Below are 57,671 nucleotides of genomic sequence, written 5' to 3' on the forward strand. Positions count from 1 at the left end.
TCTGTCATTCTCTAAAATGCCATACATTAACAGGTAAAACATCTTTTTACCATGCAGGACTTTGGTGTAATGATCAACCCTGGTAGTTGCCGAAAGATGGGCGATAAGGGCTTCGGGAATGAAACCTAAAAGATGATTGATGTTAACCTTGTGATCTTTAAAAACGGGCATATCTTGCTGACTATCAATTACTAAAGATAATCAATTTGCCTCGTAAAACCAACAATAAATAACTAAAAATCAACTGATTAACCAATAAAAAACAGCCCCTATGAAACAAAAAAAGTCGGAAGAAAAATCTTCCGACCATGACTGACTCGGTGTCCGCTTTTTTCGTATTCGTTATTCCCATTCGATGGTTGCAGGTGGCTTCGAAGAAATGTCGTAAACGACCCTGTTCACCCCTTTCACCTTATTGATAATGTCGTTGGATACTTCCGCGAGGAAATCGTAAGGCAAATGCGCCCAGTCGGCAGTCATACCGTCCACCGACGTTACCGCGCGCAGCGCAACTACGCGCTCATACGTGCGCTCGTCACCCATAACGCCTACGCTTTGCACAGGAAGGAGCATGGCGCCCGCCTGCCAAACGTCTTTATAGAGGTTCCATTTGCGGAGACCGCCGATAAAGATCGCATCCACATCTTGCAGAATAGCGACTTTTTCCTCGGTGATTTCGCCCAAAATACGGATTGCCAGACCTGGTCCCGGGAACGGGTGGCGGCTAAGGATCTTCTCGTCGATACCTAGTGTACGTCCAACCGCCCTTACTTCATCTTTGAACAAAGTATTCAGCGGCTCAACTACTTTCAGTTTCATAAAATCGGGCAAACCACCTACGTTGTGGTGCGATTTAATGGTCGCCGAAGGGCCTTTCACCGAAACGGATTCGATCACGTCGGGGTAAATGGTACCCTGTCCGAGCCATTTCACGTCTTCGATCAAATGTGCTTCCTGGTCGAAAATATCGATGAACGACTTGCCGATCGCTTTGCGTTTCGCTTCGGGGTCAGACAGTCCGTCGAGCTGTTGGTAGAAGTGCGATTTAGAATCTACACCTTTGATATTGAGGCCCATATCCTGGTAAGAATGCAGCACTTGCTCGAATTCATCCTTACGCAACAGACCGTTGTCTACGAAAATACAATACAAATTCTGGCCGATCGCGTGATGCACCAACGTGGCAGCCACCGTAGAATCCACACCGCCCGACAATGCCATTACGACTTTGTCATTACCCAGTTTCTTGCGAAGCTGTTCAATGGTATGTTCTACAAACGATTCGGAAGTCCAGTCCTGCTTGCAACCGCAAATGTTCACTACGAAGTTGTGAATCAGCTTTTTGCCTTCCATTGTATGGGTAACTTCCGGGTGGAACTGGATCCCGTAGGTCAATTCGTCTTCAACTTTGAATGCAGCCACCTTCACCGATTCCGTGGAAGCGATCACGTGGAAGTTCTGCGGTGCGCGAACGATGGTATCGCCATGCGACATCCACACCTGCGACGATTCCGACAAACCCGCCAGCAATGAAGAATCCGGATCACCGATTTCCAGCTTAGCACGACCATATTCACGGTGCTGCGACGGTTTCACATCGCCGCCAAGCTCCTGTGCCAACAGCTGCGCACCATAGCAAACGCCCAGCAGCGGCAATGTTTTGCGGAATTTGTTGAGGTCGACCCGGGGAGAATCCTCGTCCCTTACCGAACAGGGGCTACCTGAGAGAATGACACCTTTGACGTTGGGAGTGAGTTCGGGGAAGTTGTTGTATGGGTGGATTTCACAATAAACGTTCAGTTCGCGAACTCTGCGTGCAATTAACTGGGTGTACTGTGAGCCAAAATCTAAAATCAGAATTTGTTCAGTCATATATATACTATCTAAAACGCAAAGGTAGGGAGATTGGGTGAAAAGCAAAAAACGAAGTTGAAACTTCGACGTTTCTGACGTTCAAATACCTATTTAACCGTTTAAACTTTTTTCCAGCCAATATGCAACTTCCTTTTATCCCTTTGTATCTATAAGCCGAAAGATAGACACACACCACTTATATAACATACTCGCCTTTTATGTAATCAAAGGTTCTATGTTATACCTAGTACCTATCTTTGCAGCGTACCTAATGGAATCACTCACCCCGGTACGCTGAACTTTTAACTATTAGCCATGAAAATCTTAATGAACCTAACTGCAGCGCTGCTGCTGGGCAGTGGATTTGTGCACGCACAAGCTCCCCAGCCTCTTACCGGAAAAGGAAAAGTCACCGGCTCGGTGCTGGACGAAAAGTCGCAGCCGTTCCCGTTTGTGAATATCCTTCTCCTGCAAGCCAAAGATTCGGTGCTTGTAAAAGGGCTTGCAGCCGATGAGCAAGGAAAATTTGCATTCGACCAGGTGGCGGAAGGTAAATACCTGACGCTGATCTCGATGGTAGGGTATCAAAAAGCTTACAGCGAACCTTTCAACGTAAAAGATACTCCGGTAAACCTTCCTGTTTTCACATTAAAATCAGATATCAAATCATTGAGCGAAGTGACTGTGGTGGCGAAAAAGCCATTTATCGAACAGGAAATCGATAGAACGGTGGTGAATGTAGAAAACAGCATTGTTTCCGCAGGTGCAACGGCACTGGAAGTGCTGGAACGCGCTCCGGGTGTGACGGTCGATCAGCAGAACGAACAACTGAAACTGCGCGGCAAGGAAGGGGTAATTGTTCAGATTGACGGAAAACAGACCTTTTTATCTCAGCAGGAACTCATCACACTCCTACGCAACACGCCGAGCGACAACATCGAGAAAATAGAATTGATCACGAACCCATCCGCCAAATACGACGCGGCGGGTAACTCTGGGATCATTAATATCAAAATGAAGCGCAACAAGAACTACGGCACGAACGGTAACATCAACCTAGGCGGCGCGTGGGCGAAATACGGCCGCGCGAATGCCACCGGAACGCTTAACCACCGGGCGGGGAAAATAAGTACATTCATCAGCGGCGGCGCTTTTTATAACAAAGGATTCAACAATAACGACATTTACCGCACCATTCCTTTCGAGGACAAAGTGACGATTTTCGACCAGAAAACGGAGCGCATCAACCGATCGGAATACTATAATGTGCGTGCCGGCCTCGACTATTTTGCAACGGACAAAACCACAGTGGGCGTACTGGTTTCCGGGTTCTATAATGATTGGAGCAACCCGTTCGGGCAAACCAACACCCGGATCCTGAACGAAGACCTTAGCCTGCAACGGACGTTCCGGACCAACGTTTTCAATGGCGGTAAAATGAATAATATCAGTTCCAACGTGAATTTGAAACACCAGTTCAATGATAAAGGAAAAGAGCTGACCTTCGACCTGGACTACGTGCATTACGGCGGCAAAAAGAAAAGTGAGCTGGATACCCGGTACTTCAACGCGAACGGCACGCCCGACGAAGCAGCTACGGAAATCGTACGCAACGATATGCCTTCGGACATCAACATTGCGATGGCGAAACTGGATTACACGCAGACGATCGGCAAAGGCAAGTTTGAAACCGGCTTGAAATCAAGTTATGTGACTTCGGATAACGATATGGTGTTCGAAACGTTTGCCGACGACTGGCAGCTGGACCCGAAACGCTCCAACCGCTTCAAATACACCGAAAACGTGAATGCGGCTTATGCGAACTATGCCGGTGCTATTTCGAAGAAGATCAAATACCAGTTGGGCGTTCGTGCGGAACACACACATTCGATCGGTAACTCGGTGACATTGAACCAGAAACGCGACAGAAATTACATTAACTTTTTCCCGAGCGTATTTCTCTCGAACCAGCTGGATACGAACAATGTGATCAACGTCTCGTACAGCCGCCGGATCGACCGTCCGAACTACCAGTCGCTGAACCCGTTCGAGTTTTACCTCGACCCTTACACATTCCAGCGCGGTAACCCGAACCTGAAACCGCAGTACACGCATTCGTTCCAGTTGGTGCACGTTTACAAAAACGCATTGAATACGACGCTGGCTTACAGCCGCATTAAGGATATGATCGCGGACGAGCTGCCCCAGCAGATCGCTTCGGAGAACAAGACATTCGTTACCTCGGATAACCTTGATAACCAGGACAATATCAGCCTGACCGTCTCATTCCCGATACCGGTCACTAAATGGTGGCAAGTGCAAACGAACTTTACGGGTGTTTACAACCATTACAAGTCATATTACCTGGAACAACAGCTGGAAATCAAGCAGGTATCCTGGAATATGTATGCGAGCAACCAATTTACTATCGGTAAGGGATGGTCCGCTGAGCTTTCCGGATGGTATAATAGCAGGCAGTTCTACGGATTGTACGCAGCCCGCCCGATGGGAATGATCAATGCAGGTTTGCAAAAGAATATCCTGAACAAAAAAGGAACGATCCGTTTCAATGTGAACGACATCTTCTGGACCAACCGCTTCAATGGTACCGCGGTGTACAAGGATATCGATTTCAGAGTGCGTTCCGAATGGCCCAGCCGCCAGTTCAGACTCACCTTCACTTACAACTTCGGTAACCAGAATGTGAAGGGCGCCCGCCAGCGCAACACCGGATCGGATGATTTGCAGAAACGCGCAGGCGGCAATTAAAAGTGGAATCCCGGCCGAACGAGGCCAGTGTTCATAAATTAGTTAGGTTTGTTATGCAGAAAATCCATCCCGCGATGTGCGGGATGGATTTCTTTTTTGGTATTAACCTAAATATCGAAATGCTTATGCTTGCAGCGCGGCAACACCCGGAAGCACTTTGCCTTCCATGTATTCCAGCAATGCACCGCCGCCCGTTGAAACGTAGCTCACGCGGTCGCCGTAGCCTGCATTGTTGATCGCCGAAGCCGAATCACCACCGCCGATCAGCGAGAATGCGTCGTTTTCTTCGGTTACCGATACTACCGCCTCAGCGATGGCATTGGTACCTTTCGCGAAGTTCGGGAATTCGAAAACGCCCATCGGGCCGTTCCAGAGTACGGTTTTGGATTTTCTGATAATGTCAGCGAAAATCTCCGCGGTTTTAGGGCCGATATCCAGACCTTCCCATTCGTCGGGAATATTACCAGCCTCTACCACTTTGCGTTCCGCATCGTTCGAGAATTTATCGGCGATCACGGTATCCACCGGCAAAATCAGGTTGATACCTTTGGCTTTCGCTTTTTCAACGAGTTCAAGCGTAAGGTCTTGCTTATCCGCTTCGAGCAAAGACTTGCCGATGCTTCCGCCTTGTGCTTTGGAGAATGTATATGACATACCGCCGCCGATGATCAGGTTATCTACCTTATCGAGCAGGCGTTCGATGATCAGGATTTTGTCGGAGATTTTGGCACCGCCCATGATCGCTGTGAAAGGTCTTTCCGAATGTTCGAGCAGACGTTCTGCGTTATCCAGCTCCGCTTGCATTACATAACCGCAAACTTTGTCGGTGAAGAATTTACCGATCACAGCCGTGGAAGCGTGCGCGCGGTGTGCGGTACCGAATGCATCCATTACCCACACATCGCCCAGTTTCGAAAGTTTCTCAGCGAACTCTTCGTTACCTTTTTCTTCTTCTTTATAAAAACGCAGGTTTTCGAGCAACAAAACTTCTCCCGGCTGCAATGCGGCTGCCAGCTCGGTAGCGCTTGCGCCAATGCAATCGTCGGCAAACTTCACGGTTTTGCCCAGGATGAGCGAAAGCGGGTTTACCAGGTGTTTCAGGGAGTATTTTTCGGTAGGACCGTCCTTCGGGCGACCCAGGTGTGACATTAAAATGACGGAACCGCCGTCATTAAGAATCTTGCTGATTGTAGGAATGGTCGCACGGATACGGGTATCGTCCGTGATCTCAAATTTTTCATTAAGCGGGACATTGAAATCCACGCGTACCAGGGCTTTTTTCCCTGAAAAATCATAAGAATCTAATGTTGTCATGGGCAGGTAAAATTGATTTCCATAGGTAGCAAATGTAAATCAATTTCTTAATTATATACTATGCTTTTCAGAAAACACGGCTGCCATAATAGCTATAATCCAATTTTTACCTTTCATTTTTCTATAAAATTGCGAATTAACCAAATTTTAATATAATCATCCCGCACTTACCGTTGCCAATACTTTCACCGCCGAAGTTTCAACCTAAAAACATTCACTCATTCTCTCATTGACTCATTCACTCATTCCATATTTTTGGTAACTTTATTTCTTCATCAACTAAAAAAAGTAACCGTTTTGTCCGCCAAGTTGACCGATCCGTTCGCCCAGGAACAGGTGTTCCCCACGGATTTACCACCCAAGTACTATCTCGAATATTTCAATTACGTGCTTGCGTTCGTGCGCAGGCGCTACGCCCACATATTACACGAGCCCGAGCTGGAATTTCTGGATAATTACGAATCGCTTTCTGAGGATGCGCGATGCCTTTTTATCCGTTTCAGCAACCGTAGCAAATCGTTTTTCCGCACCAACAGCCTTTCCTATGCAGAAATCGAGGACATGCCCGCAGTGCTTACCGAGCTCCTCGACCGCGACTTCATCGAAACGCTTTGCGAAGCGCACGAAAGTCGTTTCGGAGAAGTAATCGACCTTTTCACCAAACCGGAATTGCTGGAAGTCACCAAACTGCTCCAACCGGACGTAATGCCTTCCAAAAGTATTAAAAAGCCCGATCTGGTACGCTGGCTGCTGTATGAATATGAGTTTTCGGTGCTGTGCGAGGTGATCGGGGAAATAGAGCCGGTGGTGAAAGTATCGTTCGAAGCGGAGGTAATGCTGATGAAATTCCTTTTTTTCGGCAACCGCTACGCCGATATGACTGAATTCGTCGTCCGGGACCTGGGGCACGTGCGGTTCCAGTCGTTCGATGAGCAGTATCTCTCCATCCAGTTCGATACCCGGAAAGACGCTGACGATACATTGATGGTATCGTTGATGAAGGAAACTTTCGATGTGATCAAGCAGGACCTGCCGCCGGAGGAGATTTACGACTGGTTCATGAACTGGCACGCTGCGAGCGGCACCGGGCTCAGTCATAAGGCTATACCTCCATTCAATACATTTATATTAAAGGTAAGCGCTTGGCTGGAACGCAAGAAAATGCTCTCTCAGGCGCTCACCATTTACCAGCTCACCAACGACGCCCCCGCCCGCGAGCGACGCGTGCGGCTGCTGTACAACCTGGGCGAGATCGACGAGGCGCTGGCATTATGTGAAGAAATTTCCGAAAGCCCTCAGAATGCCGACGAGCGCTTTTTCAGCCTGGATTTTTATGAAAAGATCAAAAATAAAAAGGCCCGGACCGTCAAACGGACGACCCAGGCCTTAAAGGCTGCGGAGGCGATCGAAGTACCGATTTCCTTTCGTTTCCGGGTGGAATTCGGGGCGATCACCTACTACCAGGAGCAGGGGTACAATGCGTTTTTCAGCGAAAACGAGCCGTGGCGTGCATTGTTCGGGCTGCTGTTCTGGGACATTATTTACGATACCAATGTGCAGACGATCCATAACCCGCTGCAACGCATTCCATCCGATTTCTTCCTCCCCGATTTCTATTTCAAACGGTCGGAACAATTGAAGGAACGGCTCGCCGCCGCGCATTCGCGGGAAATTATCGACGAGCTCGTTACACAGACATTTGCGGACAAATATGGCATTACCAATGTGCTCGTTCCGTGGTATGAAGGCGCATTGGAAAAAGTACTAACACTAACTTCCCTTTTGAGCCCCGAAAAGATCCACAAGATCATGCTCGAAATGGCGCTCAACCTCCGCGAAAACACCCGCGGCTTCCCTGACCTGCTGGTATGGAACGGCGACGATTACGCATTCATCGAAATCAAATCGCCAACCGACCATTTGTCGTCGCGGCAGCTGCATTGGCAGCATTTCTTCGCCGAACACGGTGTCCAGAGCCGCATTGTGCGGGTGAACTGGATCAGGGAGGACGTTAGTCTAATGTAAACTCGGCCGTCACAGGCAAGTGATCCGACGCATATTTCTCGTCGATTACCGTCGTGTTGGCACTTTTCAGCTTGCTCCCCTGCTTGTGCATGATGAAATCGATGGTTTTCCTGGGCACTTCCACCGGAATGGTAGGCTTGCAATCCGAGCATGAGCGGGTGAAGTACTTATCGAAATAGGCTATGACCGGGCTTTCAGGCGTTGCATTGAAATCGCCGCCGAGGATCATCGGTAATTCCGTTTCACCGAAATGCTTCATAATGGTTTCGGCCTGGTGAATGCGGTTGGGTTCTTTGAGGCCCAAATGCGTGCTGGCAAATATTAACCGGCGGTTATCCGGCAATTTAACGGTCACCGCGGCTATCGTCCGGTCTTCTTCCTTCAATTCCGGGCGGATAGGCAATGCGAATTTCGCCGAATCGACGATCGGGAATTTAGTCAAAACCGCCACGCCGTAATCGCCGCCCTGGTGATCGATCGCTTTGGAAAAATAAAACTTCATACCCGTAAGCTCGGCGAGTTGCTGCGCCTGGTTCTTGCCCTTGCCGGAGCGCTCGGTATTCACGTCTACTTCCTGTAATGCCACAAAATCGGGCTTTTCGGCATTGATCACTTTCGCAATGGCTTCCACGTCGATCTTGTCCCCGGCGGAGGGCGGGTTACAATGGTGGATGTTGTAGGTCATGACCTTGAAACGCTGCTTTTTGGCAGGCCGGTCGGGCAACGTTCCTGCTACTCCGTTGAGTGCGAGGAATGTGAGTAAAGGGAAAACATACTTCTTCATCGGTGGTACGAATGATTAGATTAATAATGCTCCAAAAATACCTATCATTACACATTCATTAACAATCCCTGCTTCATGAAGCTCCGAAAAATTCTGATCGCCGCGGCCGCGCTGACGGGCCTGGGCGTTGCGCATGCGCAAACCAAACCGGAGGATGTAAAAAGTTTCACGCTCGGCAACGGCATGAAATTCCTCGTCCTCGAAGACCATTCGATTCCGACGGCCAATATGTACCTTTTCTGGAAGGTAGGCTCGCGCAACGAGGTCCATGGCATTACGGGCCTCTCCCACTTCTTCGAACACATGATGTTCAATGGCTCCAAAAGCTACGGCCCGAAGCAGTTCGACCGGGTAATGGAAGCCAACGGCGGCTCCAACAACGCGTACACCACTGAAAATGTGACCGTCTACACCGACTGGTTCCAAAAGGACGCCCTGGAAACAATCTTCAAACTTGAATCCGACCGCATCGGCCACCTTACCATCGACCCGAAAATGGTGGAAAGCGAACGCGGCGTGGTGCTTTCCGAGCGCAGTACCGGGCTCGAAAACAGCAATTACCGGCTTATCGGCGAGCAGGTGCAGTCCGTTGCATTCCAGGAGCATCCTTATATGTTCCCGGTAATCGGGTTTGAATCGGACATTAAGAGCTGGACGCAGGCGGATCTGGAAAACTATTTCAAAACTTACTACTCGCCCAACAATGCAACCGTGGTGGTAGTGGGTGATATCAAATTCGACGAGGTCAAAAAGCTGGCGGACCAATACATGGCGCCGCTTCCGGCGCGGGGATTGCCGCCTAAGATCCGCACGATCGAACCTGCGCAGAACGGCGAACGCCGTGTGACGACCTATAAGGACATTACCACGCCGAATCTGCTCCTAGCCTACCACGTCCCCGAAACCGCCCATGCCGATTACTATGCACTGGATCTGTTCAGCAGTCTGCTGAGCTCCGGCAACTCGTCGCGGCTCGTGAAGTCGCTGGTGATGGATACGACCATCGCTTCCAGCGTGTCCGCCGGGCTCGATAATGGCTTCGATCCGACGCTTTTCGCCATTTTCGCCGTGGCAGGCGATAATGTCTCAGCGGCCGACCTCGAAAAAGCCATTGAAAAACAGATCGATATGATCATTCAAAATGGCGTAACGGATGCGGAATTGCAGAAAGTGAAGAACCAGAAACTCATGGAATTCTACCACACGCTCGAAACGATCAATGGCAAGGCCAACAGCATTGGTACTTACGAGGTGTTTTTTGGTGATTATAAAAAGATGTTCGAAGCGCCGGAAAACTATAAAAAGGTGACAGTTGCGGATATCAAGCGCGTAGCAGGCCAGTATTTTACGGAACGCAACCGGACGGTCGGCTCCCTGCTGCCCGAAAATTCGAAATAGAGCCATTCAAAAATGAAATACGGAATGAAAAATATCATGTTGCTCATCCTGGCATTGTGCGCATTCGCGGCAAAGGCCCAGAATAATTTCAAAGTACCGCCATTTGAAAAGTTCAAGCTCAAAAACGGGCTTACGGTATACCTCATGGAACAACACGAAGTGCCGCTGATTAATGTTTCAGCCACTTTCGACGCGGGTTCGATCAACGACGGCGAGCGGTACGGCCTCGCCAGCCTGACGGCGGACGCATTGCTGTTCGGCACGCAGAAGTACACCAAGGCGCAGATCGAGGAAATGACCGATTACGTCGGCGCCAGCCTTTCCACCTATGCTTCGAAAGACGAGGCGGGACTAGGCGCATCATTCGCAGTGAAAGATCAGGACAAGCTTTTCGAACTCATCCAGCAGGTACTCATGTACCCGGTTTTCGATGCCACGGAGTTTGACAAACACAAACAGCGCACATTGCTCGAACTTGCGCAGGCGAAGGAAAGCCCACGGTCGGTACTCGGTAACTATTATAATGCATTCCTGTTCGGCAATTTTCCTTACGCCACGCCCACGACCGGCAGCAAATCAACAGTCGAAAAGATCGACGTTGCAGCTGTGAAATCGTTTTACCAAAACAATTACACAACCGGCAAAGGTGCGATCGCGATTGTGGGCGATTTCAAAACGGCGGATATGAAGAAAAAGGTGACCGCATTGTTCGACGGCTGGAAAACCGCCCCCGCCAGAATGGTGAAACGCGTGGCGCCCAACCTGGAATTCGACAAGGCGCGCGTATTGCTCGTGAATAAGGACGACGCCCGTGAAACTACTTTCATGATCGGCGGCAAGGGTATCGACTACAATTCTCCGGATTATGTACCGGTGGTGGTAATCAATACAATTTTGGGTGGCCGGTTTACCTCCTGGCTGAATGACGCGTTGCGCGTGAACTCGGGTTTGACCTACGGCGCAGGCAGCCGTTTCAGCCGCTACAAATATGCAGGTACATTCGGTATCAGCACTTTTACCAAAAATTCCACGACCGTTCCAGCAATGGATATGGCGCTGAGCGTCCTCGACAGTCTTCATAAGCATGGTATTAACGAAGAAATCCTCGCGTCCGCGAAGGCGTACGTGAAAGGCGAATTCCCACCGGATTACGAATCATCGGGCGCATTGGCGGATTTGCTGACTGATATGTTCACCTATAATTTCGATGAAAGTTTTATCAATACTTTCCAGGCGAAAGTCGATGGGCTGACTGTGGCACAGGCAAAAGAAATTATCGCGACTTATTTCCCGAAAGATAAGCTGCAATTCGTGCTGGTGGGTAAAGCATCGGAGATCAAGGACCAGGTCAAAAAATACGGCGAGCTGAGCGAAAAGCAGATCAAGGCAGACGGATTTTAGTATATCGATAACAGGTGCTGCTTTTGGCAATACCTATCTAAAACAATCAACGAAATGACAATGAAAAAACTAATCGGTCTGGGCTGTCTGGCAGCTGCATTGCTGGGCGGGAGCGACCTTTTTGCGCAAGGAAAGGTATATACCGCTCCGATCGGCTTACAGGCATATACTTTCCGCGGCAGCTGGGGCAAGGGCATCGAAGCGACGCTGGATACCATCAAATCGCTCGGCGTTACCGAAATGGAAGGTGGCCCTATCGCCGGCATGACCACCGAGGAACTCCGCAAGCAGCTCGACAAACGCGGCATTAAAATGCGTTCCATCGGTGCGGACTACAAGAAACTGAGCGAAAGCACTGCCCAAACCATCAAAGATGCCAAAATCCTCGGCGCTACTTACGTGATGGTAGCCTGGATTCCTCACGAAAAAGGCAATTTCAACCTAGAAACCGCGAAAAAAGCAGTAGCAGATTTCAACAAAGCCGGTAAAGAGCTAAAAGAAGCAGGTATTTCATTGACCTACCACAACCACGGCTACGAGTTCGTACCGTACGAAAACGGCACGCTGTTCGACTACATTGTTAAAAACACGAATCCGGAATACGTCAACTTCGAAATGGATGTACTTTGGACTGCATTCCCCGGACAAGACCCCGCGAAACTGCTTCTGAAATATCCTACGCGCTGGAAACTGATGCACCTTAAAGACCTGAAAAAAGGCGTGAAAGGCGACCTCTCCGGCGGTACGCCCACTACGAACGACGTAGCACTGGGCACCGGCCAGATCGACATCCCGGCGACTTTGAAAGCCGCGAAGAAAGTGGGTATCAAGCATTATTTTATTGAAGACGAAAGTCCTTCATACTTAAAGCAGATCCCGGTGACGATTGCTTATATTAAGGGGATAAAGGAGTAAAGGGAGGAAGGGGAGGAAAGGGAGGAAGGAAAAAGGCGCTGGTAGCGCTCGTACGAATCTCCGGATTCGTACATACTATTCGCAGGCCTCTGGCCGGTCTATACTGCAATATCGGTTTGCGGTACTGACCGGCCAGAGGCCTGCGAATATTTAGTCACGAAGGAAACCTTCGCGCCATTTTTTACACCTTCCTCCCCTTCCTCCTTTTCCTCCCTTTCCTCCTTTCCTCCCTTTCCTCCCTTCAAATCACCACCCCGGATTCTGCTTCAACGTTGGGGTGCGCTGCAACTCGTCTTGCATGATCGGGAAGAGGTAATGCCTTGGCGTTACGAACACGCGGCTTTCTACAAAATAGCGCTGCATCCGGTACTTTTTGCCCTCTACCACGATCTTTCCGTTTGCGTCTTCCACCGGCTTCATACCGTTGATCATCCTTTGCGTTTTCGGGTACGGCCAGTAGCCTTGTGAGCGCTGCTCGTTGGTCGCCCCGGCGCTCTGCCATGCCTGTTCGCGGGTGAGTTCTTTGGCCGAGCTGGCTTCTAGGTATAAGCGTGAAGTCCAGATGCGGTTGTTTTCGTAAAAGAGCTCTACCCTTCTCTCGCGTTTGATGTATTCGTCCATCAATGCTTTGTTCGATTGCGCCTCCGTCGGGATGGGCGCCATGAAAGAGCGCTTTCTCACGTCATTCAGCATTTGGTAAATTTCCGCATTAGGCCCGGCCGACTCGTTCACTGCTTCCGCATAAATGTAAATAAACTCAGGCAGGCGCCAGATCGGCGGGCCGCTGATGGAGAAGCTCTTGTCGCGGTTCCACGATTCCCGGAGGATTTTGCGCAGGAAATAGCCTGTCGTCGATGAGTTCGAAGCACCGATTTTATCCGCGCCGGTGGCAGTATTGATCACTTTTCCTTTGAAAGTTGAACCGTGATACACGATATCGCGGTAGAAACGCGGGTCTCTTTTCACACTTTCGTAAGGGTTACCATCGTCGTAGCCGTCGGTTTTGGCGCGGGTACCGTACACCGGATAGCCAAATCCATTCGGCGCAATGTATTCATATTCATCCACTTGCTCCTGCACCGGCATTTGGCGCGAGCTGCCACCCCAGCTTGGCGGGTAAATGTCGCCCTGCCAGTTGTTGTCCTTATCACGGGTGACGAAGAACACGGCTTCATTTTGGAATGACTGCATATCGTGGTACAGATCCCAGAGCCGTGCGGGCACTTTGGAATTGTTGTTGTTCACACCGGCATCGTCGCGAAAATCGGAAGCGTCGTGGCCCTGGTAGAGGCTGTAACGCTGGCGACCGTCGACTTTGAAATCGATTACCGCTTTGGCAGCTTCTTTGGCTTTCACCCAGCGATCTACATTATAGGCGTATTCACCGGCAAATTGGCGCGTATCGTTCGGGAAGGTTCCGCCGTTCCACATCGGCGTGGCGGCCATCCAGGAAATCATCGCTTTCAGACCCAGACAGGCCCCTTTATCCACCCGACCAAAATCAGCCCCGCCCCAGCTGCCAGGAACCCTGGCAAATGCTGAATCGCAATCCTGCCGGATTTTCTCCGCTATGGCATGGAATGACTCTTGCTTGAAATCCATTGGGCCGCTGGGCTGGATGGTGCTGGTAATGTAAACCACCTCCCCGTACATGCGCGCGGCCAGGTAATGGAAGTAGGCGCGCATGAAGTAGGTTTCACCGAGGCGTTTGTCGAGGTCGCCGGCTTGCAGCGGGTTATCCGGCGTGTTATATTTCTTCACACCTTCCAGGATCACATTGGTCTTACGGATGCGGGAGTACAAATCCCACCAGTACTGACCGCGGCTACTATTGTCGGGCATTTTATTGGGGTTCCAGTCACCGGTATTGAACTTGTTGGTAAGGCTACCTTCGGCGGTTGAGCCCTCCGCCTCGTCGGTCACAGGTGCCGAGGAGAAGTGGGAGAAAAAAACCAGCGGACTGTTGGAACCTTTGGCATTGTCGTACAGGTCGGTAACCAGCTGGTTCGTTTTGTTGTACCGGGTAAAAACCTGCTCGGCGTCCACCTGATCGTCGGGTTTCCGGTCGAGGAAATCCTGCTGGCAGCCCGACAGTACTACAAGACCGAATGCTACACTCGTAAATATTTTTCTGGTATTCATAAAAGTCAGGTTAAATCAGAATGAAATGTCGACGCCAAAATTCACCACCTTCTGGATCGGGTACCAGTCGCCGGAGCCCTCGCGGGTTTCGGGGTCCATATCCACATCTTTCAGCCCGTCCCACGTGAGCAGGTTCATGCCTTGCACGTAAATGCGGAAGTTGTCGATGCCGATCTTTTTGATCGCCGTTTTAGGCAGACTGTACCCTACCTCTATCGTTTTCAGACGGATGTATTTCGAATTGTATAAAAACAAGCTGCTATTGCCATTCTTGTTGTTGCTGTGATCGCCGAAATGCAATGCCGGATAAGTAGCGGTCGCCGCGGTTTCCGGCGTCCAGCGTTTCAGGTGCATGGGTTTCACTTTACCATATTTATCCTGGCTGAACAGCGGGAAATCATACACCGCCGCGCCGGAAAGCTGCACCGACGCCCGCGACGCCCCCTGGAACAATGCGCTGAAATCGAAGTTCTTGAAGCGGCCTCCTACCGGCAAACCGAACATCAGCTCCGGGTTACGCGGGTTACCAACAGCCGTGCGGTCGCCCAGGTCGTCAATTTTGCCATCGCTATTCAAATCCTTGTAAATCACATCTCCCGGGCGCAGCGTACCGAACGACTGGAACCCGCTGCCGTTGTTCATCGCATTCAGCTGATTAGCCTCTTCCTGGTTCGCCACGAAACGATCGAAAATGTAGTCGAAATGCTCGTCGATGCGCTTGCCGGTGTTGGCCCGGCCAGGTGAAGCGTACGGAATCTCGTTCATGAAAATGATCTTGTTGCGGGCAAAAGTCATATTCGGGCGAACGAAATAGGTAAAGTTTTTACCAATGCTGCCCGTCCAGCCGAGCTCGAAATCGAAACCTTTGTTGTTCACGATACCCGAGTTGAGGAACGGCGCGTCCTTACCCACGATGTCGGGGAAACCGAGCTTGTTACCACCGCCCATGTTGGTGATAATGTCGTAGCGATGCTCCCGGAAAAGGTCCAACGTCAGCGTAAGGTGTTTCAGGAATGTCGCGTCGATACCGATATTGGTTTTACGCGCCTTTTCCCAGGTCAGGTTTGGGTTAGCCAGGTCGCCTTCCGACAAGAAACCGCCCGCGCCGGAACCAAAATTGTCGGTACCGAAATTGTAATCGCCGTCGCGTCCTCCGAAATATTGCAAGTAAATAAAGCGCTTATCATCGGGGATTTTGTCGCTTCCCACCAAACCGAACGAGCCGCGGATTTTCAGGTTATTGAGCCAGTTCTGGGTATCGGTCATGAAACGCTCCTTCGTGAGCACCCAGCCCGCCGCTACCGACGGGAAGAAACCGTAACGTTTCCCTTTCGCGAAATTCTCGGAGCCATTATAAGCCGCATTCACTTCCAGCAAGTAGCGGTCGTCGTAGCCATAGGTGGCCCGCGCCGTAACACCCTGGTAGCTGAACGGCACCTGGTTGTTGATAACCCGCTTCGACCGGTTGAAAAGTACCATCCCCGTCACGTCATGCAATCCGAAATTCCGCATGTAGTCGAGCTTGGCCTGGAAATAGGCGCGGCTTTCATTGTTATTGTTGTTATACCCGTTCCCGATCGTCTGGTCGATATTGTACTTGTTCCCCGACTTGTACGCACCCGCATAATGCCCGGGCGTGCGGTAAATGTCGCTTCCGGCAGTCGGTACGAACGTGGCATAGCCCGGATACTCGCGGTAGCCTTCCGAATAGGTACCCACCTTCCGGTCGATCCAGCCGCCGTCGTTGGCGTCGTAAGAAAACATTCCTTCAATGGCCAGGCCTTTGGTAATGAAGTTCAGCTTGTGGCCCAGCGAGAATGACCCATTGAGATAGGTATTTTTCTCATTCAAAAAACCGGTGCGGCTGAGTTCTCCGAGAATGTTGAAACGGTAAATCTGGTCGCCGTACAGCATTCCGAGCGGGTTATTGGCCTGGAAAACCTTATTCGCAGGGTCGTCGTTCGACTCCACTACGATTGGCAGATAAGACGGCTGCGTATTCGCGAGCTCCACGATCCGGGCGGCTGAGGTACCGGGTGCATTGCGATCTGTAATGCGGGCTCCGAGGTCGAGTTTGGCGTAAAAATTGTCCGTAATGTCGATATCGATGTTCGAACGGAAGTTGTAACGCTTGAAAACCGCCTGGGTATTATTCGCCGTCAGATCCGTATGACGGTAGTTACCATCCTGCTGGAAGTAGTTGGCCAGGACGAAATACCTGGCCCTCAACGACCCACCGCTAATAGATAAACTGTAATCATGCTGCACACCTGGCTTGAATGCATAATCGAAATAATTCCAATTATAGCCCAGCCCGTCGGAGTTATCGCCTTTCGCCTTGCGGAAATCGGCAATGGCCTGCTCGGAGAAGAGGTTCAACGTCGTCGGGTCCGCGTCCGGATTATCGTTTCTTCTCGCTTCATTGTAAAGCATCGCATAGTCCGCCGAACCGAGGTAAGTCGGGAATTTCACTGGATTATTCACCCCTACCGATGCTTTGAAATTCACCGTCGCCTTATCCTGCACTTTTCCGCGCCGCGTGGTGATCAGGATTACGCCATTGGCACCACGCACACCATAAGGCGCTGTGGCCGAGGCGTCTTTCAAAATCGTAAACGTTTCAATTTCCGAAGGCGCGAGGTAATCCATACTCCGTTCGAGGCCGTCGATGATCACGATCGGCGCCTTGTTTCCGTAAGTAGCCGTACCGCGAATGAAAATGTCGCTCCGGTCCACACCCGGCTCGCCGCCGCTGAACTGGTTCGCAAACAAACCCGGTAACCTTCCCGCCAATGCATTGGTGATGCTGGCCGTCGGGCTTTGCTTCAAATCTTCCGTAGTAATGGTTGCAATAGAGCCGGTAATAGTGGCCTTGCGCTGCGAGCCATACCCAATGATCACGATTTCTTCCAACCCATTCAAATCTTCTTCCAGCTGAATGCTGAGCGTCGTCTGAGTGCCTACCGTCTGTTCTTTTTTGAGATACCCGATAAAAGACACCACCAGCACATCTCCCGCCTCGGCTTCCACGGTAAACTTTCCCGAAGCGTCGGCCGAAGTCCCCTTATCGGTGCCTTTTACGATCACCGTCGCACCGGGTAACGGATTACCTTTCGCATCGGCAATGGTCCCCGTGATCTCACGGATAATCGTCTCGGGCACAACCGGCAGTTCAACCTTTCGTACGGGGCCGGCCCCGTCTTTCTCCTCCTTTTTGTAGATCGCGATTTGCTTACCTATTACCTTATACGTCAGGTCTGTTCCTTTCAGCGCGGCATTCAGGATAGCCGGCACGGTTTCGTTTTTCAGGTCCAGGTTGACATTGACCTCCTGTTTACCCGAAAAAAGATCATCCCTGTAAAATATGCGGTAACTGGTTTGTTCCTGAATTTGCCTGAACAGCGTGCCCAGATTTCCGTTCCGGATTTTGACATCCATCCTGCTTTTCTGAGAATACCCCGTTGCATGCACGCTCATCATCCCGACCCATAACAGTACGACTGTCAGTTTCATGATTCTCAGCATTTTTGATGGGTGCAATTTTCCCAAAGGGCAATACCCTTTCTGGTCAAATTTTTTCATAAATTTGATTTGACTTTTGTTAATACAATGGTTTAAGGATCACTTGCTTGCCGGCAAGTGTGAAGGATCGGGAAACGTTGCCGCGTTTCCCGTTTTTTATTGTTTGATAGTGCTTTCTTCCAATACGTACCTCCTTTCGTTGTTAGGTTGTTGTTTGTAATTGAGCCCGGTTGTCAGCGCGAGCCCTTTCAATACATCGCGGACATCATCTTGCAGGATAAGCGATCCCCGAAATTTGACACCAGCGAGTTCCGGTTGTTTTAGTTCAATATCTACTCTGTAATACCGCATCACTTTTCGCAGGATTTCACCCAGCGGCGCCACATTCAGCACCAGGGAGCCGTCTTTCCAGGAAACATATTCCTGCACATCCACCTGCTGTGTTTGCAATACCGCCTGCTGCTGGTCGAAAATGGCCCGTGTGCCCGGTGTGATCTTCGTTTTCTTTGATCCGAACAATGTCTGCCGCTGCGTGGTGAGCTCCACGCTGCCCTTCGTGAGCACCGTCGCCGTGTAAGCATCATCATCATAGGCACTTACGTCAAACTCCGTTCCGAGCACTTTCACCTCCATATCTTTGGTATGCACGTAAAACGGTGCGTTTTCGGCATGGGTTACCGCGAAATACGCCTGGCCTTCGAGGTACACCTCGCGCTGGCCTTTATCGAAATGCGTCGGATATACCAGCTTGGAGCCGGAGTTCAGCCAGATACGCGTCCCGTCGGAAAGCGTCAGCACCGACCGCTTGCCATAGGGCACGATCAATGTATTAAACTGCTGATCTCCGGCCACCTGCTGGCCTATTGTCGATGAAGAGTCAACCTGAATGAGCGCCCCGTTCTGCTGGTACACGACGCTCGAATTCTCTTTCCGCAGGTTTATCGAACGCTTGTCGGCGAGAATCAGCCGGGTTTCTTCCGGAATGTCCCTCGCTTTGGAAGCTACGTCCTGCATTACCCTGGCCGAATCCTCGTAAAAAACCAGGTACCCGACGCCCGCCAGCAACAGCAACGTCACCGAAGCCGCCGCAGCGATCCAGAATGTGTTGAATGATCTTTGTTTTTTCTGTGAAATGGTTTCGCCAACCTGGTTCCACAGGGCATCCTTTTCAGTGGCAGAAAAGGTTTCGTTACGGAGGGTTTTAAACAGCAGCCTGGACCGCTCGCCCGCAACTCTTTCCTGTTCGGTCAGATGTTCCGGGTCCGGTATCGGCTCCTGTTTGTTGCTTTTTCTTTTCATGGAAGCGCTTGTTTAAACTACAAGAGCGCAACCTGCGGCAGATATAGACTTCTAAAAGGATTTATTTTAACAAAAAAGAGAAAATATTTTCTTAACAGCACATTATCAGGAAGATAGCACCGAATTCCAGCTTACCACGAAGCTCTTTCAGGGCACGGTACACGAAGGTGCGGCAGGTAGGGACGGAAATCTGCATAATCGCGGCAATCTCGTCGTAGTCGAGGTCCTGGTGGAATCGCAGATAGAGGATCTCGCGCTGGCGGTCGGGAAGGAGGTTAATTTCCGCGGCCAGATGTTGCAGGATTTCCCGCTCCTTTTCGTCCATAATGAGCTCCTGCTCGATGCTGAATGTGAATGCATTGATCGCCAGCGAATCCTCGGTATCCCAGCGGTCGAAACGCAGCATCGAAGATTTGCGGTGCGCCAGATGCAGCTTCCGGCGCAATGATTTGAGGAGATAGAACTTCGCATTGGCGTCACGGGCCAGGTTTTTCCGGTAGCCATGCAAATCGATAAACAGGTCATGAATGCAATCCTTCACCAGGTCGCGGTCGGAGCTGTACCGCATGCCGAATGCGTACAGCACGTCGGCGTACTGGTCGTAAAGGTCGCTAAACGCATCGGGATCGCCGGAAATGAAGCGTAGCCAGGTATCATGATCCGGATCGGAATGTGTCATAACGCAGAGTTCAATGCATATTTGCCCATAACGTTACACCAAACGTTTTTCCAAAATGGGGCATTAAATGTAATAAGTATCTATTAAAGTTATTAAATATCTCCTGTTTCTTCTACCTATTTTTATACCGGCATATTTCGGGCCGCCGCTACGCTTGCCAAGTGACCGGATACTTTTTACTTTGCATCAAAAAAGCAATCAACATGGAACCAGCACTATTGAATGAAGTCCCGTCGCTCGATTTGGCCGATTTCACATCGGGAGACGCCCGGCGAAAGCAGCAGTTTGTGAAAGACCTCGGCGCAGCATTCACTAATATAGGGTTTGTAGCTATTAAAAACCACGGGTTAAGCGATGACCTGCGCAATGCGCTTTACGAATCCGTACAGGAATTCTTTTCGCAGCCGGACGACGTCAAGAAAAAGTACGAGTTCCCTGAATTGTTCGGCCAGCGCGGTTATATCGGCAAAGGCAAAGAAACTGCAAAAGGTTTCAAAGTGGCCGATTTGAAGGAATTTTACCACGTAGGCCAGCCCGCGCCTGTCGGACAAATGCCTTCGAATATCTTCCCCGAGGAGTTTCCAGATTTCAAAAAACACACCCTCGAAGTTTACCATACTTTCGAAAACGCTGGCAAAACACTGTTGCGGGCGATTGCCATTTACCTGGATCTTCCAGAGGATTATTTTGAAGATAAGGTCAGAAACGGCGACAGTCTGCTCCGTGCGTTGCATTATTTTCCTATTCCAAACCCTGAACTGGTACCGGAAGGCGCCGTGCGGGCGGCGGCACACGGAGATATCAACCTCATCACACTGCTCATGGGCGCCAGCGCGGAAGGCCTGGAAGTGCTCCGCCGCGACGGCGAATGGATCGCCATTACCGCATTGCCCGACCAGATCGTCGTGAATGTGGGCGATATGCTCGACAGGCTGACCAACCACAAGCTCAAATCGACCATTCACCGCGTGGTGAATCCGCCGCGCGAGAAAATGGGGACGTCGCGCTATTCCATTCCGTTTTTTATGCACCCCCGCGCCGATATGGACCTGACCAGCCTCGAAAGCTGCGTCACACCCGAAAATCCAAAGCTATACGTCAATATGACTGCCGGTGAATTTCTCGATGAACGTTTGCGGGAGCTCGGTTTGAAAAAATAAAAGTACCCTCAGTTTGTCTTACCCACCTATCCGTCGATTTCGTTACATCATTTACCTGATGGACATCCTGTTGCTGTCACTCACGGCATTCGGAGGCCCGCAGGTACACCTGATGATGATGATCGAACGGCTCGTGCACAAGCGGCGCTACGTTACCGAGGAGGAACTACTTGAATTGCAGGCACTTTGCTCAATATTGCCCGGACCAAGTTCCACGCAAACCGTTACAGCGATAGGTCTCAAAATAGGCGGGCAACCGCTCGCCTACCTTACATTGCTGGTGTGGTCGCTGCCTGCGATGATCCTGATGACGCTTGCCGCCATCGGTATCCATTACCTCGAGCGCAATGCTATTTCGCTCGATTTCACGCGGTTTGTCGGGCCTATGGCTGTTGCATTTTTGATGTACGGCGCTTCGTCCATTGCCCGGAAAGTCATTCACAACACCCAGGGGTGGACATTCCTCGTCATTTCGACCATTCTCGCATACATGTACCCGTCGCCTTACATGACGCCTGTGCTCATCGTGTGCGGGGGCGTGGCTTCGTCGCTCAATTTCAAGAAGCACGAGAAAATGGAGAAGGCAGAAATCCGCATTAAATGGCGGCCCATTATCTTCTGGATCTCCGTCTTGATCGCCGCCGCCATTATCGGTAAAATCACAAATTCATTACCTGTGAGGCTTTTCGAGAACTTCTACCGGAACGGCAGCCTCGTTTTCGGCGGCGGGCAGGTGCTGATCCCCATTCTTTACAACGAGTTCGTAACCTTCAAGCATTATCTTTCCGAGCAGGAGTTCCTCGCGGGTATGGCGCTTACGCAGGTCGTACCCGGGCCGGTGTTCTCCATCGCCACTTTTGTCGGGAGCGTTTCGCTGCAATCCAACGGCTGGTTTGGCCAGATTGTCGGCGGGTTTGTAGCAACGGCAGGTATCTTCCTCCCCGGCACGTTCTTCATCTTTTTCGCCTACCCTTTCTGGGACCAGCTGAAACGTTACCGCGGTATCCGGGCCTCGCTTGAAGGCATTCACGCCGCCAGTTGCGGCCTCACCATCGCTGCCGCCATCTCGCTCTTTCAACCGATGATGACCAACATTCAGCCCGTTGTGACTGTGATTGTTACGCTGCTTGTCGTTGCATTCGGCAAGGTGCCGTCTTATGTGATCATACTGGCGGGGCTGTTGCTGGGGCTGGTGTTCTAACCTATTTCGCTGGGAGAACGGGAAACGTTGTGTATCTTTACTTAGACTTCATTGCAAAACTTAACGCGAAGAAATATGCTTTTGGAACTCAATGATAACGTAATCAAAAGTACCGGACTCACTGAGCAGGAGTTGAGGATCGAGTTGGCTGTGCGGCTGTACGAAGACGGGAAGATCACGGTCGGCCAGGGCGGTACAATGACCGGGCTGGGCAGCATTCGCTTCCAGAAGGAACTCGGGAAACGTAAAATCGCGTGGCATTATGATGTGGAGGATCTACATGCCGATCTTGAAACGTTAAAAAAACTGTCTGATAGTCAAGTCCAAAAATCAGTAAACGAATAATACCAGCATAAGCATTCCCAACCCCAATGACCAGACACCACCTAACCCTATTTACACTTCTTTTTCTCTCAGCATTTACCACAAAAGCCCAAATCAGCACTTCACCGGGCTTTTTGAATAAAAATAACACCAATGCGTCCCGGCAATGGGTCGATTCTGTTTTTGCGACGCTGACGCCCGATGAACGCATTGCGCAGCTCATTATGGTCGCAGCGGTTTCGGATACCAAACGGGCTTTGATTGACCCTAAAACCAGTAACCCGACGGTGGTAGAGAAACTGATCCGCGAAAACAAGGTCGGCGGTATCGTGTTTTTCCAGGGCGGACCGGTGCCACAGGCGCGGCTGACGAATCATTACCAATCGATTTCGAAAGTGCCGTTGCTGGTGGCGATGGATGCGGAATTCGGGCTGGCGATGCGGATCGATAGTACCGTGCGGTATCCCTATCAAATGACGCTGGGCGCCATTCAAGGTAATAATGAACTGATTTATGAAATGGGCGCACAACTCGCGAAGCAAGCGAGAAGGCTGGGAATGCATATCAATTTCGCGCCGGTAGCTGACGTGAATAACAATCCCAATAACCCGGTGATCAGCTTCCGGTCGTTTGGAGAAAATAAATATAAAGTAGCTGAAAAGGCGGTTGCGTACATGCGTGGAATGCAGGACAACGGACTGTTAACCAGCGCAAAACACTTCCCCGGCCACGGCGATACCGGCGTCGATTCACATTACGATCTGCCGTTGATTTCGCATTCCGTACAACGCATTGATTCGCTGGAACTTTACCCGTTCCGTGCGCTGATCGACAACGGCCTGAGCGGCATGATGATCGCCCATTTGAGCATTCCGGCGCTGGATAAAACGCCTAATCTGCCCTCCACCCTTTCCAAACCGATTGTAAGCAGACTGCTGCGCGACCAACTTGGATTTGAAGGTTTGATTTACTCCGACGCCATGAATATGAAGGGCGTCACCAAATACTTCCCGGATGGCAAAGCCGACGCAATGGGCCTCGAAGCGGGTATGGACCTGCTGGAATTTACCGAAGATGTGAACAAATCCATTGCGGAGATCAAAAAGAGCATTGCGGAGGGAAAAATCACACAGGCGGAGATCGATGCCCGTTGCCGCAAAGTACTGGAAGCCAAGGCATGGGCGGGGCTTAACCATTACAAGCCGGTTGACCTCAACAATTTATACGAAGACCTGAACCCCAAAGCAGCGGAACTTACTAACCGTCTGCTAACCGAAAAAGCCCTTACAATACTCAAAAACGACAACAGCATTCTGCCGCTGCGCGAGCTGGACACCTTGAAAATTGCCTCCATTTCCGTCGGAGCCGATACTATTACTACCTTCCAGAATACGCTCGGGCTTTACACTACCGTAGACCATTTTCAAATTCCCGCCAAGGCGACAGCCGAGCAGATCGAGGCGGTACGTTCGAAGTTGAATGCGTATAACCTGCTGCTGGTAGGCGTGCATCTGGGTAGCATATCCCCGCGCACCAGCTACGGCCTTACCGAGCCGATGAGCGCGGTGTTGCAGGAATTAATCGCTACCAAAAAGGCAGTGGTTTCGGTTTTTGGGAATCCGTATGCATTGAACAAAATACCCAAAACTGACGACGCGAAGGCGCTCGTTATGGCTTACCAGTTGACTTCTTACACGCAAGATCTGTCGGCCCAGCTCATTTTCGGCGCCATTCCTGCGGCAGGCAAGCTGCCGGTGACGGTGAATGCACAATATCCATACAATGCAGGCATCGAAACGCCGGCGCTGGGCCGATTGAAATACACCATTCCCGAAGAACTCGGGCTGGACTCGAAGGTGATTACATTTAAAATAGACTCCATTGCCAATGCTGCCGTAACGCAAAAGGCGACACCTGGCTGCGTGGTGCAACTCGCCAAGGACGGCAAGGTGTTTTTCCGCAAAGCATATGGGAAGCATACATACGAAGGTAATCATCCCGTAAAAGTGACGGATTTGTACGATTTGGCCTCGGTTACCAAAATCACGGCTTCTACCCTCGCATTGATGAGCCTCTGGGACGCCAAAAAATTCGATCTCGACGCGACCATGAAGGATTACCTGCCCGATTTCGAAGGTTCCAACAAAGCGGATCTGCATTGGCGCCGCGTGCTCACGCATAGTGCCCGCCTGAAAGCATTTATCGTGCTTTGGAAAGAGGCTCAGAAAGCGGATGGCAGTTGGAAGAAGAAGACATTCAGCACGAAGCAATCTAAACGCTTCCCGACTTCGGTCGTGGGCGATAGTCTGTTTATCTTCAAAAATTACGACAAAACCATCTTCAAATCGATCCGCGATTCTCCTTTAAATGAGAAGGAAGGCTACGTTTACAGCGACCTTTCGTTTATCCTTTATCCTCAGATTGTAAAACGGTTGAGCGGGGAGAATTTTGAGGATTATGTTAAAAACCACTATTACCACAAACTCGGCGCGAATACCCTCACTTTCAATCCTAAACGCTTTTACAAACTGGACGACATCGTGCCTACCGAACGCGACACGTTCTTCCGCATGACGCAACTTCACGGCCAGGTACACGACGAAGCCGCGGCAATGTTAGGCGGATTGAGCGGCCACGCGGGGCTTTTCGGTACTTCCAACGACGTGATGAAAGTGTGGCAAATGTATTTGCAGGATGGCTATTACGGCGGTCAGCAGCTATTGAGCAAGGATGCTCTGATCGAGTTTACGCGCTACCAGTATCCGGAGGAAGGCAGCCGCCGCGGGATCGGATTTGACAAACCTACATTCAAATACACCGGCAATGCACCGCGGTATGCGAGCCCGTCGAGCTTCGGGCATACGGGTTACACGGGTATTATGACCTGGGCCGATCCGGCATGGGGGCTGAATTATGTCTTTTTGTCGAACCGGGTGTATCCTACACGGGACAACAATAAGATCTCGTCGATGAACATCCGTACCTCGATCATGGATGTGGTTTACGAGCAGCTTTTAAAAAAGTAATGTTACCTTTGCAATACTCACGAACAAGGTTATCACAATGTACTATCGGTTTGACAAGGAAAAAGCGTCCCGACGACCCGGCGTCACGCCGTTGAAGGAGGCTATCGATCAGATGCTCGACAGGTACAAGTTGCGTAACCGTTTCGACCAATCCTACGTGGTCGCGCATTGGGACAAGATCATGGGTTCGGCCATCGCGAGCCGCACCCAGAAGGTGTACATCAAAGACGGCACCCTGTTCCTCCAAATCGAATCCGCACCGCTCCGCAACGAACTTTTCCGCGCCAAAAGCAAGATCATCGAGCTAATCAACCGGGAAATGGGCAGTACGCTGGTGCAGGATGTGATTTTTGTCTGATTTCTTCCAACAGGAAAAATTTGTAACTTGAATCCGCAATAATCATTGAAGGATATGACTACGCTGACGATAAAAACCGAAAAAGAGGAAGTGATAGAGGCTGTAAAGGCACTTTTACGGGGATTTAAAGTGGCATATGAAGAGTCATCCTATGATCCTGAGTTTGTTGCCAAAATAGAGATAAGTATGCAACAAGTACGGCAAGGCAAAACCATAAAATACGAGCCCGGTAGTGATCTATGGGACCTGGTAAATTCTAAATAGCATTTTGCGAACGGGCGGTCATACCGTCTATATTCTTTCTCTGAAAGGCCACTACTAGTCCCTATCTTGCTGCCCATAAAACAAAGGGTGCATTGCTTACGAATCTGAATGAATCCAATCCAATTTCCTGCATTTCTAAAACCCGGTGATCGTGTCGGGGTTTTGGCTCCGGCCAGTATTGTGAAGTATGATGATGTTGTTCCGGGCATACGGCTTTTTACGGAGCAATGGGGCCTGGAAGTGGTCGAGGGGGAAACTTTGAAGACTTCATTTAACCAGTTTTCGGCGTCGGATGATGACCGGCTGGCGGACGTGCAGCAAATGCTCGATGATCCTTCCATTAAAGCCATTATTGCGGCCCGGGGGGGTTATGGCTGTTCCCGGATCGTGGATCGCCTCAATTTTGACAAATTCCTTCAACACCCGAAATGGATCGTCGGTTTTAGCGACTTGACTGCTTTTCTAGCCCGAACTTTCCAACTCGGCTACGCAAGCATTCATGCGCCTATGGTCAAGACCATCACTTGCGCGGGTGCGGAAATCGCAGCAGAATCACTTCGGCAGATGCTTTTCGGCGAAATGCCTTTTTACGATGTGCCCGTGCATGCATTGAACCGAACCGGCGAGGCGGAAGCGCAGGTCGTAGGTGGAAACCTTTGTTTGCTCGCACATATGATCGGGTCGGAAACGGAGACGAATACGGATGAAAAAATCCTCTTTATCGAGGATATCAATGAATATCTGTACAATCTCGACCGGATGATGATTCAAATGAAACGATCGGGCAAGCTGGATAAGCTCGCGGGGCTGGTTGTGGGGCAGTTTACGGATATGAAAGACAATAACAGCCCCACATTCGGGAAGAATTCGTACGAAATTATCTCCGAGCATATAGCGGAGTACGATTACCCGGTATGCTTCGATTTCCCGGTGGGCCACGTCGGCGACAACCGGGCAATGGGCGTCGGCATGGAGGCCGTGCTGAATGTGTCGGAGCATGGTGCGCAACTCCGTTTTCTATCCCATTCCGCGGCTGTATAGTTTAGAGATATGACAAATTTCAAGGACAAGGTAGTCTGGATTACAGGGGCGTCGTCGGGTATCGGCGAGGCATTGACGATGGCTTTTGCCAAAGAAGGGGCGAAACTGGTGCTTACCGCCCGCCGCCGCGAGGAGTTGGAAAGGGTGAAGCAGCAAACTGCGTTGCCCGACCCGGACGTGTTGGTACTGCCACTGGACGTCACCCAATTCGAGCTGGCCAAGCCGGCTGCCGAGCAGGTGATTGCGCATTTCGGGCGGATCGACATCATGGTGCATAATGCGGGCGTCAGCCAGCGCTCGTACATCGACGACACGGATCTGGAAGTTTACCAGAGCCTGATGAATGTCAACTTTTTCAGCACCGTGGCGCTTACCAAAGCCGTTTTACCGCATATGATGGCCCAACAGTCGGGGCATTTCATCGTAATGAGCAGCGTTGCGGGGAAGATCGGGACAATTATGCGTTCGGGTTACAATGCGGCTAAACATGCATTGCAGGGATTTTACGATTCATTGCGGGCCGAAGGTTATCAACATAATATCAAAGTCACAACCATCTGTCCGGGCTACATCCGCACCAATATTTCTTTGAATGCATTGAATGCATCGGGCGATAAGTTCGGTAAAATGGATACTAACCAGGCCAAAGGCATTCCAGCCGATGTTTGCGCAGCGCAAATACTCGACGCGGTAAGGAAGGATAAAAAGGAAATCTACATTGGCGGTTTCAAAGAAGTGGCCGCTATTTATCTCAAAAGGTTCTTCCCGAGCCTGCTGTTTGACCAGGTCAGGAAGAACATTCCGGAGTAGCCGCTATTTCGCTTTCGCTTTTTCGAGATAATCGGTAGCCAAGCGCGCAATGGAGCGGACGCCCAGCACAAGGCTGCCTTCATCTACGTAAAAATCGGGGGTGTGGTGCGGTGCGGCTTCTGCCACGCTTTTTCCTTTTGGCATACCTCCTAAAAAGAAGAAGAAGCCAGGTACTTTTTGTTGATAAAAGGCAAAATCCTCGGCACCTGTTTTGACAGGAATTACATTCACATTTTCTTTCCCCGCCACATTTTCCAGGGTACCGATCATTTTGGCAGTCAGCGCTTCATCGTTGTGGGTGACCGGGTACATGACGTCGATATCGACCGTTGCGGTGGCCCCCGCACTTTCGGCGATGTTGTATGAAATGTCATTCAGGCGCTTGTGCACGTACGAATGCATCGTTTCGTCGAACGTCCGGATGGTCCCGATCATTTTGACCGATTCCGGGATGATATTCTGCCGCACGCCGCCATGTATCGCGCCTATGGTCACGACCGCGGGTGCATGTGTGAGGTCGAGGTTACGGCTCACGATCGTTTGCAAAGCGGTTACAATCTGCGAAGAAGTCACGATAGGGTCTACCCCCGACCATGGATAGGCGCCGTGCGTTTGTTTTCCCTTTACGTCGATACTGAAAAAATCTACTGCGGCCATCGTCGCGCCGGGTCGGTAGGAAATCTTGCCCACTTCGATCTGCGAATCGATATGCAGGCCGAATATCGCGTCCACCTTCGGATTTTCGAGCACGCCTTCTTTTACCATCAGTTCGGCCCCTCCCTCCTCGCCTTCCGGGGCGCCTTCTTCCGCTGGCTGGAATATGAATTTAATGGTCCCTGGAAGCTCATTTTTCATCGACGCCAGCACTTCTGCCACGCCCATGAGTATAGCCACGTGCGTATCGTGCCCGCATGCGTGCATGACGCCCGTAGATTGTCCCTTATATTCCGTCGTAACCTTCGATTTGAATGGAATATCTACCCGTTCGGTAACTGGCAATCCGTCCATATCCGCACGCAAAGCCACCACCGGGCCTGGTTTACCACCTTTCAGAATACCTACGACGCCGGTATGTGCGACGCCTGTTTTCACCTCGATACCCAGCTGTTTCAAATGGTTCGCCACCTTTTCGGCCGTTTTGAATTCCCGGTTACCTAGTTCGGGATTTTCGTGAAAATGGCGGCGCCATTCTACCAGTTTCTTTTCGAGCGCTGGTGCCTTCTGATCAATCGATTTGGCCAATGGTGATTGTGCAAATACCGGTTGAGTGCTCAGCATTGCAATCGCCGCCGCCGCAGACCATTGCAGAAATTTGTTTGTAATCTTGCCTGTAAAAGGAGTTGTCATATTGAATTGTTAAAAGGTCAGGTCTTTCAAGATCGGAAAGATATTGTTCCGTTCCAAAACAGAATTCCCAGTTTACCACTTGCCAAACGGTATTCCAAGCCATTTGCAACAGCACAAAAAAAGCCTTACCCGTAACGGATAAGGCCTTGTACTTGTAAATGAGAACGATCAATGCTCGTCTTCGCTGAAACCTGTGCGGCGGTATCCGGCATACTCGAATTGCGTTCCCGGAGCGTCCGAGAACTCAAACTTCACGTAAATCGAGTCTGTTTTATTGCCGCCGGTCGTAGTAGCCGCGCCTTTAAGTATCTTGCCCTCAATCACCGAAACCTGAATGGTATCAGCATACGCATTGGGAAGATTCTGGGCAGCGTCGAAAGTCATTGCCGGCAAATTCACCTTTGTGATAATTTTGGCAGGCCACGTTTCATGATCATCCAGGATCAGGTCGGTTTCGTTGTTGGCAGCCGTGTTGGAAGTTGTGATCAAATGGTACCCGTTCCCGACGTCTTCGCCTTCGTTAAGTATAAGTACGAACCACTCTCCGCACATTGCTTTCAACTTGGTTCCTTCGATGGTCGGTTCGCTGCCGAGATCACATGACAACAGTCCAAAAACCAGGGCTATCAGAGAATATTTTATATATTTCATAAGTGTCGGATATTATTGTTTTTCAAATACGCGGAGGGCTGCACCAAAGAGCGGGTTGATGACGACCCAGCTGTAAGATACCCCTTCCTTAATCGATGCATCGGTGCATTCAAACTCATTTCCCGGAGTCCGCTGGAACGGGCAACCTATTTTACCTTTATCGAAGTAGTAGAAGTACACAGTTTCACCCGGCGAAGGTACAGCTACACCACCGACGTTGTCAGCAGTATAAAGGTTACCGTTGACCTTGGTCACTTTCGAAATTCCAAAAGCACCAAAGTTTCGCTTATAGCTGCCCGAAATATTCGCGGTAGCGGCAGCCGAGATCACACCGACGTAACGGTATTCGACAGATGAGTAACCATCTTTGTTCACCGCCGAGTATTCGATCACATACACGCCAGGCGTCTTCGTATCGACCGTCCCATTCGTTTTGACTTCGATCTCCGTGTCACCCTCTTTGGCAGTAACACCAGCATCGGTAAAAGTACCTCCAACCGCTACCTGGTTCCATTGCTCGCCTTTCAGCGTAATAACCGGATAATTGGTAATAGTGGAAATGCCTTCCGTCACCTTGTCCTCTTCGCACGAAAACGCTGCAAACAAGGTCAAGGCTATCATTATAAGTTTTAGTCCTTTTTTCATAATATCAGTTGTCAATGACCTTGATTATTTCATCCACCAAACTTTGGTTGTAAGCGGCACCAGCGCTGGGGTGTTCACGTTGCCATCCCGCGATACGGAAGTGTACTGAACACGTTTCGGCAATGCGCCTTCATCCAGCACGGATTTTGCAGCGACAGTCCATTGTCCCGGAACGTACTTGCTATTGGTAGTCGGAACACTGGATTTTTCAGGATAGCCGGTACGTGCCTGATCCCAGAACGATTCGTGCCCCTGGCGGAACATTGCAACCCATTTCTGATAAATGATTGCCTTGATTTTCGCCTCCATGTTGCCGGCGGACGGATATTCATAAACCCCACCTTTCGCGATTTTTTTCGCGTCGAATGCAATGTTGAACTTCGCGTACGCTGCTGCCACCGCCTTGTCGTAGAACTCTTTCGCTTTCGCGTCGTTTCCGGTGCGCAGGTGTGCTTCCGAGAGCATAAAATAGATCTCGTCGATGCTGAAAAAGTAGAATGGATCGGTAGCTGTCATTTTAGCGACGCTCGGCACATTCACGCCGACGGTGCTCAGGAAATCGCCTTGTTCCAGACCAGACTGGCCGCCAGTGCCAGGTGTATAGTAAGCTGCAAGGCGGGCGTCGTCTGCATTCGCCTGCAAATAGGTCAGGAACGTACGGCTCAAACGAAGGTTGGACGATACGTTCAGCTGGCGCACGTTGTTTTCATACAACGGGTTGCTGCGGTTGGGTTCATCCACGAACTGGGTAATCGCAGCGTGATCTTCCAGGAATGGCGTGTTGGCGTCAAGCATTGCCTTGATGGCTGCGATAGCCTGTGTAGCATTAGGGCTGGCTGTCTGACGCAGATACAGTTTCAATTTCAGCGTATTTGTGAAACGTTTCCACTGATCGATCTGATTTTCCGCGCTTGTTCCTCCGAACACCAGGTCGGAAGGCACTGCTGTCGACTTGCCGTTGTTGAAATCGAGTGCCAGTGCATCATCGAGTCTTTTCAGCAACTCTGCATAAACAGCCGGACCTTCGTCATATTTAGGCGCTTTGATTGTTTCCACCTGCAATGCCTCGCTCAATGGAATCTTATCGAACCAGTCGGCCAGCATTTGAAAACCGTACGTCTGAACCGCCACAGATTGCAGCAGCATATTATTGTTGCCGCTTTCGATGGCTTTTCTCTTCACATCTTCGAAGTCGTTCAGGCCACCCGCGTAGAGCTCCGTCCAGGCGATATCGTAGTCGGAAGGCTGCAAATCGTAGGAATCGATGCCCCGGTACTGGCTGGCAGAGTTGGATTGGGTCCAATGCTGCGACCACAGGCCGCCGATGATGGCAAAATCTCCCCCTACAATAGCCGCAACCGATGCCTGCGCAGCCGGAAGCACGAATTCGGGCGCCACGTTCGTCGGGTTGTTGGGATCTTCGTTTACGTCCAGCCAGTCGTTGCAGGAGCCCAGTGAAAGCGCGGCAAGCAGCAGGACACTATTTTTTATAATACCTTTCATTTGAATCCTAATTAGAATGATAGATTTAACTGAACGCCGTACGTTGCGGTAGAAGGGCCGGCCGCGAATTCACCATAGAGGTTTTTCAGGCTGGTTCCGAACGTGTTGGCTTCGGGGTCTACTACGTGGTTACCCTTGGGCGTCCACAATACGAGGTTACGGCCGAAAATACCCACAGATGCACCTCTTACCGGCAGTTTTTCCAACGCTTTCTTAGGTACGGAGTAAGTGAGCGACACGTTTCTCAGCTTGAAGAATGTTTTCGGCAACACGTGGTTGTATTCGTTGGCAGAAGTAGCACCACCGTAGTAGGTGAACACATCCGCGCGCGACACTGGTACGGTGTTTACTTCGTACTTGTTATCATCCACTTTGATCACCGAACCCGGTACCACAAACGGCTCGCGGTCGTTGTATTGCGACATATACGCGTTTCCGTTGAAGTAGTTCAAACGGGCAGTGTAGGAGTAGAACACCCCGCCATTGCGGTAATCGCCATTCGCGCTGAATTTGAAACCTTTATAATCGAGGTAGGTTGAAATACCCAGTGTATAGTTCGGGTTAACCGAACCTCTGTATGTTTCTTCCGAGCTCACGAGCGGCAAACCGGTTGTCGCGTTAACGATAATGTTTCCGTTAGGATCGCGCTGCGCATCAGGCGAGTAAATCGCGCCAAGGGGCTTGCCTACCACTGCGCGGAGTTTCACATTATAGCTGTCGTTCAGAAGAATGTTTCCTGATCCGCCTTCCAGACCGAGGGATTCCACTTCGTTCCATATCTTGTTGTAGTTCACTGTAACTCCCCATTCGAATTTTTCGGTGCGTAGAGGGATCAGGTTCAATGCCAATTCAACCCCTTTGTTTCTCACACTTCCCAGGTTGACCGTCTGCGTGGTGGCACCGGTTGCAGGTTCGAGTGAGAGGCTGATGATCTGGTTTTTGGTCAGCTTGTTGTAATAGCTGAGGTCGAGCCCTACGCGTCTTCCGAAGAAGCCCAGTTCCAGACCTCCTTCGTATTCCGTCGAAATCTCAGGTTTCAGGTTCTGGTTTCCGAGGTTATTGGAAACTTCGTAAGCGTTACGATTCGCAAATGGGAAGTTGATGTTACCAAATCCACCCGCACGAACCGAGCCAGGCACGTAAACTGAATACACCTGATATGGATCGGCGTCGTTACCCGCTGATGCAGCCGCGAAACGTACTTTCACGAAAGGAATATCCGCCGGCAATTTGAATACGTCCGACAACACGGCGCTGATGCTCGCACTTGGATAGAAGTAAGAGTTTTTGCCTTTTGGCAGTGTACTGGTCCAGTCGTTACGTGCACCCACGGTGAGGTACAACCAGTTGTCGAAACCGAATGTAGCCTGACCGTAGATACCCACGAGGCGACGTTTAGTAGATGTCGCGAATGTGGTTGGGGTTACAGAGCTGTTTGACAGGTTATAGAACCCCGGAAGGTCAAGGTTTGTCACTTTCGCAAAATTAGTCAGGCCAGTCCTTTCGTTCAGGTTGTGCCCCAGGAATGCCTGCACATCGAAACGTGATCCGAAATTGTGTTTGAAATTAAGAAGCAGATCGCTGTTGAACTGGCGGTTTTGTTTCGCAAGCTGTGATACACCTCCGAAAACGTCATTAGCAGAGGCGTTTGGCGTACCATCGGCGATTTTACCCACGTTACCCCAGTCTTTCTGGAATGCATCGGAGTAGTCGCCGCCGACGCGGAATTTCACGTCCAGGCTTTTCAGCAATTGATAACCGAATTCGATGTTACCGAAAATGCGGTCTTCGTCGTAGTTGTTGCCCTGGTTGTACAATGTCCAGTAAGGATTCTGAGCGTATGGCGTAAAATAATTATCCAACGTCATGAATTTGTAGTACGGGCTGCTCGGATCGAGCAATGCTTTCGAATCCACGATCGAATGGTCGCGCGGGATCTGGATGATCTCCTGCCACAATACCTTACCACCACCTGCATCGTCGCCCTGGCCGGTCGCTACCGCTTTCTGGTTTTTGTGAACGTAGTTAATGTTGGAGTTCACTGAGAACTTATCCAGCTTCAGACCACCATTCAGGCTCAATGTGTTACGCTTGTAAGAGTCGGCATTGGTAGGTACTACCCCGTCGGCTGTCGCGTTGGAATAGGCTACACGATAGTTCGCGGTTTCGGTACCACCCGATACGGCGATGCTGTTGTTCCATTCGTAACCTTTGTCGAAGAAGTCTTTCAGGTTGTCTTCCTGCGCCGAGAAAGGTTTCAGCATTTGTGAATTGTCCACCACATTACCCCAAAGGCGTGTCTTGCCGTCGAGTCTCGGGCCCCATGAACCGTTTTCGAGACGGTCGAACAAGCCGCTCCATCCCTGGCCATATGTGTTTTGCAGGTGGGGCACGCGCAGAATCCGTGATTGTGCGAATGACGATGAAATATCAACCTGCGTTTTGCCTGATTTACCTCTTTTCGTAGTAATGAGGATCGCGCCGTTGGCCGCACGGCTACCGTACAATGCGGATGCCGAAATACCTTTCAACACAGTGATGCTTTCGATTTCGTTCGGGTTGATATCGTTCATCTGGTTACCGAAGTCCATCGAACGGTTGAAGTCATCGTTGGTATTTTGTGCATTCGTTGATGAGGTATTACCGCGGTTGTTCATCGGCACACCGTCGATCACGAACAGCGGCTGGTTGTTACCGGTCACAGAGTTGAAACCGCGGATGTTCAGGACGGTCGACGCTCCGGGTGCTCCTGATGCGGTGTTAACCGACAGACCGGGCACGCGCGCGTTGAGCGCATCGAGCGGGCTGGTGTTACGGGCTTCTGTGATGGATGTATTGGAAATGGTGGCGGTACTGTAACCGAGCGACTTACGTTCGCGCGAGATACCGAGTGCGGTCACAACCACCTCTCCGAGTTGCTGGGCATCGGCCGCGAGCGTCACATTGATCGTCGATTTCGAGCCGACCACGATGCTCTGGCTGAGGTAACCCACAAATGAATACACGAGTGTTCCGGAAGAGGGGGCAGAAATGGTGTACTTTCCATCAATATCGGTGGTGATACCTCTGGTTGTACCTTTCAGGGTGATGTTTACACCGGGGAGCACGCTTCCGTCGTCGGCGGTTACAACTCCCGATACTTGTTTATCCTGGGCAAATGCCTGCCAGCCAGGAATCAATAAGCACCCTAAGAATAGAAATAGTAGAGTCTTTCTCATACAAAGGATTTAAAGTTTGTTTAAATAGGTATTAATTGCGTCAAGGTGACAAAACTAATCGTTGTTTCAATCAATTACAATGCCGTGCAAATCAATGTCCAGAATATAATTTGGCATAAATTGATTTTCATTGCCAGTTTGTTAGCACTAACCGGCAAAACGCTTCCATAAACGTATTTGTTAGAACTTCATGCTTTCTGCACATTCGCAATCAAAATTGCAAAGCCTTCCTCCTTTCCTTAGATGATTTTCAAACAATTCAAATATTCGCTAAAAGCGGCTTGTTATGGAGGGTGTAGTTTCCGGGCCCGAAATAGCCCGGTTTTGTAGCTGAAAAATTTATGTTAAGCTACAAACAATATTAGAAAAATGCAACTATTTATCAAAAATTCCTCCGATAACGCTGCTGCACGGCCAGCGCATTTTCTCACCGCCTCTTAATTTAGATTCATTCTTTAAAAATGCTGCGTATACAGATACCGTGCTTTGCGCTCCCGCATTTGCACCATTCCCGGTGTTTGTGGCTTAAAAATGTAAATTCCTCAAAAAAAGACATCTCTTGTTAACAATCGGTTAAAATCAAGCGCATTTTCGGAAATTTGCCATATTTGAAAAAATTGCAAAAAATCTTGACTTATGCATATAAAATTCTCCTGATTAGGTAGTCAAGCCAAAGTAAATTTTGAAAATTCGCAATGAAATGGTTGTACTGGTTAAACTAATAGTTATTTTTGCAACAGTATGTTTACATAACAAACCTAACTTTAAGATCAATTTATGAGGAAGACTTTATGCTTCTTAATGGGGTGTATGCTGCTGTTTTTTACGCAGGTACATGCCCAGGATCTCGCCGTGACCGGTAAGGTCACCGCAGACGACGGCTCGCTACTTCCGGGCGTCAACATTTCTTTGAAAGGTACTACTCGCGGTACCACTACCGACACCCAGGGCCAGTACACGATTTCCACCACTTCCGGGGCAACGCTTGTTTTCAGTTTTATCGGTTTTCAAACACAGGAAGTGATCGTTGGAAGCCAGTCCGTCATCAACGTAACGCTAAAAAACGATGTCAGCCAGCTTCAAGAAGTGGTCGTAACCGCACTTGGACAAGAGCGCAAGAGAAACGAGCTGGTGTATGCAGCCCAGCAGATCAACAACGAACAGATCGTACAGGCGCGTAACCCGAACGTAATGAATGCGCTCGCAGGTAAAATCGCCGGTCTGGACATCAAAACGAACAACAATATGGGTGGTTCGACGAGCGCGATCATCCGTGGTTACAAATCCATTACGGGTAACAACCAGGCATTGTGGGTAATCGACGGTGTGCCGGTTTCCAATGCCAACACCAACACTTCCGACCAGCAGACCGGCCGCGGCGGTGCCGACTACGGTAATGCCGCTTCCGACATCAACCCGGACAACATTGCGTCCATCAACGTATTGAAGGGTGCTGCGGCAACCGCATTGTACGGCTCGCGGGCTTCCAACGGTGTGATTTTAGTAACAACCAAGCAGGGCCGCAAAAACAGCTTCGACGTAACGGTGAACAGCGGTGTTACCTGGGGCAAGATCGACAAAAGCACCTATGTGAAATACCAGAATGAATACGGCGCAGGATACGGCGGTGACGGGGCGAAAGACCAATTCTACCGCGGAAACCTGGGTTCAGGCGAAGGGGATATCGCGATCTTCGACGCGGATGCCTCATACGGTGCTAAATTCGATCCCAACAGAATGGTCTACCAGTGGGATGCATTCGACCCATCTTCCCCGACCTTCGGCAAAATGACCCCGTGGGTTGCTGCTAAAAACGGCCCGGCCGCATTCTTCGAAACGGCTGTGACTTCCAACCAGAGCGTAAGCATCCTCGGCGGCGGCGAAAACACCACATTTAAAGTAGGTTATACCCGCAGCGACGAGAAAGGTGTTCTTCCTAACAGCAAGCTCGGAAAGAACCTCTTCAACTTCTCCGCATCGTTCGACGTTACTAAAAAACTGACGATCTCAGCCAACGCCAACTACGCACAAGTGAAAGGTTTGGGACGTTACGGAACAGGTTACGACGGCAAAAACCCTAACCAGCAGTTCAGACAATGGTTCCAGACCAACGTCGACCTGCTCGAACAGAAAGCGGCCTATTTCAGAAACAGACAGGACGTAACCTGGAACTGGGGAGACCCGAAAGCGCCATTTGACGAAAATGGCCCTATTTACTCGGAAAACCCTTATTTCTCCCGCTACGAGAACTTCTCGAACGACTCACGTGACAACTTCTTCGGGTATGCGGCGGCAGTTTACAAAATCGCGCCGTGGGTTGACCTTACCACCCGTTTCGCCTACAACGGCACACAGGATATGCAGGAAGAACGCATTGCATTCGGAAGCGCCGATCCTGCCCAATACAAACGCTATAACAGAGGTTTCAATGAAACTAACCTCGATGTGATCTTCAACTTCCGCAAAGCCATTACCAAGAACATCAACTTCTCCGGTTTGGCAGGTGGAAGCATGCGCCGCTCGACAGAAAACTCGATCCGCGCACAAACCAACAATGGTATGGTCGTTCCAGGCCTGTACTCGCTTTCGAACTCGGCCAACCCGATCGAAGCACCCATTGAAACTTACAGAAGAATCGGTGTAGATGGTCTTTACGCCCAGGCATCATTTGGCTACAAAGATCTCGTCAACCTTGACCTGACCGCAAGACAGGACAAATCAACGACGCTTGTTAAAGGTGAAAACACCTATTTCTATCCTGCTATCGGTGTCAATTTCAACCTTTCCAACCTGGAATCAATGCGGAAATTTGGCTGGCTTACTATGGCAAAGCTGAGCGCTAACTACGCAGAAGTAGGTAACGATGCACCATGGGGAAGCACGATCGACGTTTACGACAAACCAACCGGGCTCGGCAGCATTCCTTATTTTACACTGAGAAATACCAAAAACAACCGTGATCTCAAACCGGAAAGAACCAAAAACTACGAATTGGGTCTTGAAAGTGCATTCCTCAACGACCGTGTAGGCTTTAACTTTACGTACTACCGATCGTCAACGCTGGATCAGATCCTTCCCGTGTCGATTACCGCTGCAACCGGTTATGCATTCCGTTATGTAAACTCGGGTGAGGTACAAAACAAGGGTATCGAGATTTCTGCATACGTGACGCCGATCCGGGTGCAGGATTTCTCATGGACATTGAACCTGAACTTCTCAAGAAACCGCAACAAGGTGATCAGCCTGTACGGCGAAGGCGACCAGGAAGTAACCAATGTTACCATCGCCAGCCTTCAGGGCGGTGTTTCGATCAACGCAGCGAAAGGGCAGCCTTTCGGTGTGATCCGCGGGACGAATTTCGAATACCATAAAGACAATGGCCAGAAAATCGTAAGATCGAACGGCTTGTACAAAGCAACTTCCAGCTCTTCCGAAATCATCGGTAACCCGAACCCGGACTGGATCGCAGGCCTGAGCAACACATTGAAATACAAAACATTGTCACTCAGCTTTCTGCTCGACATCCGCCACGGCGGCGACATCTGGTCGCTTGACCAGTGGTATGGCGAAGGTACCGGTCTTTATCCGATCACAGCAGGCCTGAATGAGTTGGGCAACCCTAAAAGAAACCCGGCTTATTTGTATGATGCGGACGGAAATAAAACCGGCAACGCACCTAACCAGGGTGGTGTACTATTCCCAGGCGTGCAGGAAGACGGAACGCCTAACACCGTTCGCGCAGAAAACGTAGACGGAAACGGTGCCACCGCATACGGTTACCCGGGCAACCCGCCACGTGCCATGTACATTTACGATGCAAGCTATATCAAACTGAGAGAAGTAGCCCTTACTTACGCCCTTCCGCAAGCGATCGTAAGCAAATTGCGCGCATTCAAGGAGATTGACATCTCGGTAATCGGACGTAACCTTTGGATCATTCATAAAAACATGGAATTCCAGGATCCGGAAGAAGGAATGGGTTCTGGTTTGCTGAATGGTGCAGGTGGCTACCAAAGCGGTGCTTACCCGGCTGTAAGAAACTATGGTTTCAATGTTAAATTCCGTTTCTAAGCGATATGAAAAAATTAATCATTCTTTTCCTCCCGTTCCTGTTGCTGACGGCCTGCGTCGACAGCCTGGACGATTATAATGTGGATACCAAGCGGCCGTCGACAGCGCCGCCTGTTACCCTGTTCTCGAATGCGTTGAAAGGCCTGGCAGATACGCTGACCAGCCCGAACGTCAATGTTAACAACTACCGCTTGTACGTTCAGCAATGGACAACTACTACCTACCTGGACGAACCCCGCTACAACGTTACTGCCCGTATCGTTCCGGAGTCGTTCTGGAGAGGACTTTACAAAGGCGTTATCGCCGATTTGAATGAAGCCAGAAGGCTTGTTAATGAGGATGCATTCATGGGGCAAACTTCCAAGGATGTCCAGCTTGCTCAAATCGAGATTGTGGAAGTGATGACCTGGGCTGCATTGGTAAATACCTTCGGAAATATCCCGTATTCCGAAGCCATGAGCCCTGAGAACCCGCTTCCAAAATACGACGATGCGAAAACAGTATATGATGCGATCCTGACCCGTCTGGATGCGGCGCTTCCCAAGCTGGAAGCCGGCGGTACGCCATTCGGAGGTGGCGACCTGCTTTACAAAGGCAAGATCCCGCAATGGGTAAAATTCGGAAACTCGCTCAAATTGAAACTGGCGATGATCATCGCCGACAGCGACGAGGCAAAAGCGAAGAAAATGGTAGCGGAAGCCGCCCCGAAAGTATTCACCAGCAATGCAGACAATGCGGCTTTCCCGTACATTTCGACCCCGCCTAACAACAACGTGATCTCGACGAACCTGAACGAGCTTTATACCAGCCGTCAGGATTTCATCCCGGCTGCGACGATCGTGAACCCGATGAACGAGCTCAGCGACCCGAGAAGACCTTTCTTCTTCACGACCATCGACGATAAGTATGTAGGTGGCCAGTACGGATTCCTGAACACCTATTCGAACTTCTCTCACGTAAGCGACAAGATCATCGATCCGGCATTCGAAGGGCTGCTGCTCGACTACGCGGAAGTGGAATTCCTGCTCGCAGAAGCTGCGGAAAGAAAGTTCATCACCGGTTCGGCCTCCGAGCACTACAATAAGGCTGTAACGGCGTCCATCACCTACTGGGGCGGAACCGCACAGCAAGCTGCAACCTACCTCGCACAACCAAAAGTTGCCTATGCGACGGCGGAAGGCAATTGGAAGCAAAAAATCGGTTTCCAGAAATGGCTCGCACTTTACAACAGGGGCTGGGAATCATGGGTTGAATGGAGAAGACTCGACTTCCCTAAACTGTCCCCTCCATCGGGCGGAAACGTTCCGGCCGGTTTGGCGATCCCTGTGCGTATGATCTACCCGATCATCGAGCAAACCCTCAATGGCGCCAACCGCAACGCAGCGGCAGACGCGATCGGCGGCGACCTTGCTACGACCAAATTGTGGTGGGATAAATTCTGATATCCAACCAGGAATATATGCAGAGAGGCGGGCTTCGGTCCGCCTCTTTTTTTTGTACTAATCACAATACACTTTTCAGTAGTATGCCGATTAAAAGCTCATCCCTGCCGAACGCTGGATACATACCGGATATGCGCTTTTGATCATCGTAAATTCAGCGTCATAAGGTTTTCGAAAACCCTTCCACCTACAAACCTGACTTTGATGAAACGATTACTACTCACACTCCGAGCCGGTATTCTCGTGCTCTTCATTATTCCTGCCTATGCGCAAACGCGCGAACTGACCGGCCACGTCACGGCCGAGGACGGTTCGTCGCTACCCGGCGTCAATATTTCATTGAAAAACACAACCAGGGGTGCCACCACGGACGACAAAGGTAAATACACCGTTTCCGTGGAACCCGGCACTACACTGGTTTTTAGTTTTATCGGCTTCCAAAGCAAGGAAGTCCCGGTCGCTAACCAGACAAAGCTTGACATCGTGCTAATCGCGGACGAGACGCAACTTCAGGAGATCGTAATCACCTCCCTGGGCATTGCCCGCGAGAAAAAGGCGCTCGGGTACGCCGTACAGGAAATCAAAGCCGACAAACTTACGCTCGCCCGCGACCCTAACATAGGCAATGCGCTCGCGGGTAAAATTGCCGGTGTGCAGGTCCTGGGGCAGTCGGCAGCCAAATTTGGGACGCCCAGCATCCGCATCAGGGGAATCAATTCGCTGGCAGGCAGTGATCCGCTTTACGTCGTAGACGGCACGCCGACGGACGTCAGCATGGTAAATATGGATGATGTTGAAGCCCTTACCGTTCTGAAAGGACCGTCTGCAACAGCACTGTACGGCAATCGCGCTTCGGCGGGTGTAGTCGTCGTGACAACCAAAAGGGGAAAATCAGGCGAAACTTCCCTGACCCTCAACCAAAGCGTGACCATGGACCAGGTGTCGTTACTGCCCAAATACCAGAACGAATACGGTGGCGGCTACTCTCAGGAATGGGAAACTTTCAAATTCAACCCACAGGTACACCCCGCCGCCTGGGCTTCCTATGAAGGACAGCGCATGCTGGATTACTCCGCGGACGAAAGCTGGGGGCCGAAGATAGACGGCCAGATGCACCGTTCGGCATTCTCATGGCAGCCGGGAGAAGGTTTTGGAAAAGAAACACCCTTCGTGGCGCATCCGAACAACGTCCGTGATTTCTTCGAAAAACCGGTTAGCTATAACTCGAATATCGCATTCTCAAAAGCCGGGGACAGCTACTCTTCACGGATTTCGTATACGCACATTGTTAACAACGGCATTGTTCCGAATAGCCGGCAGGTCCGCGATTATATCAGTGCCAAGACCGGCATTACTTTCGCCAAAAAACTGACAGCCGAGCTGAATGTAAGTTATACGGGAACGAAAACCGATAACACACCGGCCGACCGCTATGGCAGTTCGGGTGGTACCGGCTTGGGAACCAATCTATTTTCCGTGAATTCCACCGTCAACAATGCGACGCTGAACGGGTACAATCAAACGACCGGATCATTCAACCAATGGTTCCAGCGGCAACTGGACATTGAAGACCTCAAAAATTATAAAAACCCGGACGGCACTTTCCGCAGCTGGAACATCGGCAGCCCAACGGATGCACGGCCCAAATATTGGGATAGCCCCTACACACAGGCATATGAGAATACGAATGTCAATCGCCAGCAACGCATTTTCGGCGACGCAGGACTTACCTACCAGATTACCGATTTCCTGAAAATTACCGGAAAATTCCGCCGCGACTATGGGAGCTATTTTATGGATGGAAGAGTCGCGTCGGGAACATTGAATGCAGGCGGGCTGGGCGCTTACGCTTATCTCAGCGGATCGATCCTCGAAAACAATTACGAGAGCATTGTGAGTTTCGATAAAGATATTCAAAAGGTATCGATACTTGTAAATGCGGGTGGCAACATGCGCTACAACCGCACCGAAGGGACGCTCCAAGCCACGGCTGGCGGACTTACCACGCCCGGTTATTACAATATAGCCGCATCGAAAGACCGCCCGATCACCGCAAACTATCTGTTTGAAAAGAAAGTAAACAGCGTATTTGCCAACGCCAGCATCGGTTACGGAGATTTCATTTTCATCGAAGGCTCGATCCGGAACGATTGGTCGTCGTCACTGCCGTCGGCTAGCAACTCCTATCTGTACCCATCCGCCTCGGCCAGTCTCGTATTTTCAGAATTTATCCCAACAAACCGGGTTTTATCTTTTGGGAAGCTGAGAGCCGGGTATGCGCAGGTCGGTACCGACCTCAACGCCTACCAAACTGCATTAACCTACAATGTCGGGACCGTTTACGGGACGAGCCCCACCATGACGCTCCCCGGTACATTGCCTAATTCGGTTCTAAAACCCGGCATGTCCTCCTCGCACGAAGGTGGAATCGATCTCCAATTCTTCAACAACCGCATTGCGCTGGAATTCACGGCTTACAAAAACAACAACAGCAATCAGATCATCCCATTGGCCGTAGCGTCGACAAGCGGCTATAATAATGCCGTCGTGAACGCCGGACTGATCACTACCCAGGGCCTTGAACTGCACCTTTCGGCCCAACCTGTCAAAACGGAAACATTTACCTGGGAGCTGGACATTAATGCGGACCGAAACCAGTCCAAAGTGGTAGAGCTTACCGAGCAAAGCAACAATTACCGGCTCGATGGCCCGCAATGGCGGTCACTCACCCTCAATGCACGGGTAGGGCAAGACTGGGGAATGCTTGAAGGAGTGGGAATTAAAAAAGATGCGAATGGTAAAAAGGTCGTCTATTCGGCCAGTCCTGAAAACATCAAGGCAGGGAAAGCAGGGTTGTATGTAAAAGAAAACAATGTCAATCTCGGCAATGTGCTGCCCAAGTTCAAAGGCGGTCTGATCAATGCGTTTGAATACAAAGGATTGACACTGCAAGCGAGCACGGATTTCGTCGTGGGCGGCAAATTCTTTTCCGTGACCCGGATGTTCAATGCAGGATCGGGCCTGGCGGCCGAAACGGCCGGCAACAATGAGCTGGGCAATCCCAAGCGCGACGATCCCGGCAAAGGAGGAGGCATCCTGCTGGACGCCGTTACCGAAGACGGCCAGCCTAATACCCACCGCGTCGACACCCAAAATCTTTACGAAAACTGGCTTTTCGCACTTAATGAGGAATGGATTTACGACAAAACCTACGTAAAACTCCGCGAGCTGTCACTCGGCTATAAAATCCCGAAACGATATCTGGGTAAGTATGTGAAATCAGCCAGCGTATCGCTGATCGGTCGCAACCTGCTGCTCATTTACAGTGCCATCGGCGGTGGTATCGACATTTCGGAAACCGAAACACTTTGGTACGAAGGCGGGCAGCTGCCGCCGGTAAGGTCTGTCGGCGCCACGCTCAGGGTCGGGTTTTAAGCACACATTCACCTCAATTCAGCAAAATCATGAAAAAACGCTGGCAATTATCTGTCATAGCATTCGTCCTGCTTACCCTCACACAGGCGTGCAGTGACTTTGGAGATATCAATGTTAACCCTAACAATCCGTCCACACCCAGCACAGCGGGCCTGCTTACCGGCGCGCTGCGCAATGTGGGCCTCATCAATGCGCAGGTAGGCCCGGGGGCGGCCAATATCGTTCCGGCGATGTATGTGCAGCAATTCGGAGATGTGATTTATATTGAAGATTCGAAATACAAGACGATCAACTTCAATTACAATGGCTGGTACGCCGGTCCGCTCATAAACCTGCAACACATTATTGAGCTCAACACCGGTGATGATACCAAAATCAATGCCTCTGCATTTGGCTCCAATACCAACCAGATCGCTATTGCGCGAATATTGAAAGCCTACTTTTTCCAATGGATCACCGACCGGTGGGGCGATATCCCCTATTCCGAAGCGCTGAAAGCCGATGCCGATTTTACGCCCGCATTCGATAAACAGGAAGCCATTTACACCGATTTGTTCAAAGAATGGAAAGAAGCAACGGCCCAGTTCGAAGACGGCAAAGCGATTAAGGGCGACATTCTGCTGAACGGAGATACCGCGAAATGGAAGAAATTCGCCAATTCGCTAAGGCTCGTCGCCGCATTAAGGCTTTCGAAGGTGAAGCCGGATTTGGGTAAGAAAGAATTTCAGGCTGCATTGGACGACGGTGTCATTACCTCGGCGGCAGATAATGTACAATACAAATTCCAGTCGGAATCGAACAACGAAAATCCGGTTTACACCAATTACGTGGTAAGCAACAGAAAGGATTATGCGATGAGCGACGTGTTTGTGACCTATTTGAAAAAAACATCCGACCCGCGTCTTCCTTTTCTGGCAGCCAAGAACATTTCGGGCGAATACGCGGGCGTACCCTATGCCGTAGGCGGCGCGAAAGCGCAGGACTTATCGCTCATCGGCGCAGTGCTTTCCCAACAAAACTCGGCGGTGAACATTATTACTTATGCACAGGTATTGTTTGCGCAAGCGGAAGCTGCCGCATTGGGCTGGACGAACGGGGATGCCAAAGCATTGTACGAATCGGCTGTCGCGGCGTCTTTGCAGCAATGGATGGGTACCGATTATTCTGAAAATGCTTTAAAAGCCTACCTGGCGCATCCGGAAGTTGTCTATTCTCCCAATACCGCCATTGAAAGAATCAGTACGCAACGCTGGATCGCCCTCTTCTTCCAAGGCACCGAAGCATGGTCGGAATGGCGGAGAACCGGGTTTCCGGTATTGAAACCGGCAGCAAGTACCCTCAATGGCGGCACTGAAATTCCACGCCGCCTGGCCTACCCGGTAACCGAAACCACATTGAACGAAGCTAACTATAAGGCCGTCGTCGCCAGTCAGGGCAAGGACGATCATTACACAAGAGTATGGTGGGATAAGCCGTGACCCAGGTAAATTACAAGTTTCCCGATAGTACATTTTCAGCCACGTGCCTCGCGTGGCTGAACTTTTTTTTGCAAAAATCCCGGCAAAGCTTTCAAAACAATGCACTTGTAGCATTGCATCGTTCGATTTTCTTTAACTTTGAGGGTTATCCAACTCTTGAAAAAATGGAATTTCTAAAAAGCGACCGCCTGAATCATCTGAAATACGAGATCCGCGGTGCTACCTACCAGAAAGCGTTAGAGCTTGAAAGTCAGGGCTACAAAATCCATAACCTGAACATCGGTAATCCCGCACCGTTCGGTTTCGATTCGCCCGACGAGATCGTCCACGACATTATCATGAACATCCGCAATGCGCAAGGCTACTCGGATTCACGTGGTTTGTTCGCGGCGCGTAAGGCGATCATGCACTACACGCAAACTATTGGTATTCAAGATGTTGAAATCAACGACATTTTTATCGGAAACGGTGTGAGCGAACTGATCCTGCTCTCGATGCAGGCATTGCTCAACCCCGGCGACGAAATACTGGTACCGTCCCCCGACTACCCGCTCTGGACAGCGGCGATCTCGCTCAGCGGCGGCACACCGGTACATTATATATGTGATGAAGAGGCCGATTGGAACCCCGATCTGGAAGATCTGGAAAAGAAAATCACTTCGCGCACCAAAGGGATTGTCATTATTAACCCCAACAACCCGACAGGCGCCGTTTACGACAAAGAAGTCCTCGCACGAATTGCCCGCATTGCAGAGGAGCATGGCCTGATCATTTTCTCGGACGAGATTTATGACAAGATCCTTTACGATGGAGCGGCACATTACCCGATGGGCTCATTTGTGAATGATACATTGTGCGTTTCTTATGGCGGTTTATCGAAAAACTACCGCTCGGCGGGTTTCCGCGGCGGCTGGATGATCCTTAGCGGCGCGAAACAAAAGGCGAAATCCTACGCGGAAGGCCTGCTCCTGCTCGCAAGCATGCGCCTGTGCGCGAACGTACCCACGCAATACGCGATCCAGACGGCATTGGGCGGTTACCAGAGTATCAAAGAACACGTGGTGCCGACGGGCCGGTTGTACAAACAGATGAATCTTGTTTACGACAGGCTGACGTCCATTCCGGGCATTACTTGCGTTAAACCGAAAGGATCGTTGTATGTTTTCCCTAAAATCGACCTGAAAAAGTTCGGTTTCAAAGCGGACGACCAGTTTGTCTATGAATTACTTTCGGATCAGAAGGTGCTGGTAGTAGCCGGAACGGGTTTCAATTACCATCTGGAACCGCATTTCCGCATAGTGTTCCTGCCTACCGTCGACGAGCTGAACCAGGCGATGGACAAGCTGGAATTCTTCCTCACCAACCGCCGCATTATGTCGACACGCACGGTGGAAGACATCATTGCCTGACGAAAATTTAAACCTAAACCTCCACTGAAAGTACTTATCGCACAATGACCATACCAGACAGAACCATTCAGGAGGCCAAAAGACAACGCCTGTTCCTCCTCCTTTGCGGTATCTTTTTGACCAACGCACTCATCGCGGAGATCATAGGCGGTAAAATATTTTCAGTGGAGACCCTTTTGGGCATTGCCCCGGCACAATTGCCGATCGGCGGCCAGAAGCTGGATTTCAACATGACAGCCGGGGTGATCAGCTGGCCGGTGGTGTTCATCACTTCCGACATTATCAACGAGTATTTCGGCCGAAAGGGCGTTAAAAGAATTTCTTACCTCACGTCCGCATTGATCGTTTACACGTTCATGATCATTTACGCTGCTACCCAGCTCCCTCCGGCGCAGTTCTGGCTCGACCTCAACAATACCGACAGCCACGGCAACACATTCAACATCAACGACGCATTCTCCAAAATCTTCAACCAGGGATTGGGCATTATGATCGGGTCGATCACAGCCTTTTTGCTTGGGCAGTTGTTGGATATTCTTGTCTTCAACTGGCTCCGCAGAAAAACCGGCGGCCGCTTCATCTGGCTCCGTGCCACGGGTTCCACCATGTTTTCACAGCTGATCGACAGCTTCGTGGTGATCGGGATCGCGTTTTATGTTTTCGGGAATTGGGATTTGAAACTGGTCTTTTCAGTAGGGACCATCAATTACCTCTACAAAGGCGTGGTAGCCATCCTTTTGACGCCGCTGTTGTACGTTGCCCATTATTTTATCGACAATTACCTCGGGAAAGAGTACGCGGAAGAGCTTTCGCATCACGCCGCGCAAGAGTAGCCTTAAAGCGGCACTTGCCTCCGCATATTATCCAGCATTACCGCCGTAGCAATGCCGACGTTCAGTGATTCGGCCGCTCCGAAGCGCGGTATCATAATTTTGTCGGTCACAAATTGTTCTACCTGCTCTCCGATTCCATTGGATTCGTTGCCCATGATGATAATGCCGCCACTAGCCGGGTACTTGAATTCATAAAGCGAATCGCCGCCCAGAAATGCACCGATTACGGGTTGCTTTATGTGCTTTATTTGCTCAAAATATTGCGTTAAATCTGTGTAATAGAGGTTTACACGTGTGAATGATCCTTTGGCGGCGGCAACGACTTTCGGATTGTAAATATCAGTTGTGTCACGCGAGCATACGATTTTGGTGATGCCATACCAGTCGGCCACGCGGACAATGGTACCGAGGTTACCGGGATCGCGAACGTCGTCGAGCATGAGCATATATTCCCCCGACGCGGGAGACAAGAATGCATTTTCCTTCGTTTTAGCCACAGCCAGGCACGAATCGTTCGTCTGGAACGATCCCAGCCCTTCCAGCTCCTGAGGAGTAACCGTTTCCAGGGCAAGGTTATGGCGGGTTAAAATACTTGCGTATTTTTGCTGAAATTCCTGTGTTACCAGTACAAACTCGATCTCAAAATCGGAATCCAACAATTCCAGTACGCTCTTGGCCCCTTCCACCACAAATGCCTCGTGAAGCTGCCGGTACTTCTTGATTTTGAGCGAGTTGATATACTTGATACGATTTTTTGACAACATTGAATATTAATTGTAGGACGATATACGGCTGGTTAATTCTCCTGATTCTGACGGGACTGTTTTCCTGCGCACCCAAACCCACTTCCAAAGGCTATTTGCTCGGCAATTCTTCCATCAAGGGGAACCGCGTGATCGGCGATTCGGAGCTGGATGCATTGATTCCGCAGAAACCTAACCGGCGGCTGCTCGGCTTTCCCATCTTTCCTTACGTTGGCCTTTACCGCTTCGGCGAGCTGTTTTATAACCGCGAGGAAAAGCAGCGCAAGGTGATCGAGGTGACGCAAAATTACCAGAAAGAATCCCAGGAACACGCAGATTCTCCCCGAAAGCTTGAAAGAATCAACCGCAGGTACGCCAAAAAGCTGGAAAAAGCGCAGGTACGTGCCACGCAGGGAAACTTCTGGATGCGGGTTCTGGGCGAAGCGCCGGTGTATTACAGCCAGGCCGATGTGGTGGAGAATGCAGAAAAAATGCAGAAATACCTGTATAACAACGGCTTTTTCGACGCAAAGGTAACTTTTGACCCCGACACGATTTTCAAAAGGATCCGGATCAACTACCTCGTCACGGAAAATCGCGCGACCATGATCCGCAACCTGCATTACCAGGTAAGCGACCAGCTCGCGGACAGTCTCATTAGAGCCGATGTGAAGAATGCCGCATTGCAGCCACGCAAGCGTTACGATGGCGATGCATTCGAGGAAGAGCGCATTCGTATTGAAACTTTACTCCGAAACGAAGGCTTTATGGGCTTTTCGCGGCAGAATGTGAGTTACATTGTGAATGACACGATCACAAACCGGCCTACCGACAGCCTGTTCAAATCAGTGGATGTACGCGTGATGGTGGATATGCCTGCGCCGGCTAACAAACGTTACTCGGTTAGTTCGGTCAATTTTGAGGTATTACCGCCTTCCGGCGTGCCGGATTCGGTCTTTCGGAAAGATACGAGCATATTTGAAGGCATTAAATATGTGTTTTCCGACAAGAAGTTTTCGCGCAAAGCGCTCGATACCAAAATGCAGCTCCGTCCGCAAACCTGGTATAGCCAGAAAAAAGAGCGCGACACCCAGCAGCAGCTGTCGCTCACCGACCAATTCCGTTTTGTGAATTACAATTACACCCTCGATTCGACCGGAAAGGGCATTAACAGTTATTTCAAAGCAATCCCGCTCGATAAATACCAGATTTCCACCGACGTAGGTTTGAATGTAATCCAGTTGCAGGGCACACCGGGGCCGTTTGCAAACCTGTCGTACAAGATCAGGAATGTATTTAACGGAATGGAAAACTTTGAGACCAACATTCGCGGCGGCATCGAGCTCGTGCCGAATTTTGTAGGAGACCGCGAAATTTACAAGAGTGAAGAAGTCGGTGTGACTGCCTCGCTCACATTTCCCCGGTTACTTACGCCCCAAAACGTGTTTAAAAGACAAACGGCCAATAGCAACCCGCGGACACAGCTGAGTTTGGGTTATAACTATGTCAACCGCCCGGAATATACCCGTACCAACATCAAGATCAGCACTGGCTATTCATGGCAGCCTAGTCCGACGACACTGGTCAATATCTCCCTGGTCGACCTTAACATTTTGAATACCAGGAACCTGAACCCTAAATTCGACACGCTATTGCTTCAATTGGCAGAGGCAGGCAACAACCTGATTTACAGCTTCAAACCGTCTTTTGTTTCGGACATTAACGCGAGTTTTGTTTACAATACCAATTCCCTGATTGGCCGCCAGAAGAAAGCACACTACTTCCGGATCGCGATAGAGTCCGGTGGTACGAGCCTGAACTTTCTTCCCCGTCAGCAGGATGTGATTAGGGATATTTTCGGTAGGGACAAATCGGGAGAAGAAATCCAGTTTTACAAATACATTCGCTGGAATGCCGATTACCGGCGCTACTGGCCCGTTGGAAGAAAATCGGCATTTGTCGCTCGGGTGAACTCGGGTGCCATTTATAGTTACGGCGATAATGAAGTGCCGCCGTATGAAAAGTACTTCTTTGCGGGTGGCTCCAATAGTGTGCGTGCATGGTTGCCAAGAAGGCTCGGGCCAGGTTCAGCCAAACCGGTTACCTACAATAACTTGTCGATCGAATCCCCCGGCGAATTCCTGCTGGAAGGTAACCTGGAATGGCGGGGCTTTCTGGCCAAATTCTTCGGTGATATTAATTACGCGCTGTTCATCGACGCCGGAAACGTGTGGCGGCTGGGCAGTAATGCTACCGCCGACGATCAGAAGTTTAAAGCCGACAAACTCCTGCGGGAAATGGCTGTTGGTACAGGATTTGGGATACGCTATGACCTTTCGTTCTTCATCCTCCGTTTCGATTTCGGGGTAAAGGTATACGATCCGTCGCAGGACAGCGGAGATCGGTTTGTGCTGGATGATCTGAAATTCAAACACCTTTTCAGGCGTACCGAGGCCAATTCGTTGAATATCAACCTTGGCGTGGGATACCCGTTCTGACCGCATTCCGGTCGTTGCAGACGTATGACAGTTTGTCAGTTTTCTTCCAAATTTTCCTATCTTTGCGCTTTGAGCGTTTAAGAATTCCTTCTCATGGAGCATAGAATTGCAAATTCACTAAAAATATTGACAGAGGCGGACAAGGAAGCCTGTGAAACGGTGCGGGTTTCGGAAAATGAACCACTTTCAGGAAAGAAAAGGCTGTTTATCGAGAGCTATGGCTGCCAGATGAACTTCTCGGACAGCGAAATCGTGGCTTCGGTAATGCGTGAAGCCGGCTTTGCTACAACCTCCGACGTCAACAATGCGGATCTCATATTCCTGAATACCTGCTCCATCCGCGACAATGCGGAACAAAAGGTAAGGAACCGTTTGAAACACCTCAATTACATCAAGAAAAACCGCCCCGGAACGCTCATCGGGGTGCTCGGTTGCATGGCCGAACGCCTTAAAACGAAGTTTCTCGAAGAAGAAAAGATGGTCGATATAGTAACGGGGCCAGACGCTTATCGTGATCTTCCGAGGCTGGTTGAAGAAGCCGGAACAGGGCAGAAAGGGGTAAATGTATTTTTGTCTCGCGAAGAAACCTACGCCGACATTTCTCCTATCCGACTGAATTCCAATAGCGTTTCGGCATTTGTTTCGATCATGCGGGGTTGTGATAACATGTGCAGCTTCTGTGTGGTGCCGTTCACACGGGGGCGTGAACGCAGCCGCGACCCCTATTCGATCGTGAAGGAAGCGGAAACGCTCTTCCACGATGGCTACCGCGAAGTAACATTGCTCGGCCAGAATGTGGATAGTTATAAATGGACACCCGAAGGCGAAGCGGTGAACGGAGCTTTGGGAGAAACCCCTGTAAATTTTGCGAACCTGCTCGAAATGGTCGCCAAAGTCAATCCGGAACTGCGGGTCCGTTTCAGTACTTCCCACCCCAAAGACATTACCGACGAGGTGTTGTATACCATCAAAAAGTACGACAACATCTGCAACCACATCCATTTGCCGGCCCAAAGCGGCAATACGCGCGTGCTGGAAATCATGAACCGGACTTACAGCCGGGAGTGGTATATTGACCGCATCGACGCGATCCGGCGGATTCTCGGCGAAGATTGCGGCGTTTCGCATGATATGATCGCCGGCTTTTGCACAGAAACCGAAGAAGAGCACCGGGATTCGATGTCGCTGATGGAATACGCCCGGTTTGATTTCGGATACATGTTTACCTATTCCGAACGCCCCGGTACGCTCGCGGCGAAGAAGTTTGCGGACGACATTCCGGAAGAAGTCAAGAAAAGACGGCTTGCGGAAATTATTGAAGTACAACGGCGCATTTCACTCGAACGCAACCAGCGATTGCTGGGCACTGTTCAGAAAGTGCTGATCGAAGGCCCTTCCAAAAAATCGGATGAGGACTTCAGCGGACGGAGCGACCAAAACAAGATGGTCGTGTTCCCACGCGAAAACCATAAAAAAGGACAATACGTCGACGTGCTCATTACCGACTGTAACGCCGCCACCCTGCTCGGCCGCGTGTTGCTGCCCGAGCCGCTGCTGGGCTGATGCATTGTCCTGTCTTTAAACCCGTTTTGACATTTAACTAAGGCTTTCGGCTAGCCGGAAGCCCTCAGATATTTCATGGATTCATCGGAAATACAAGCAATAAAGAACCGCTTCGGGATCATCGGCAACTCGTCGGGCCTGAACCACGCGATCAATGTGGCCGTCCAGGTCGCAGCGACTGACCTGACGGTTTTGATCACCGGTGAAAGCGGAAGTGGTAAAGAATCATTCTCGAAAATCATTCATAGCCTCAGCTCCCGCAAGCACGGGCCTTTCATTGCCATCAACTGCGGCGCCATTCCGGAAGGAACGATCGATTCGGAGCTGTTCGGGCACGAAAAAGGGGCATTTACCGGTGCACTGGATGCCAGGAAAGGTTACTTCGAAACAACCAACAGCGGGACCATTTTCCTCGACGAAGTAGGCGAAATGCCGCTCGGTACACAGGCAAGGTTGCTCCGCGTTTTGGAAAATGGGGAATATATTCGTGTCGGCTCTTCCAAAGTTTTGAAGACAAATGTCCGCGTAGTAGCGGCAACAAATGTCAACCTGCTCGACGCGGTGAACAATGGAAAGTTCCGCGAGGATTTATACTACCGGCTAAATACCGTTCCCATTTACGTACCGCCGTTGCGCGATCGTGGTGAGGATATCCTGATGCTTTTCAGAAAGTTTACCAATGATTTCTCCGAGCGGTACCGCACCAAACCGGTAAGGCTCGACGGCGAAGCGCGTGATCTTTTGACCCAATATACATTTCCCGGCAATATCCGGCAGCTGAAAAATATCGCGGAGCAGATTACAATTCTTGAAACGGATAAGGAGCTGCCTATCAGCATTGAAAGGCTAAACCACTACCTAAACCCGGTGCAGCCATCGAGCCGGAAAGCATTGGTACCGCTGCGTTCCAATGACGGTGACAGCACCTCGTTTTCAGAAAGGGAGCTTCTATATAAAGTACTTTTCGATATGCGGCGAGATATGACAGAACTGAAAAAACTCGTCAGAAATGTGCTGGAAAATGAAAAGTATGGCGGTGACATTCTGAAAGACCATCAGGAATTGTTCAGTTCGCTGAATAATGTCGAATCCGTTATCACAACGCCTACCATCGAGCCCGCCCGGTTGCTCTCGCCCCCGCCGTCGCGCACGGTCGACCTCGACCGCTATTCCGACGAGCGCGACGAGATCGAGGATGTAGTGCACGTCACCGCCGAGGAGGAATCGCTTTCTCTGGAAGACAAGGAGAAGGAAATGATCATCAAGGCGCTGCGCAAAAACAATAACAAGCGAAAGTACGCCGCCAATGCATTGGGCATTTCAGAGCGCACGTTATACAGGAAGATTAAACAATACGACATTGAAGAATAATAGTAACGCCCGGCTTCTGTGGGCATTCCTGGTACTGATTTGCCCCGTTTTCATATCGGGCTGCGGCGTGTATTCATTTACCGGAACGAACCTTTCTCCTGATATCAAGACATTCAGCGTGCTCAACTTCACGATGGGTACAGCCGGTGGCCCTGCCGATTTGCCACAACGCATTACGGAAGATTTGAAAGAATATTTTCAACGGAATACCAGCCTCGTAAGCCAGCCCGGCGGAGGCGACCTCGTGCTCGAAGGCTCTATTACCGGCTACGACGTTACGCCGGCGGCGCCCACAGCGAATGACCAGGCAGGTCTGAACCGGTTGAATGTGACCGTGCAGGTGCGTTATACCAATGCGAAAGACGAGACCAAAAATTTCGATCAATCATTCACGTACTACGCCGATTTTCCTCAGGATCAGACGCTTAATCAGAACGAAGCGCGATTACTGCCCACCATTCGCGAAAACATCGTCCAGCAGATATTTAATAAATCCGCCGCCGACTGGTAGGAAAAGCCTGCTCCAAGCTTTCAATTTTTACAACCCGAATTTCTCAACACAACCCGGAATATGGCGCTCATCGATAAGGAAACATTTGATCAGTTGGTGAAAAACCCCGGCCTGATTACCGCAGATGTGATCCCGCAGCTGGAAGCCACGGTCAACGCATTTCCGTATTGCCAGATCCCCTATTCGATGCTGGCGAAGGCATCGAGCCTGGCCGGTACCGACAAACTGGAAGAAACGCGCCCACGCGCAGCCGCCTACGCACTCAGTCGTGTGGCATTGCAGCAACTCGTCGAAAGCGACAATGAGCGCTACGACGCCACGGTGGATGTGGACGACATTCTCGAACCGCAGGTAACGCCCGAGCCGCTCGACAGCGACGACATATTGATAAGTACCGTAGAGCAGCAGGCTTCCGCCGAGTTGCAACGCACCGAAGAGCAGCGCCGCCAGCAGCAGATCATTCAGGGTTTTATGAAAAAGAACCCGCGAATTCCGCGTCAGGACAACAACCTGGAACCTGTCAGCATCGATCTCAGCAGCCGTTTGGCAGGCGGCAATGAAGGTGGCATTGAAACAGAAGCATTTGCCAATATCCTCGTCCGCCAGGGCAAAATTGAAAAGGCGATAGACGTCTATCAAAAATTGATTTTGAAAAAACCGGAAAAAAGGAATTACTTTGCGAAAAAATTGAGCGAACTATACGCACGGTCGTAAGGAGTTTATGAGTTCAGGAGTTTATAAGTTTATAGTCCGGGAGTCAGGAAGTCATTAGGTCAGGTGTAGTCAGTCATTCGTTCATTCACTAATTCACACATTCACTCATTCAATCATTCAGTCATTCAAAATTCAATTTAAAAGATGTATTTGGGTTTAATTATTCTGGTTGCCATTGTTGCAGTATTGTTGATTTTGGTCGTTTTGGTCCAAAATTCAAAAGGAGGAGGGCTTTCAAGCGAGTTTAGCGGCGCAGGAACTACCCAAATGTTTGGTGTTAAAAAGACAACCGACCTGCTTGAACAAATCACATGGGGTCTGGCAAGCGCAGTGATCATCATTTCACTGGCTTCTTATATTATGGTAGGCGGTGCGAATACCGGCGCCGGTATCAATAGTGTAAACGTGGACAGAGCTCAGAATGCAGTGGTACCAGGTGGCAAAATCGCTCCTGCACCTGCTGGAACCGAAGGCGCTGCTCCTGCTGCTGGCGAAGCTGCTCCTGCTGGAACAACCACTCCCGCTGCAACTCCTGCGGACACTGCGAAAAAATAATTGCGGCATTAGCCGATAAAAAACCTGCGATGTTCGTCGCAGGTTTTTTTATGCCCGATATTTAAAATCAGTTACGCTACATTAATCTCCCGCAGCATCAGCCGCTCCGCTACCGGGAGCAACGTTTCTTGCAAAGGATATTCGTATTTCGATTCCACCACGTAAGTCGCGGGGTTAGGCAATGCGCGGTTGCGCTTCGTGAGATCGACTTTGATTTGCGAAATGGTATTACCGACGCCAATGCGCACGGTATCAACGTAAAATGTTTTTAGGTAACGCTCTTTCAATGCATTGTACAGCGCTAACTGGTATTGAAAAATGCTCACCATCGGCTGAAATGTGTGCAGAAACAGCAGGTAACCTTCCTGCAAATGCAGCGGCACAATGCCTACGGGCGACACTTTTACATTCTCCTCCACTTCCGAAAACCGCTCCGAACCTTCGTCAATGGATTTCGAAAAGCGCGGGATCGCAAAGTCGAGAATGTAGTTCAGATCGGACATGAATGGGTCGTCCTGGTGCGTCTCCTCGTACTGCAATTGCCAGGTTTTCACATCAATACCTGTCAGGTTTTTGGGTAAACTCGTCCTGATCCTGCTTTTATTAGTCTGGACGCTGACACAGGCATCGAGATGCTGCTTCAATTCTGGCAGACAAGGGTGCAAACGGTTGTGTGTGAACTGGTCCCGAACGTGCTGAAAGTAGCCCATCAGCACATATTTTTTGTATTCAAAATCAAAAATTCCTTCGGTAAGCCAGTTTTTATCGAGTTCTGACATAGGGTTTTCAATTTGGTGCCGATAAAATTTAGTGAATTCCATTGCTGAAAGCAAGATTTCAGCATTCCTGACACGCAAATGACATTATAGTACTATAACGACTAGCCGAAATACAAATTTGTCACACTTGCCGGAAAAAATGTCAGAACAGAAATACCTGGCACAGATTGTGCTATCGGGGATGGAGTCTAATCATTACTGACAATTAAAATAAACGTTTAATATTTATGTCAACTTTAGCAGAAATACAAGTGAATGTACAACCGCTAGCTGACCGCGTTCTGATCGAACCTGCCCCAGCCGAAGAAAAAACAGCATTTGGTATCATTATCCCTGATACTGCAAAAGAAAAGCCACAACGCGGAACCGTATTGGCAGTAGGCCCCGGTAAAAAAGACGAGCCTCTTACAGTAAAAGTTGGAGATACCGTATTGTACGGTAAGTACTCAGGCACTGAATTGGCATACGAAGGAAAAGACGTCCTGATTATGCGCGAGTCGGATATCTACGCAATCGTAGGTTAATCCAAACTACTCAGATTCAACAGTTTCTCTTAAAGTTTTTCAAATTCAAAAACAGTTATGTCTAAGAAAATATTTTTTGACACAGAAGCACGCGA

General features: G+C 50.2%; 41 protein-coding genes (1 of these 41 running past the window's edge). 27 read left to right on the top strand and 14 right to left on the bottom strand.

From position 1 onward, the window contains the following. Positions 1–342: 342 nt before the first annotated feature. Positions 343–1,872 (bottom strand): glutamine-hydrolyzing GMP synthase, encoded by a 1,530-nt coding sequence (gene guaA / locus BLQ88_RS30435; protein WP_090156800.1) that lies wholly within the window; start codon positions 1,870–1,872, stop codon positions 343–345. Between the two features lie 309 nt (positions 1,873–2,181). On the opposite strand from guaA, the gene BLQ88_RS30440 reads away from it, so the two are divergent. Further along, positions 2,182–4,623 (top strand): TonB-dependent receptor, encoded by a 2,442-nt coding sequence (locus BLQ88_RS30440; protein WP_229212934.1) that lies wholly within the window; start codon positions 2,182–2,184, stop codon positions 4,621–4,623. Between the two features lie 123 nt (positions 4,624–4,746). Here BLQ88_RS30440 and BLQ88_RS30445 read toward each other — a convergent pair whose 3' ends face one another. After that, positions 4,747–5,937 carry a phosphoglycerate kinase gene (locus BLQ88_RS30445; protein ID WP_090156802.1) on the bottom strand — a complete coding sequence of 397 codons (1,191 nt, stop codon included), beginning with the start codon at positions 5,935–5,937 and terminating at the stop codon, positions 4,747–4,749. A 297-nt stretch (positions 5,938–6,234) separates the two neighbouring features. Here BLQ88_RS30445 and BLQ88_RS30450 point away from each other — a divergent pair, with 297 nt between their 5' ends. Beyond that, positions 6,235–7,962, top strand: coding sequence for a VRR-NUC domain-containing protein (locus tag BLQ88_RS30450; RefSeq protein ID WP_090156803.1), 1,728 nt, complete (start codon positions 6,235–6,237; stop codon positions 7,960–7,962). Here BLQ88_RS30450 and BLQ88_RS30455 read toward each other — a convergent pair. After that, positions 7,949–8,746: an endonuclease/exonuclease/phosphatase family protein gene (locus tag BLQ88_RS30455; protein ID WP_090156804.1), complete on the bottom strand. Its 798-nt coding sequence runs from the start codon at positions 8,744–8,746 to the stop codon at positions 7,949–7,951. The genes BLQ88_RS30450 and BLQ88_RS30455 overlap by 14 nt on opposite strands. Before the next feature lie 75 nt (positions 8,747–8,821). On the opposite strand from BLQ88_RS30455, the gene BLQ88_RS30460 reads away from it, so the two are divergent. Genes BLQ88_RS30460 through BLQ88_RS30470 form a run of 3 tightly spaced genes read left to right on the top strand, consistent with a single transcriptional unit; the run spans position 8,822 to position 12,460 of the window. Continuing rightward, the gene (locus tag BLQ88_RS30460) at positions 8,822–10,144 is read left to right on the top strand and encodes a M16 family metallopeptidase (RefSeq protein WP_090156805.1); all 1,323 of its coding nucleotides are present in this window, start codon (positions 8,822–8,824) and stop codon (positions 10,142–10,144) included. A 24-nt stretch (positions 10,145–10,168) separates the two neighbouring features. Beyond that, positions 10,169–11,545, top strand: a complete 1,377-nt coding sequence (locus BLQ88_RS30465) for a M16 family metallopeptidase (protein ID WP_090156901.1) — start codon at positions 10,169–10,171, stop codon at positions 11,543–11,545. Between the two features lie 60 nt (positions 11,546–11,605). Continuing rightward, positions 11,606–12,460 carry a sugar phosphate isomerase/epimerase family protein gene (locus BLQ88_RS30470; RefSeq protein WP_090156806.1) on the top strand — a complete coding sequence of 285 codons (855 nt, stop codon included), beginning with the start codon at positions 11,606–11,608 and terminating at the stop codon, positions 12,458–12,460. Positions 12,461–12,706: 246 nt separating this feature from the next. On the opposite strand, the gene BLQ88_RS30475 is transcribed toward BLQ88_RS30470, so the two are convergent. From BLQ88_RS30475 to BLQ88_RS30490, 4 genes are all read right to left on the bottom strand, one after another. Beyond that, positions 12,707–14,602, bottom strand: coding sequence for a RagB/SusD family nutrient uptake outer membrane protein (locus BLQ88_RS30475; protein WP_090156807.1), 1,896 nt, complete (start codon positions 14,600–14,602; stop codon positions 12,707–12,709). 15 nt (positions 14,603–14,617) lie between these two features. After that, positions 14,618–18,115, bottom strand: a complete 3,498-nt coding sequence (locus tag BLQ88_RS30480) for a TonB-dependent receptor (RefSeq protein WP_229212935.1) — start codon at positions 18,113–18,115, stop codon at positions 14,618–14,620. Between the two features lie 165 nt (positions 18,116–18,280). Further along, on the bottom strand, positions 18,281–19,423 hold the full coding sequence (locus tag BLQ88_RS30485; RefSeq protein WP_090156809.1) for a FecR family protein: 1,143 nt from the start codon (positions 19,421–19,423) through the stop codon (positions 18,281–18,283). Between the two features lie 91 nt (positions 19,424–19,514). Then, positions 19,515–20,102, bottom strand: a complete 588-nt coding sequence (locus tag BLQ88_RS30490; protein ID WP_090156810.1) for an RNA polymerase sigma factor — start codon at positions 20,100–20,102, stop codon at positions 19,515–19,517. 203 nt (positions 20,103–20,305) lie between these two features. Between BLQ88_RS30490 and BLQ88_RS30495 the strand changes: the two genes are divergently transcribed. From BLQ88_RS30495 to BLQ88_RS30530, 8 genes are all read left to right on the top strand, one after another. Further along, complete coding sequence (locus BLQ88_RS30495; RefSeq protein ID WP_090156811.1) at positions 20,306–21,262, top strand: isopenicillin N synthase family dioxygenase; 957 nt, start codon at positions 20,306–20,308, stop codon at positions 21,260–21,262. A 58-nt stretch (positions 21,263–21,320) separates the two neighbouring features. Then, entirely contained in the window at positions 21,321–22,463 is a 1,143-nt protein-coding gene (gene chrA / locus BLQ88_RS30500) for a chromate efflux transporter (RefSeq protein WP_090156812.1), read from the top strand. A 75-nt stretch (positions 22,464–22,538) separates the two neighbouring features. Further along, positions 22,539–22,808: a UPF0175 family protein gene (locus BLQ88_RS30505; protein ID WP_090156813.1), complete on the top strand. Its 270-nt coding sequence runs from the start codon at positions 22,539–22,541 to the stop codon at positions 22,806–22,808. A 26-nt stretch (positions 22,809–22,834) separates the two neighbouring features. Beyond that, positions 22,835–25,813 carry a serine hydrolase domain-containing protein gene (locus tag BLQ88_RS30510; protein WP_090156814.1) on the top strand — a complete coding sequence of 993 codons (2,979 nt, stop codon included), beginning with the start codon at positions 22,835–22,837 and terminating at the stop codon, positions 25,811–25,813. A 37-nt stretch (positions 25,814–25,850) separates the two neighbouring features. Next, positions 25,851–26,171, top strand: a complete 321-nt coding sequence (locus BLQ88_RS30515) for a DciA family protein (protein WP_090156815.1) — start codon at positions 25,851–25,853, stop codon at positions 26,169–26,171. 54 nt (positions 26,172–26,225) lie between these two features. After that, positions 26,226–26,435 carry a DUF2683 family protein gene (locus BLQ88_RS30520; RefSeq protein ID WP_090156816.1) on the top strand — a complete coding sequence of 70 codons (210 nt, stop codon included), beginning with the start codon at positions 26,226–26,228 and terminating at the stop codon, positions 26,433–26,435. Between the two features lie 108 nt (positions 26,436–26,543). Continuing rightward, positions 26,544–27,476 (top strand): S66 peptidase family protein, encoded by a 933-nt coding sequence (locus tag BLQ88_RS30525; RefSeq protein WP_090156817.1) that lies wholly within the window; start codon positions 26,544–26,546, stop codon positions 27,474–27,476. A gap of 9 nt (positions 27,477–27,485) precedes the next feature. Next, positions 27,486–28,286 carry an SDR family oxidoreductase gene (locus BLQ88_RS30530; protein ID WP_090156818.1) on the top strand — a complete coding sequence of 267 codons (801 nt, stop codon included), beginning with the start codon at positions 27,486–27,488 and terminating at the stop codon, positions 28,284–28,286. Positions 28,287–28,289: 3 nt separating this feature from the next. Here BLQ88_RS30530 and BLQ88_RS30535 read toward each other — a convergent pair whose 3' ends face one another. The 5 genes from BLQ88_RS30535 to BLQ88_RS30555 form a co-directional block, all read right to left on the bottom strand. Beyond that, entirely contained in the window at positions 28,290–29,633 is a 1,344-nt protein-coding gene (locus BLQ88_RS30535) for an amidohydrolase (protein ID WP_090156819.1), read from the bottom strand. 168 nt (positions 29,634–29,801) lie between these two features. Beyond that, positions 29,802–30,284 carry a lipid-binding protein gene (locus BLQ88_RS30540; RefSeq protein ID WP_090156820.1) on the bottom strand — a complete coding sequence of 161 codons (483 nt, stop codon included), beginning with the start codon at positions 30,282–30,284 and terminating at the stop codon, positions 29,802–29,804. Positions 30,285–30,296: 12 nt separating this feature from the next. Then, positions 30,297–30,905 carry an immunoglobulin-like domain-containing protein gene (locus tag BLQ88_RS30545; protein WP_090156821.1) on the bottom strand — a complete coding sequence of 203 codons (609 nt, stop codon included), beginning with the start codon at positions 30,903–30,905 and terminating at the stop codon, positions 30,297–30,299. A 48-nt stretch (positions 30,906–30,953) separates the two neighbouring features. After that, positions 30,954–32,432, bottom strand: coding sequence for a SusD/RagB family nutrient-binding outer membrane lipoprotein (locus tag BLQ88_RS30550; protein ID WP_090156822.1), 1,479 nt, complete (start codon positions 32,430–32,432; stop codon positions 30,954–30,956). 11 nt (positions 32,433–32,443) lie between these two features. Beyond that, a complete protein-coding gene (locus BLQ88_RS30555) occupies positions 32,444–35,650 on the bottom strand; it encodes a SusC/RagA family TonB-linked outer membrane protein (RefSeq protein ID WP_090156823.1) in 3,207 nt (1,068 codons plus the stop codon). A 777-nt stretch (positions 35,651–36,427) separates the two neighbouring features. On the opposite strand from BLQ88_RS30555, the gene BLQ88_RS30560 reads away from it, so the two are divergent. The 6 genes from BLQ88_RS30560 (at position 36,428) to BLQ88_RS30585 (ending at position 48,318) form a co-directional block, all read left to right on the top strand. Beyond that, on the top strand, positions 36,428–39,721 hold the full coding sequence (locus BLQ88_RS30560) for a SusC/RagA family TonB-linked outer membrane protein (RefSeq protein ID WP_229212936.1): 3,294 nt from the start codon (positions 36,428–36,430) through the stop codon (positions 39,719–39,721). 5 nt (positions 39,722–39,726) lie between these two features. Continuing rightward, positions 39,727–41,163, top strand: coding sequence for a SusD/RagB family nutrient-binding outer membrane lipoprotein (locus BLQ88_RS30565; protein WP_090156825.1), 1,437 nt, complete (start codon positions 39,727–39,729; stop codon positions 41,161–41,163). Between the two features lie 204 nt (positions 41,164–41,367). Further along, the gene (locus BLQ88_RS30570) at positions 41,368–44,598 is read left to right on the top strand and encodes a SusC/RagA family TonB-linked outer membrane protein (RefSeq protein ID WP_090156826.1); all 3,231 of its coding nucleotides are present in this window, start codon (positions 41,368–41,370) and stop codon (positions 44,596–44,598) included. 29 nt (positions 44,599–44,627) lie between these two features. Then, positions 44,628–46,076 carry a SusD/RagB family nutrient-binding outer membrane lipoprotein gene (locus BLQ88_RS30575; protein WP_090156827.1) on the top strand — a complete coding sequence of 483 codons (1,449 nt, stop codon included), beginning with the start codon at positions 44,628–44,630 and terminating at the stop codon, positions 46,074–46,076. 164 nt (positions 46,077–46,240) lie between these two features. Next, on the top strand, positions 46,241–47,485 hold the full coding sequence (locus BLQ88_RS30580) for a pyridoxal phosphate-dependent aminotransferase (RefSeq protein ID WP_090156902.1): 1,245 nt from the start codon (positions 46,241–46,243) through the stop codon (positions 47,483–47,485). Positions 47,486–47,529: 44 nt separating this feature from the next. Then, on the top strand, positions 47,530–48,318 hold the full coding sequence (locus BLQ88_RS30585; protein ID WP_090156828.1) for a queuosine precursor transporter: 789 nt from the start codon (positions 47,530–47,532) through the stop codon (positions 48,316–48,318). A gap of 2 nt (positions 48,319–48,320) precedes the next feature. Here BLQ88_RS30585 and BLQ88_RS30590 read toward each other — a convergent pair whose 3' ends face one another. Beyond that, a complete protein-coding gene (locus BLQ88_RS30590; protein ID WP_090156829.1) occupies positions 48,321–49,082 on the bottom strand; it encodes a TrmH family RNA methyltransferase in 762 nt (253 codons plus the stop codon). Here BLQ88_RS30590 and tamL point away from each other — a divergent pair. The 6 genes from tamL (at position 49,082) to secG (ending at position 56,273) form a co-directional block, all read left to right on the top strand. Then, the gene (gene tamL / locus BLQ88_RS30595) at positions 49,082–51,559 is read left to right on the top strand and encodes a translocation and assembly module lipoprotein TamL (protein WP_229212937.1); all 2,478 of its coding nucleotides are present in this window, start codon (positions 49,082–49,084) and stop codon (positions 51,557–51,559) included. The two genes, BLQ88_RS30590 and tamL, sit on opposite strands and share 1 nt — an antisense overlap. 93 nt (positions 51,560–51,652) lie before the next feature. Further along, positions 51,653–53,122, top strand: coding sequence for a tRNA (N6-isopentenyl adenosine(37)-C2)-methylthiotransferase MiaB (miaB, locus tag BLQ88_RS30600; protein ID WP_090156830.1), 1,470 nt, complete (start codon positions 51,653–51,655; stop codon positions 53,120–53,122). 75 nt (positions 53,123–53,197) lie between these two features. After that, complete coding sequence (locus BLQ88_RS30605; protein ID WP_090156831.1) at positions 53,198–54,493, top strand: sigma-54 interaction domain-containing protein; 1,296 nt, start codon at positions 53,198–53,200, stop codon at positions 54,491–54,493. Continuing rightward, positions 54,483–55,004: an LptE family protein gene (locus BLQ88_RS30610; protein WP_229212938.1), complete on the top strand. Its 522-nt coding sequence runs from the start codon at positions 54,483–54,485 to the stop codon at positions 55,002–55,004. The genes BLQ88_RS30605 and BLQ88_RS30610 overlap by 11 nt, the downstream gene beginning before the upstream one ends. 60 nt (positions 55,005–55,064) lie before the next feature. Next, complete coding sequence (locus BLQ88_RS30615; protein WP_090156832.1) at positions 55,065–55,718, top strand: DUF8458 domain-containing protein; 654 nt, start codon at positions 55,065–55,067, stop codon at positions 55,716–55,718. Positions 55,719–55,862: 144 nt separating this feature from the next. Continuing rightward, a complete protein-coding gene (gene secG / locus BLQ88_RS30620; protein WP_090156833.1) occupies positions 55,863–56,273 on the top strand; it encodes a preprotein translocase subunit SecG in 411 nt (136 codons plus the stop codon). A gap of 71 nt (positions 56,274–56,344) precedes the next feature. Here the strand turns inward: secG and BLQ88_RS30625 are convergent, their stop codons facing one another. Beyond that, positions 56,345–57,052 (bottom strand): hypothetical protein, encoded by a 708-nt coding sequence (locus tag BLQ88_RS30625; RefSeq protein WP_090156905.1) that lies wholly within the window; start codon positions 57,050–57,052, stop codon positions 56,345–56,347. A 227-nt stretch (positions 57,053–57,279) separates the two neighbouring features. Between BLQ88_RS30625 and BLQ88_RS30630 the strand changes: the two genes are divergently transcribed. Further along, positions 57,280–57,576: a co-chaperone GroES gene (locus BLQ88_RS30630; protein WP_015812198.1), complete on the top strand. Its 297-nt coding sequence runs from the start codon at positions 57,280–57,282 to the stop codon at positions 57,574–57,576. A gap of 57 nt (positions 57,577–57,633) precedes the next feature. Beyond that, a protein-coding gene (groL, locus tag BLQ88_RS30635) for a chaperonin GroEL (protein ID WP_090156834.1) crosses the window boundary here: on the top strand, positions 57,634–57,671 show its beginning. 1,594 nt of this gene lie beyond the right edge of the window; the window shows 38 of its 1,632 coding nt (coding positions 1–38); the start codon lies at positions 57,634–57,636; its stop codon lies beyond the right edge, outside the window.

The organism is Dyadobacter soli, assembly GCF_900101885.1.
In the GTDB taxonomy this organism is placed as follows: domain Bacteria; phylum Bacteroidota; class Bacteroidia; order Cytophagales; family Spirosomataceae; genus Dyadobacter; species Dyadobacter soli.

Bases quoted from the DNA above. Each gene is read 5' to 3' on its own strand.
- BLQ88_RS30530 (WP_090156818.1), top strand. From the start codon at position 27,486: ATGACAAATTTCAAGGACAAGGTAGTCTGGATTACAGGGGCGTCGTCG.
- BLQ88_RS30525 (WP_090156817.1), top strand. From the start codon at position 26,544: ATGAATCCAATCCAATTTCCTGCATTTCTAAAACCCGGTGATCGTGTC.
- BLQ88_RS30555 (WP_090156823.1), bottom strand. From the start codon at position 35,650: ATGAGAAAGACTCTACTATTTCTATTCTTAGGGTGCTTATTGATTCCT.
- BLQ88_RS30510 (WP_090156814.1), top strand. From the start codon at position 22,835: ATGACCAGACACCACCTAACCCTATTTACACTTCTTTTTCTCTCAGCA.
- BLQ88_RS30455 (WP_090156804.1), bottom strand. From the start codon at position 8,746: ATGAAGAAGTATGTTTTCCCTTTACTCACATTCCTCGCACTCAACGGA.
- BLQ88_RS30495 (WP_090156811.1), top strand. From the start codon at position 20,306: ATGGAACCAGCACTATTGAATGAAGTCCCGTCGCTCGATTTGGCCGAT.
- BLQ88_RS30475 (WP_090156807.1), bottom strand. From the start codon at position 14,602: ATGAATACCAGAAAAATATTTACGAGTGTAGCATTCGGTCTTGTAGTA.
- BLQ88_RS30445 (WP_090156802.1), bottom strand. From the start codon at position 5,937: ATGACAACATTAGATTCTTATGATTTTTCAGGGAAAAAAGCCCTGGTA.
- BLQ88_RS30580 (WP_090156902.1), top strand. From the start codon at position 46,241: ATGGAATTTCTAAAAAGCGACCGCCTGAATCATCTGAAATACGAGATC.
- BLQ88_RS30560 (WP_229212936.1), top strand. From the start codon at position 36,428: ATGAGGAAGACTTTATGCTTCTTAATGGGGTGTATGCTGCTGTTTTTT.
- BLQ88_RS30480 (WP_229212935.1), bottom strand. From the start codon at position 18,115: ATGAAACTGACAGTCGTACTGTTATGGGTCGGGATGATGAGCGTGCAT.
- BLQ88_RS30550 (WP_090156822.1), bottom strand. From the start codon at position 32,432: ATGAAAGGTATTATAAAAAATAGTGTCCTGCTGCTTGCCGCGCTTTCA.
- BLQ88_RS30590 (WP_090156829.1), bottom strand. From the start codon at position 49,082: ATGTTGTCAAAAAATCGTATCAAGTATATCAACTCGCTCAAAATCAAG.
- secG (WP_090156833.1), top strand. From the start codon at position 55,863: ATGTATTTGGGTTTAATTATTCTGGTTGCCATTGTTGCAGTATTGTTG.
- BLQ88_RS30490 (WP_090156810.1), bottom strand. From the start codon at position 20,102: ATGACACATTCCGATCCGGATCATGATACCTGGCTACGCTTCATTTCC.
- BLQ88_RS30625 (WP_090156905.1), bottom strand. From the start codon at position 57,052: ATGTCAGAACTCGATAAAAACTGGCTTACCGAAGGAATTTTTGATTTT.
- chrA (WP_090156812.1), top strand. From the start codon at position 21,321: ATGGACATCCTGTTGCTGTCACTCACGGCATTCGGAGGCCCGCAGGTA.
- BLQ88_RS30570 (WP_090156826.1), top strand. From the start codon at position 41,368: ATGAAACGATTACTACTCACACTCCGAGCCGGTATTCTCGTGCTCTTC.
- BLQ88_RS30465 (WP_090156901.1), top strand. From the start codon at position 10,169: ATGAAAAATATCATGTTGCTCATCCTGGCATTGTGCGCATTCGCGGCA.
- BLQ88_RS30575 (WP_090156827.1), top strand. From the start codon at position 44,628: ATGAAAAAACGCTGGCAATTATCTGTCATAGCATTCGTCCTGCTTACC.
- BLQ88_RS30515 (WP_090156815.1), top strand. From the start codon at position 25,851: ATGTACTATCGGTTTGACAAGGAAAAAGCGTCCCGACGACCCGGCGTC.
- BLQ88_RS30630 (WP_015812198.1), top strand. From the start codon at position 57,280: ATGTCAACTTTAGCAGAAATACAAGTGAATGTACAACCGCTAGCTGAC.
- BLQ88_RS30535 (WP_090156819.1), bottom strand. From the start codon at position 29,633: ATGACAACTCCTTTTACAGGCAAGATTACAAACAAATTTCTGCAATGG.
- BLQ88_RS30485 (WP_090156809.1), bottom strand. From the start codon at position 19,423: ATGAAAAGAAAAAGCAACAAACAGGAGCCGATACCGGACCCGGAACAT.
- BLQ88_RS30505 (WP_090156813.1), top strand. From the start codon at position 22,539: ATGCTTTTGGAACTCAATGATAACGTAATCAAAAGTACCGGACTCACT.
- BLQ88_RS30545 (WP_090156821.1), bottom strand. From the start codon at position 30,905: ATGATAGCCTTGACCTTGTTTGCAGCGTTTTCGTGCGAAGAGGACAAG.
- BLQ88_RS30460 (WP_090156805.1), top strand. From the start codon at position 8,822: ATGAAGCTCCGAAAAATTCTGATCGCCGCGGCCGCGCTGACGGGCCTG.
- miaB (WP_090156830.1), top strand. From the start codon at position 51,653: ATGGAGCATAGAATTGCAAATTCACTAAAAATATTGACAGAGGCGGAC.
- BLQ88_RS30520 (WP_090156816.1), top strand. From the start codon at position 26,226: ATGACTACGCTGACGATAAAAACCGAAAAAGAGGAAGTGATAGAGGCT.
- BLQ88_RS30615 (WP_090156832.1), top strand. From the start codon at position 55,065: ATGGCGCTCATCGATAAGGAAACATTTGATCAGTTGGTGAAAAACCCC.
- BLQ88_RS30440 (WP_229212934.1), top strand. From the start codon at position 2,182: ATGAACCTAACTGCAGCGCTGCTGCTGGGCAGTGGATTTGTGCACGCA.
- BLQ88_RS30540 (WP_090156820.1), bottom strand. From the start codon at position 30,284: ATGAAATATATAAAATATTCTCTGATAGCCCTGGTTTTTGGACTGTTG.
- guaA (WP_090156800.1), bottom strand. From the start codon at position 1,872: ATGACTGAACAAATTCTGATTTTAGATTTTGGCTCACAGTACACCCAG.
- BLQ88_RS30470 (WP_090156806.1), top strand. From the start codon at position 11,606: ATGAAAAAACTAATCGGTCTGGGCTGTCTGGCAGCTGCATTGCTGGGC.
- BLQ88_RS30585 (WP_090156828.1), top strand. From the start codon at position 47,530: ATGACCATACCAGACAGAACCATTCAGGAGGCCAAAAGACAACGCCTG.
- BLQ88_RS30565 (WP_090156825.1), top strand. From the start codon at position 39,727: ATGAAAAAATTAATCATTCTTTTCCTCCCGTTCCTGTTGCTGACGGCC.
- BLQ88_RS30605 (WP_090156831.1), top strand. From the start codon at position 53,198: ATGGATTCATCGGAAATACAAGCAATAAAGAACCGCTTCGGGATCATC.